We start from the raw sequence: 57,201 nt of genomic DNA, 5'->3' as shown, positions 1-57,201 counted from the left end.
GTTCCATTCTACCCATAGGTGCTGCTTTGTCAAGGTGATAATTCCCTTTCGGCTGCCTGCACGTTCCGGTAGCCTCTGCGCCGGTTGCGTATCGCAAGGTGCAGGGAATGGCGGAGCAGGGCCGGCCAGTTCGGTCCCAGGGGACTGCAAGCGGGATCGCGGGGACTTGGCCTGTCGGCCGAGCCGCGCCTGCCGGTGGCTTCGTGCCCGCAGGTTTTGGCGCCTGGCCCTCGATCGTCGAGGCCTTGCGAATTTGGGCGCGGGCCGAGGCCGGCGCCGGCCGGCTGCTGCCTTGGGTGCCTGTCGCTTTCGGCGGCGGTATCGCGCTGTACTTTGCCGCAGATCATGAGCCGGTGCTCTGGGTCGTCGCTGCGACGGCGGTCGCGCTCACGATCGCGGCGGTCCTGTTGCGGCGGAGCCGGCTGTTTGCGGCCGCAATCATGATCGCGGCGGTCGCGGCCGGCTTCGCCGCCGCGACCTGGAAGACGGCGCGCATCGCCCACACCGTATTGGCAAAACCGCTCTATTCGGTGTCGTTGTCGGGCTTCGTCGAGGCCCGCGACATCCGCGAGCGCACCGACCGTTTCGTTCTGCGGGTCACCGCGATGGAGGTACCGCGCAGTGACGTCAAGCTCGAGCGCGTGCGCCTGTCGGTCCGCAAGGGGACCGCGCCCGAGGTCGGCAGCTTCGTGCAATTGAAGGCGCGGCTGTTGCCGCCGCTTTCGCCGCTCCGCCCCGGCAGCTACGATTTCTCCCGCGACATGTTCTTCCAGGGCATCGGCGCCTCCGGCTTCGTGATGGGCGCGATCGCAGCTTCAGTGCCGCCGGATGCCGGTGGTTTGCGGCTGCGCTACGCGGCCTTGATGCAGGGCCTGCGCGATGCGATCGACGCACGCATTCGTGCGACGCTCGACGGCGACAATCGCGCGATCGCGACCGCGCTGCTCACGGGCCGGCGCGATGCGATCACCACCCCCGTCAACGATGCGATGTTCATTTCGGGGCTGGGCCATGTGCTCTCGATCTCCGGCTATCACATGGCCGTCGTCGCCGGCGTGGTCTTCTTTGCGGTCCGTGCGCTGCTCGCTCTGATCCCGGGACTGGCGGCCGGCTTCGCCATCAAGAAATGGTCGGCGGCCGCGGCGCTGGTTGCGGCCGCGTTCTACCTGCTGCTGTCTGGTGCGGAGGTGGCCACGCAAAGATCGTTCTTCATGACCGCGGTGGTGCTGATCGCGGTGATGGTCGATCGCCGCGCCATCACCTTCCGTACGCTGGCCGTGGCCGCGCTGATCGTGCTGGCGGTCGCGCCGGAAGCGCTGGTGCATCCGAGTTTTCAGATGTCGTTCGCGGCAACGCTCGGGCTGGTGGCGCTGGTGCAGATCGGCATGCCGAACTTGTTTGCCTCGCCCGACCATTCGGCGACCGCGCGCGTTGCGATGTGGGGCGGCCGCGAGATCGCGATGCTGTTCCTGGCCTCGCTGATCGCGGGGCTCGCGACCACGCCCTATGCCGCCTTCCACTTCCACCGCGTCACGCCGTTCGGCGTGCTCGCCAATCTCGGCGCGATGCCGGTCGTCTCGGCGCTGGTGATGCCGGCGGGGCTGTTGGGCCTGCTTGCGGCGCCGTTCGGGCTCGACAGCGTGTGCTGGTGGCTGATGGGAATCGGCATCGACTGGATGATCGCGGTCTCGCGCTGGGTCGCCGCATTACCGGGCGCGGTCGGCCGCATCCCGGCCTTCGGCATCGCGCCGCTGATCGCGGCCAGCCTCGGGATCATCGTGATGGGCCTGCTGCGCACGCCGCTGCGCTGGTCCGGCGCGCTGGTGTTGCTGGCCGCGATTGCCTGGGGGCTGTCCGCGCGCCAGCCCGACATCCTGATTGCCGGCGACGGCGCGAGCGTCGCGGTGCGGGGCAGAGACGGGCAACTGCATCTGATCCGGGCCAGCAAGGACGGCTTTCTGCTCAAGGAATGGCTGGCTGCCGACGCCGATCCGCGCGATGGCGGTCATGCCTCGCTGGCCGACGGCGTGTCCTGCGACGAGTCCGGCTGCGTGACGCCGCTCGGCGACGGGCGGTTGGTCGCGCTGGCACTGCGCATCGACGCGTTGGCGGACGATTGCAGCCGGGCCGCGCTTGTGGTGACGGCGCGTCCCGTGCCGCCCGATTGCGCCGCGATGGTGGTCGATCGGCAGCGGCTCGCGAGCCAGGGCGCGCTGGCCCTGACGCAGCGGGGGGACGGCTTTGCGGTTCAGGCGGTGAGGGCGCGAGGTGCGAGCCGCCCCTGGTTGCCGGCCGGCGCCGGCGAAGGTGATTTCGACGGCAGTCTTGCGCCGAAGACGGCTGCGCCCCGCAACCGCGACGCAACGCCGGCGGAGACCGACTTGCAGGCCGACGATTGAACCGATCGGGCAGGGCATGATCGGGAAAAGTGCGAAGCGGTTTTCCGAAAAGGTCATGCTCAAACAAGAACGCTAAAGCGCGATGATGATTCATCGCAATCTCATCGCGCTTTAGAAGTACCAGGCCAGCACGGCTTCGAGCGTGCTGTTGCCGATGACCGGCAAGGCCACCATCCGGCTCAGTCCGGATGCGCAGGCCTCAGAGCCGGCGGCCGAGCCGTCATGCGCGAGCTCGTCGTTGAGCGCGGGCATGCCGGTGGCCCAGGCGCCACCGATGCTGCCTTCGCCCCTCGCGATGGATTTTCCTGCATAAAGCGCGGCGAGGTCGGTCTGCGCACTGCAATCGCCGGCGCGAAAGACCAGCGCCGAGCGGGTCTCGTTCGGAACCCATATCTCGAAGCGTCGCGCGATCGGCGTGGCTTGCGCGGAGAGGAATGTCAGTACCCAGGTATGGTCTACGCCGGTCCGATAGGGAACGCCGACGCCCAGATTGATCCCGACCTTGGCCGCGTCCTCCCAGCGCAGGAAGCTCTTCGCATCGTGCAGGTCCTTGATGATCAGCGGCAGCCCCGCCTTCCAGGTCCGCCCGGGCAGGCCAAAACCGCGCGGAAATTTGGTGTGGCGGGAGTTGAATTCGAACATGTCGGCGGTGCCGTAGTAGCCGTCGACGAGCCCCATCTCGTGGGAGACGACAGGGTCGTTGTGCCAGAGCTCGATCGCGCCGACATGGGCCTCTTCTTCACCGCAGAACAGCACCATGACGGCCTGGAGGAATTCGCCGGCGAACACGGGCACCGCCACCCCACAGGTGAGGCCGGCTGCGAGGGCCTGATCGGTACGCTTGAAATAGGAGTTGGCGAATTTGGTGAGGATCACGGGGTGGCCGGAGGCCCAGGCCTTGCCGGGAAGGCCCTCGTCATATCCGAAATGCAAGCCTTCGCTGATGGCCTTGAACGCGGACAGCCCTTCGCCGTAGAGGCCGCCACCGAACTCCAGCCGCATGCGCGTCCGGTCCGGCACCCAGAGTTCAACGACGCGAATGAAGGTTTTCATCGAGCATGTCCGCCGTCTCAAGCCTTGACAGCATCGGTCATTTGGCTGTGTGGCGGACGTTCAAAATTCAGGCAGGGCGGCTCAAACTTCGTGCGGCGGGAAAAGCGCAACGGCTTGGTCGATCCGATCGGATTTCGCGGGGCGCAAGCCATACCGTCTCGCCGGCCACGGCCGGCGATGGCAATTCGATCCTGGCCTCCGACCTTGCGGCCGGAAGCGGCCGTGTTCAGCCGATCGGCAGCCGGGTAATCGTCGGCTGTCTGTCGGCAGTGATCTGCGGCTTGTGCTCGCGTTCGCCGGCCGGCTGCTGCGTCACCGGCAGTTGCAGCACGGTTGCGTGCTGGCCTTCAACGAGCTGCGTTACCAGCACGTATTTACCGTCGGGGAATTCGATCGCGTCATGATGGCGATCGGGAATGTGCGGATCGATCTTGCCGAACTTCCCGACGCGGGAATTGATGGTGCGCGTCCAGATCCAGCGATTGTCGTAGCGGACGTTGTCGGCAAAGGCGAGCTCCGTTCCCGGCAGCAGGCAGACGGCAACTGTCGGATCGGCTGCGGACGCAAAGCCGCGCGTGGAGGTGCCGCGGAAGGTTGTCGTGACGATCGTCTCGCCGACTTCGGCGGGGCGCGACGCGACGGCATGCAGGCTGTAGTCACACATCGGGTGCTCCTCTTGCGAAGACAGCGACCCGCGTCTCTTATCGAGGCGCAGGCCTCTATCAGAGTTCAAGCACGCAACGGTCTGCTTGGTTGTAGGCAAATCTGCGGCTGGGATCCGCAGGCCACGATCACATTAACTTTCCCGAATCCAATAGGAACAAAGCCTCGTCCCGTGCATTCTGCAGGCGCGTGTCAGCGCCCTGAGGGGGCCGACCATCCCGAATAATGCCAGCTCGGTTGCGACGGCAGGCGATTGCATTGCGGCCGGCGCGGGCTCGTTCGCTAACCGCCACCTTTGCAGACAGGGCGAGGCGGTTGTGCGGCGGCTTGCGACGCTGATACTGCGATCAGCGCCGCCGCGACTGTGCTCAAGACGATCTGGCGCATGGCTGTTTCCTCGAGCTGCTGAGGCCGCGAAGCGGTGCTGCTTCATGCGGCGTGCCGAGGATGAAGCGCCGGAGGAGGGGCCGGATAATCTGCGCGAAACCAGAAAGACTACCCAGCGGGAGCGGACAATCGTCCGCTCCAATCGTTGATGGCGATCGTTGCTCATGCGAGCGCGGATGCGCCGGATACTTTCCGGTATCAGTATTTCCGGTACAGGCCGATCAGCTTGCCCTGAATCTTCACCCTGTTGGGCGGCAGGATGCGCACCTCATAGGCCGCGTTGGCGGGCTCGAGCGCGATCGAGGCGCCGCGACGGCGGAAGCGCTTGAGCGTCGCTTCCTCGTCGTCGATCAGCGCCACCACGATGTCGCCGGTATCGGCACTCTCGTTGCGCTGGATCAGCGCCATGTCGCCGTCGAGGATGCCGGCCTCGACCATGGAATCGCCGCGCACTTCGAGCGCGTAATGCTCGCCCGAGCCGAGCATGTCAGGCGGTACGCTGATGGTATGGCTGCGGGTTTGCAACGCCTCGATCGGCGTGCCGGCCGCGATGCGGCCCATTACCGGCACGGCAACGGGACGTTCGCCCTCGTCGGCAGACAGGCTTGAGCTCGCGCGGACCTTGCCGAGGTTGCCCTCGATGACGCTCGGCGTGAAGCCGCGGCGGCTGCCGGCGGCCGCCTGGAGCTCGGGCAGCTTGATGACTTCGATCGCGCGGGCGCGGTTGGGGAGGCGACGGATGAACCCGCGCTCCTCGAGCGCCGTGATCAGGCGGTGGATGCCCGACTTCGAGCGCAAGTCGAGCGCATCCTTCATCTCGTCGAAAGAAGGCGGCACGCCGCTTTCCTTCAGACGTTCACTGATGAACCGCAGAAGCTCGTATTGTTTGCGCGTTAACATCTCGACCTAAGTCCCCCGGTTGATGTCGTTCGATTCCGAGACGCTGAATTCAGCAATATGCCGCGACATGCTCGAAACAAATCATGAACGGACACTATATGTTCGATACATGTTCCGCAACTGCTTAATTTACCGTGAACAGAGCAAAGTTCGCGGAACGCGCATTGGCGGGACGCTCAGACGGGGAGCCGCAACACTTCGCAAGGCGAGCCCGCCTCGGCTTTCGGCGCGAACGGTGCGCGCACGAGAAGTGCCTGTGCCGCAGCGAGATTCGCAAGCAACGAAGAATCCTGATGGCTGACGGGAAGGGCGACGAGCGTGCCGTCGTCGCGCTGCTCCAGACGTGCGCGCAGATAGTCCTCGCGCTGGTCGTTGGCGCCGACGTCGCGGCCGAGCACGGCGCGCTCGCGGTGATGATGAATTGCGGCCCGGCCCGACAACGCGCGAATCAGCGGCACCATGAACAGGAAGGCGCACACATAGGACGACACGGGATTGCCGGGCAGGCCGATCACAGCCATCGCGCCGAGCCGTCCATGCATCATCGGCTTGCCCGGCCGCATCGCGATCTTCCAGAAGGCCATCGCGACGGCTTCGTCCCTCAGCGCCTGCTGGACCAGATCGTGGTCGCCGACCGATGCGCCGCCGGTAGTGATGAGGACGTCTGCGCCGCTCGCGCGCGCGCGGCGGATGCCGGCGGTGGTGGCCTCCAGCGTGTCGGCGGCAATACCGAGGTCGATGGTTTCGGCCCCCTCGCTGCGAGCCAGCGCATGCAGGGCATAGCCGTTGGAATAGACGATCTGGCCGTGACCGGGCGTGGTGCCCGGCATCACCAGCTCGTCGCCGGTGGCGAGGATTGCGATCTTCGGACGGCGGCTGACGGCGAGGTGGGGGTGATTCATCCCGGCGGCGAGCGCGAGGTCGCGCTCGGTGAGCCGGCTGCCCTTGCGCAGGAGCACGTCGCCCTTGCGGAAATCGACGCCCGCGGGGCGGATGTGCCGGCCGGAGATCGCGGCTTCCTTGATCGTGATGCGCTTGCCGTCAGCGACGGTGTCCTCCTGGATCACCACGGCATCCGCGCCATCGGGAACGACGCCGCCGGTGAAGATCCGCACGGCCTCGCCGGCGCCGACCGATCCTGCGAACGGCCGGCCCGCGGCGACCTCGCCGATCACGGCGAGGGTCGAACCGATCGTTGCGGCATCGGCCGCGCGCACCGCGTATCCGTCCATCGCCGACATTGCCTGCGGCGGCTGCGTGCGCCGCGCGACGACGTCGCGCGTGAGCACGCGATGGTAGGCGTTGTCGAGGGAAACCGTCTCCTCCGGCAGCGGATCCGCACCCGCCAGCACCGCGGCAAGCGCGTCAGAAACCGGCATCAGGGCCACGGCGAAAACTCCTGCTCGGCGCGTTCGGGCGAATGTTCCGCCAGTCTTCTAGCCGAGCGCGGGCGCAGAGGCAAAACAGCTGAGCGGGCGTAACTCAGCTCGCTGCTCACACTGCACTTGAGGGCGAGATCAGGCCCGTCGCGGCATGGTCCCGAGAACGAGACAGATCGGCAGAAGCGTGGCCATGGCAAGGACGATCATGGCGAGCGCCACGGCCAGCATCGGTCAGCTCCTCGCCTGTCCATCCGGACTGGCGTCCAGTGTGACGTCGGGAGCTTTTGGACCTTGATCCTTGTCGGGCAGCGGATCGGCCTGAGATTTCAGGTCGGCGGCCTTGCTGATCAATTTTGCGGAGAGGTCAGAATCCGAGGTGGTTCTGGCGAATTTCATCAGCAGGGAGGCCTGCTTCGTGAGGTAGGTTTTGCCCAACACGTCGATCAATCCGATGTAGAATTCCCAACGGACTAATGAGTCCCGAGACGGGCATTCGTTCCCGGAACTCTGTACAAAAATGCACAAAGTCTTTTGGTTCCTCGCCGTCAGGCGAAATAGGTCCCGAAACGGTCAGATTCCCAGCGCCGTGAGGGCATTTCCAACGTCGCGGGGGGAGGTCACATGGACCGCCGTCAAGCCGCGGGCTCGCGCCCCCTCGACATTCTCGGCGAGGTCATCAAAGAACACGATGCGCCCGGCGGGTACGCCGATCGCGGAGACGACGTGGTCGAAGGCCTCGGCATCCGGTTTGCGCAGACCGATGCTGGACGACAAATACAGCTCGTGGAAATGGCCTAGCACGTCGGCATATTCCTTCGAGAAAAAGTCCACATGGGGACGGTTGGTGTTGGAGAAGGCGTAGAGCGGCATCCGCTTCGCCGCCCGCGGCAGCAGCTCGGCGATGTCGGGCATCTCGCCGGCGAAGATCGCGTTCCAGCCCTCCAGGAACTGCGCATCCGAGATGCCGATCCCGAGCGAAGAGCGCAACGAGGCGAAATAATCCTCGTCGCTGATCTTTCCCATCTCGTGCAGCCGATAGGCTTCGCTATCCCGCACATAGCGCGCGACGATGGCGTCGGGCTTGCAGCCGGCATGGCCCGCCCAGCAGGCGATCGCCCTGGAGAAATCGATATCGAGCACCACGCGGCCGAGATCGAACAGAAGCGCATCCGCGCTGCCGGGAGAGAGCGGTGTCACCTGCATCCTTTCACTCAGTATCGATATGGCTCGTGATCGAACAGCGGAAACGCGCTGAACACGCTCGGCGCGTTGGTTGCGGCCGCCTGGTGCAGGCAGGATTTGTCGACCCCGGCGAACGAGGTGGCACCCAGCAGGCCGAGACAGCGCAGCACTTCGTCCTCGAGCAACTCCAGCATCCGCGCCACGCCGGCTTCGCCGGCCGCCGCCAGCGCCCAGCATTGCAGCCGGCCGATGCCGACGAGGTCGGCGCCTGCGGCGATGGCCTTGACGATGTCGGTGCCGCGGCCGAAGCCGCCATCGACCATGATCTTGGCGCGGCCCTTCACCGCGTCGACGATCTCGGGCAGCAAATGCATGGCGCCGCGGCCGTGATCGAGCTGGCGGCCGCCATGGTTGGAGACGTAGATCCACTCGACGCCGTGATCGATCGCGATCTGCGCGTCCTCGGCGGTGGCGATGCCCTTCAGGATCAGCGGGATATTGAACTTGTCCTTGATCATCTTCACGGTCCGCCACTCCAGACCCTTCTGGTAGTCGCCGCCGGTGGCGCGCAGGCGGCTCTCCCGAACGTAACGCTTGGCGATGTCACGTTCGCGACGGCTGTAATGGGCGGTGTCGACCGTCAGGCAGAAGGCGGCATAGCCGTTCTTCTCGGTCCGGCTGACGACATCGGCGACGAAGGCATCGTCGCCGCGGACATAGAGCTGATAGATTCGCAGCGCGTCGGGGGCGGCTTCGGCAGTCTTCTCGAGCCCGGGCTCGGACACCGAACTCAGCATGTGCGCCGCACCGAACGTGCCGCAGGCGCGTGCAACGCTCGCCGCGCCATCCGGATCGAAGATCTCCAGCGCGCCGACGGGCGCGAGCACCAGGGGCAGGCGCATCCTGCGGCCGAAATGCTCGACCGTGCCGTCGACCTTGCGAACGTCGCGAAGCACGCGCGGGCGGAAGGCGATCTCGTCCAGCGCCATGCGGTTGCGGCGCATCGTGGTCTCGGTCTCGGCGGCGCCGACGATATAATCCCAGGCATTCTGGTTGAGATTGGCACGCGCTTTGCGGATGAATTCGTGCAGATTCTGGAACGGCTCGTTGCTGGCGCCGAGTTCGACGTTCCTTTCCGGCCGGATGCTGGGTGCTTCGTTCATTGTTATCCTCCCGAGAATTTGAAGCCTTGTCTGATCGCCTAACCCGTCCGGCTCTGCAAAACCATCCTAAATTGGGTATGACTGCGCGGCGTGGCCGGTCCGCCGATTCCCGCCGCGCCCGAACGGGTTCTGCAACGTTGCCAAAAGTTTAGGTTCGAACGAAGGGATTTTTTCGGTGTAAACGCCGGCGTGGCATCCCGGCCTTGAAGAAACCAGAATGGTATTGTGAGAAACAGGCTGGATCGCCATTTGCATGGCGGCTCCCAGCCCAACCGAAGCGCGAGAAAAAGGCCAGCCTATCCATGCGGAAAACCCTGCTGTTCCCCCTGGGCGCGCTCACGGGAGCGTGTCTGACCCTTCTGGTAGCCAGTCCGCACGGCAGCGTATGGGCGGCACGGGCGGCAGCGAGTGCGGATGACGCCTATTCCAAGCTCAATTTGTTCGGCGAGGTGTTCGAGCGGGTGAAGGCGAGCTATGTCGAAAAGCCCGACAATGCCAAGCTGATCGAAGGCGCGATCACCGGCATGGTGACCTCGCTCGATCCGCATTCGCGCTACATGAACGACAAGGCCTGGACCGAGATGCAGGAGACCACCTCCGGCGAGTTCGGCGGGCTCGGCATCGAGGTCACGATGGAGGAGGGCCTGGTCAAGGTCGTCTCGCCGATCGACGACACGCCGGCGTCGAAGGCCGGCATCATGTCGGGCGACCTCATCAGCAAGATCGATGGTGATGCCGTGCAGGGCATGACGCTCGAGCAGGCCGTCAACAAGATGAAGGGGCCGGTCGACACCCAGACCAAGCTCACGATCGTGCGCAAGGGCGCCGACGCCCCGCTCGACGTCGCGATCAAGCGCGAGATCATCCATGTGCGCCCGGTGCGCTTCCACGTCGAGAACGGCGACATCGGCTATATCCGCGTCACCTCGTTCAACGAGCAGACGACCGACGGCCTGAAGAAGGCAATCGCGTCGATCTCGAAGGAGGTCCCGCCGGAGAAGCTCGTCGGCTATGTGATGGACCTGCGCAACAATCCGGGCGGCCTGCTGGACCAGGCCGTGTCGGTGTCGAGCGCGTTCCTGCAGCGCGGCGAGGTCGTCTCGACCCGCGGCCGCAATCCGGAAGAGACCCAGCGCTTCACCGCGCATGGGGGCGACCTCACCAAGGGCAAGCCGCTCGTCGTCCTCGTCAACGGGGGTTCGGCCTCGGCTTCCGAGATCGTGGCCGGTGCGCTGCATGACCACAAGCGTGCGACCATCATCGGTACGCGCTCGTTCGGCAAGGGCTCGGTGCAGACCATCATTCCGCTCGGCGCCGGCAATGGCGCGCTGGCGCTGACCACGGCGCGCTACTACACGCCGTCGGGCCGCTCGATCCAGGCCCAGGGCATCGCGCCCGACATCGAGATCCTCCAGGACGTGCCGCCCGAGCTGAAGGGCCGGATGGATACGATGGCGGAGTCCCAGATGCGTGGGCATCTGTCGGCCGCCGACGGCACCGAGCAGACCGGATCGCAGTCCTATGTCCCGCCGGAAGAGAAGAACGACAAGGCCCTGCATGCGGCCTACGACTTCCTGCACGGCCAGACCGCGAATGCCGTCGCGGCCAAGCCCGCATCGAAGGCCACGGTGCCGAACTGAACCCTCGCGAACTGTGAGACGTCCATCGCCCGGGAGCGGATACCGCTCCCGGGCGAATTCGTTTCGGACGCCGTCTCAGCCCGGGTTCACGGCCGCAAAGGTGGCCTCGTAGCGGCCGCCGCGCTCGGCCCATCGCCGGACGAGTCACCACGGTCAGATCCTCACGGGCTGACGTCTCGGCTCAAGAACGACGACTGCTCAAATTGCCCGCGCGCCGGGTCTTAACTGTGTCAGGGCGACGCCGGAGATCGCGAGCAGTCCACCGACAATCAACTTGGGGGTGACGCGCTCGCCAAGGAACAGCACGCTCGACATCAGGGCGAACACCGGAAGCAATAGACCGAAGGGTGCGACGCGGCCCATGGAGCAGCGGGCGATCAACCAGAACCAGAGGCCGAACCCGACAATTCCTCCGATGAAGATCGTATAGGCGAGCGCCAGCCAACCGCGTCCATCCGCCGTGACCAGGCTCGCGACTTGTCCATGCTCAAGGAGCAGCGACATCAACATCACCTGCGGCACCGTGAACAGCGACGACCATCCCATCAACATCAGGGGATCAAAAGGGCCGAAGCGTTTCGTCAAGACGTTGGACACGGCGAATGCGAAGGCGGCCGCGACCACAAGCAGCAGCGGAAGCGCGTTTGCCGACAGGCCGGGCCCCGCTGCCAACACGACCACGCCGGCGAATGCAAGAGCGACGCCGGCGGAGGTGGTCAGTGAGGGCCTCTCGGCAAGAAGCGGCCACGCCAGCAGGACCGTGAAGGGCGTGGCGAGTTGATATGCGACGGCCGACATGCTTCCCGAGCCGAGCCCAAGGCCGACATAGAACAGCCCGAAGTTCAGTCCCCCGAGGAAAATCGAAATCGCTGCGATCGGGCCGAACTGCCGACGCGTGGGCTTCTTGACCACCGGAACGAGCAGCAGCGCGATCGCCAGGAAGCGCAGCGCGAGGAAGAAGAGAGGCGGAAACTCCGTCACGCCCACCTTGATGGCCACGAACTGATAACCCCAGAGCAGGGGAACGGCCACGGCACAGACGATCTCTATGGCGGACATGGCACCCTTCCTTTCAAGACCGATTGGTCCAGATATTGGCGTGTTGACGGCGGAGGTGCCCAAGGTCGCTATCCCAATGAAACGGGTTGTCTACCTGATGAAGCGGTCGAGAAGAGCGTCGGCGGTGGCTTGCGACTTGCTCCGTGTCGGTGCCGTTTTGCCGACCACGCGCAACCCCTCGACGAAACAGACCAGAATTCCGGCGGCACTTGCAGGCTCGACGCCGTCGGCCAGCTTGCCCGCCGCCTTCGCGCGGGAAAGTGCATCGGCCACCCTGGCCTTCATGGCTTCGAAAAAGCTCGCGATGCGACGCTCAACGTCGGCATCCTGACCGGCCAGTTCCATGGCCGTGGCCACCAGCAGGCATCCACGCCGCCCCTTGGCGCCGCTGGTTCGGTCGACATACCCGGCAAGGAAGGCCCGCAGGCCGTCCACCGGCTCCCGGCGGGACGCCAGTTCAACATCCATCCGTGTCAGGGCATCGGCGATGTAGCGATCGAGCGCACGCAGGAACAGCGAGTGCTTGTCACCGAATGCGGCATACAGGCTGCCACGCGAGAGCTTGGTCGCACGAAGAAGGTCCGGCAGCGCCGTGGCGTGATAGCCACGCGACCAGAACACACCCATCGCGCGTTCGACGGCGGCTTCCGTGTCGAAACCTCGGGGCCGGCCACGGGGTGACTGGACTGTGGCTCGGTGACGCATTTCCGATATATAGACCAAATGGTCTTTAATTCCAAGCGGTCCCCCTGGGCCCCATGAGCTGACGACCGCACCTGTGGGGCAGATCCCTAGCTCGCCTCGCGGCGGCGGCCTTCCTCGCTACCGCGCTGGGCGAGGCGGCTGCAATGAACTGCGAACAGCTCCAGCACCTGGTCGGCCGGTTTTGCGGCGCTGAACAGATAGCCCTGCATCTCGGAGCAGCCGAGCGCGCGTAGCAGGCGCTGCTGCTCCTCGGTCTCGACGCCTTCGGCCGTGGTGGTCATGCGGCGCGCGGCCGCCAGATTGACGACGGCCTGGACGATGCTGGCGGAGCCGTCGGGGCCGGCGATATCGTTGACGAAGCAGCGGTCGATCTTGATCTTGTCGAACGGGAAGCGGTGCAGATAGCTCAGCGAGGAGTAGCCGGTGCCGAAATCGTCGAGCGCGATGCGCACGCCGATGGCGCGGAGCTGGTGCAGTATCGCAAGCGCGGTGTCGTCGTCGCGGATCAGCACCGCCTCGGTGATCTCGAGCTCGAGCCGGCTCGCGGGCAGATTGGACGCGGCGAGCGCCGCCACGATCTTCAGCGCCAGCGTGCCGCTCTTGAACTGCACCGGCGAGACGTTGACGGCGAGGCGGATGTCGTCGGGCCAGGCGGCGGCGTCGCGGCAGGCGGTGGCCAGCACCCATTCGCCGATCTCGTTGATCAGGCCGGTGTCTTCCGCGATCGGGATGAATTCGGCGGGCGAGACCATGCCGCGTTCGGGGTGGCGCCAGCGGACCAGCGCCTCGCAGCCGGTGATGCGGTCGTCCTTGAGGCTGAGGCAGGGCTGGTAGTAGACCTCGAGGCCGCCATGGGCGATGGCGTGGCGCAGGTCGATCTCGAGCTGGCGCCGCTCGTGGATTTTGGCATCCATGGCCGGCTCGAAAAAGCGATAGGTCCGGCGTCCGGCGGCTTTGGCGGCATACATCGCCATGTCCGCGTTCTTCAGGATCTGGTCGAGCGCCGTGCCGTGTTGCGGCGCCAGCGCAATGCCGATGCTGGCCTCGGTCGCAAGATGATGGCCCATGCAGTCGAAGGGGGCGCGGATGGCCTCGAACACACGTGCGACGAGCTCGTTGACCTGGTCCAGCGATGTCACCGCTCCCTGGATGATGGCGAATTCGTCGCCGCCGAGCCGCGCCACGAAGTCCGCCGGCCCCGCGCAGCGGCGGAGGCTGTGCGCGACCGACTTCAGCAGTTCGTCGCCGACGAGATGCCCGAGCGCGTCGTTGACGCCCTTGAACTCGTCGATGTCAATGTAGTGCACCGCGAGCTGCTCGCCCCCGGCGACGACGGCCAATTCCTCGCGCAGACGCTCGTGGAACAGGGCGCGGTTCGGCAGGTCGGTCAGCGCGTCGTAATGGGCGAGATGGGTGATGCGCTCCTCGATGCGCCGGCGCTCGGTGATGTCCTCATGCGTCGCCACCCAGCCGCCGTCCGCGAGGGGTTCGTTGACGATCTGGATCGAGCGCCCATCGGAGGTGTCGATCACCATGGAATTGCGCGCATGGATGTCGCGCAGGACCCGCGCGACGTACAGGTCCACATCGCCCGTGAACGAGCCGGTGGCCTTGCGGTGTGCGATGATGTCGTGGAAGCTGCAGCCCGGTCTCACGATTTCGGCCGACAGCCCGTACATCTCGATGTAGCGCTGGTTGCATATCACGAGCTGCTGCGAAGCGTCGAACAGCAGCAGGCCCTGGGTCATGTTGTTGACGGCGCGATCGAGACGCTGCTTTTCCAGCGTCAGCCGCTCGCGCGAAAGGCGGTGCTGCTGCATGAGCTTGCGCACGATCGCGATCAGCACGCCCGCGATGGCGAGCGCGGAAGAGGCGGCGACCGAGATCAGGATGCCGATCTGCTCGCGCCAATCCGCAAGGGCCGCGGCGCGGGTCGTGGTGGCCATCATCAGAATCGGGAAGTGGGGCAGGGCATGCGCGGAGATCAGCCGGTCCTCTCCGTCGACGGGACTCGTGAAGTGACCGGCGAAGTGATCGAGCCCGAAGACCCTCTGCTGCTCGAACGCGCCGTTCTTGAAATTCCGCCCCATCAATTCGCTGGAGTGAGGATAGCGGGCGAGCAGCGTGCCGTCCCGGTGCAGCATCGAGATCGTGGCGCTCTCGCCGAGCACGACTGGTTCGAAGAATTTCTCGAAATTGGCCGGTTCGATGCCGCGTCCGACCACGCCGATGAACTCGCCGTTCGGTCCGTTGATCCTGCGCACGATCAGGATGGTCCAGGCGCCGGAGACGCGGCTGTACAGCGGCTCGATCAGCACGTCCGGCGAGTTGGGATCGTATTTGAAGGTCCGAAAATAGGCGCGATCGGCAACGTTCACTTTCGGGGCTGGCCATGCCGCCGACGAATTGATCAAATTGCCTTCGGCATCGATGACGTTGACGCCGCCCATATAGGGCAGTGCCTCGATCTTCGAGCGCAGCATCCGGTGGATGTCCTGGCCGGCGAGGCGCTTGCGAAAGTCCTCCACGGTTGCGATGCCGCTGATACGGACGTGGTCGACGAAGTCCTTCTGGATGACGGCGAAATCCTGCAATTGCTGATCGAAATGATGGGCGAGCAGCAGCACGGTATTTTCCAGCTCGCGGGCGGAGTTGCGCAACGCGCGTTCGCAGAAGTTCTGCGCCATCAGCGTCGCGCCGACGGCGATCGCCGCGATCAGCAGCGCGCCGCCCACGACCAGCCAGCGGATCGGCCCGCTGCGCGCGAAGGCCTGGTCAAAAAGGCGACTGCCGAATCTCGTCATCATGCTCGATCGTTGCCGTGCACACGTCAGGGTCATTCTCGGCCCCGAAAGCATCCGTTGGTTTACGGGAACGGGGTGGAGGCAAAGTTAGGAAGGTGGGTTAACGCGCCGTGAACGGACGCGCACAAAAGCGATCGATGCGCGGGACACGAGACGTGCAGGATTTGCCGGTTGCTTGCGCCGGGCCGGTCAATTCCTGCCGGGCATCGCGATGATCAACGCGAGCTTAACCATCTAAGGTGCTGGCGATCCTCATGTCCGCATTGGCACACGAATTGCGAGTGTCTTCGCAACGAAGCAGAGAGGATACGATCATGAAGAATACTTTGAAGAATTTTCTCGCCGACGAAACCGGTGCAACCGCGATCGAGTACGGCTTGATCGCCGCCGGCATCGCGCTTGCGATCATCACCGTCGTGAACGGCATGGGCAGCAAGCTCAATACAAAATTCGGGTCGATCAGCACGTCGCTGAAATAGCGGCGCGCACCAGAGCATTTTCAAGCGAAGTGGGCACCGGTTCGCGTAAAGAAAACGCGTTAAAACAGAAATCCGGAGCTCCGTTCCGATGCAATCGGAATGAGGTTCTAGACGCGGTAATGGCCGGACTTGCCGCCGAGCTTCTCGACCAGGTGGATGCCCTCGATGCGCACGCCGCGCTCGACCGCCTTGATCATGTCGTAGATCGTGAGGCAGGCGACCGAGACGGCGGTGAGCGCCTCCATCTCGACGCCGGTCGGCCCAGTGACCTTCACGCTGGCGCGGACGAGGCAGCCGGGCAGCTTTGCGTCGGGCTCGATCTCGACCGTCACCTTCGACAGCGCGAGCGGATGGCAGAGCGGGATCAGCTCCGAGGTGCGTTTGGCGGCCATGATGCCGGCGATGCGGGCCGTGCCGAGCACGTCGCCCTTCTTGGCGTTGCCGGAGACGATCAGATCAAGCGTCGCCCTGGTCATGACGACGCGTCCTTCCGCGACCGCGAGCCGCTCGGTCGCGGGCTTGTCAGACACGTCCACCATCCGTGCCTCGCCGGAAGCGCCGATGTGGGTGAGGGCAGGGCCGACCCTCCTGGATGGCCTGGTCGCGGAGGACTTGGCCGCGGAGGACTTTCGCGCCGAAGATTTGCGCGCCGAGGATTTGCGCGCCATGTCAGCGCGTACCCGTCGCGAGCGCAGTCTCACGCGCCAGCAGCGTACGCGTGGCGGCGGTCACGTCAGCCTGCCGCATCAGGCTTTCGCCGACCAGAAAGGTCGACATGCCGACGCGCTCGAGCCGGGCGAGATCGGCGGGCGTGAAGATGGCGCTCTCGCCGACCATCAGCCGGTCCCCGGGAATCAGGGGCGCCAATCCTTCACTGGTCGCAAGCGTGGTTTCGAAGGTGCGCAGGTTGCGATTGTTGACACCGATCATCGGCGAGCGGAGTTTCAACGCCCGGTCGAGCTCGGCCCGGTCGTGGATCTCGATCAGCACGTCCATGCCATAGGCGATAGCAGCGTCTTCGAGATCCTTGGCGGTGGCGTCGTCGAGCGCAGCCATGATGATCAGGATGCAGTCGGCGCCATGCGCACGGGCCTCCGCCACCTGATAGGTGTCGAACAGAAAGTCCTTGCGGAGCACCGGCAGCGATGTCGCCGTGCGCGCTGCCACCATGAAGTCGAGATGGCCCTGGAACGAGGGCGTGTCGGTCAGCACCGACAGGCAGGCGGCGCCGCCGGCTTCGTAGGCCCTCGCGAGCAGCGGCGGATCGAAATCGGCGCGGATCAGTCCCTTCGAGGGCGAGGCCTTCTTGATCTCGGCAATCAGCGCGTAGTCGCCATGGCCGAGCTTGGTCCGGATCGCGCGGAGGAAGCCGCGCGGAGCGGGTTGCGCCTTCGCCGCCGCCTCGACGTCCGAAAGCGGCCGTGCGCGCCTAGCGGCTGCGATTTCCTCGCGCTTGTACGCTTCGATCTTGGTCAGGATGTCCGACATGGGAAACTCAGCCGTTGGAGACCGCGATCAGATGTTTCAGCCGTGCGCTCGCCGCGCCGCTGTCGAGCGACGTTGCGCCGATCGCGACGCCTTCCTTGAGATCCTTGGCGCGGCCAGCCACCACCAGCGCCGCGGCGGCGTTCATCAGCGCCACGTCGCGATAGGGGCTCGGCTTGCCGTCGAGCACGCTCTGCAGCGCAATCGCATTGGCGTCGGCGTCGCCGCCCTTCAACGCACCGGGCTCGCAGCGCGGCAGGCCGGCTTCCTCCGGCGTCACCTCGAAATTCCGGATCTCGCCATTGTGGAGCGCGGAGACGAAGGTCGGGCCGGTGAGGGTGATCTCATCGAGGCCATCGGAGCCGTGCACCACCCAGGCGGATTCGGAGCCGAGATTCTTCAGCACCTGCGCCAGCGGCTGCACCCATTGGCGGGAAAACACGCCGACCATCTGCCGCTTCACGCCGGCCGGATTGGACAGGGGGCCGAGCAGATTGAAGATCGTGCGCGTCGCCAGCTCGACCCGGGTCGGGCCGACGTTCTTCATGGCGGGATGATGGGCGGGGGCGAACATGAAGCCGATGCCGCATTCGCGCACGCAGCGGCTGACCTGTTCGGGCCGGAGGTCGATCTTCACCCCGAGCGAAGCCAGCACGTCGGCGGCGCCCGAGCGCGACGACAGCGCGCGGTTGCCGTGCTTGGCCACCGGCAAACCGGCACCCGAGACGATGAAGGAGGCGCAGGTCGAGACATTGACCGAGCCCGAACCGTCGCCGCCGGTGCCGACGATGTCGACCGCGTCCGCGGGCGCGTCGACCGTGAGCATCTTGGAGCGCATTGCCGCGACCGCGCCGGTGATCTCGTCCACGGTCTCGCCGCGCACCCGCAGCGCCATCAGGAGGCCGCCCATCTGCGAGGGCGTCGCCTCGCCGGACATCATGGCGTCGAAGGCGGACGCCGCTTCCTCACGCGACAGGCTGGCGCCGGTCGCCACTTTTCCAATGATCGATTTCAGGTCGTCCATCGCGTGCTTTCAACTCACTGGTTCGCGCCGGTCACCTGCGCGAAGGCGGCCTGATTGATGCTGGTCCCGATGTCGGTTTCGAGCTTGTTGACATAGGAGGCGACCTGCTCCTCGGTTTGCGCGCGGTCGAGGCCGTCCTTCAGCTTCTTGACCGCGTCGGAAGCGGCGTCGACCGTGGGATCGATGATGTCGGTGACGCGGAACACGATCACCTCGGTGCCGCCGGTCACCGGCGTCTGCCCGACGCCGTCCTTGGCGGCGCGGAAGGCCGCCGCCACGACGGTTGCGGGCACGCTGGCGGGCGAGTCGTCGCGCTTGAAGCCGGTCGCGGTCTCGACCTTGGCGCCGACCGCGGCTGCTTCGTCGGCGAGCTTGCCGCCGGATTCGAGCTTCTGCACCATCTCGGTCGCCTTGGCCTTCAGCTTGGTCGCGATCTGGTCCTGCCGCCAGCGCGCCTCGACCTGGTCGCGAACTTCGTCGAGATTGCGGTCACGGGACGGCGTGATGGCAAGCACGTCGTACCAGACAAAGCCGCCCTTGAACGAGATCGAGTCGTTGTCGACGCCGACGTCGGTGTTGAAGGCCTGGGACACCACGTCGAGGCCCTGCGGGATGTTGGCGACCGCCTGACCGTTCGGGGCGCGGCCCGAACGGTCGACGGCGTCGATGGTCACGGCGGTGAGGCCGAGCTTCTGCGCCGCGTCGATCACGCTGGAGCCGCCGCCGCGCTCGTCTTCCATCTTGTCGCGAAGATCGGCGACCTTGACGCGCGCGCGCTCGGTGGCGATCTCGCGCTTGATGTCGCCGGCAAGGCTGGCGTAGTTCGCCTCTTTGCCCGGCTCGATCTTGTGGACCTTGACGATCGAGGTGCCGAGAGCGCCCTGGATCGGCTGGCTGATCTCCCCCGCGGGAAGCGCGAAGGCGGCAGTCCCGACTGTGGGATCGAGCGAGGATTTGGTCACGAGCCCAAGGTCGATGTCGGAGGCGCTGAGCCCGCGCTCCTTGCCGAGATCTTCGAACGACATCCCGCCGACGAGCCGCTCGCGCGCGGCCTGCGCCTCGGTGGCGTTGGGGAACACGAGCTGCTGGATCTGGCGCTTCTCCGGCGTGCCGAGGCGGTCCTTGCGCTGGTCGAACAGCTTTTTCGCGTCGTCGTCGGAGACCTCGCTCCACTTGCCGATCTCTTCCGGCGAGACCACGACGAATGCGATCTTGCGATATTCGGGCGCGCGGAACTGGACCTTGTGATCCTCGAAATAGGCGGCGAGCGCCTCGGGCGAGGGCGCGTCGATGGTGCCTGCCTGGGCCGCATCGAGCCTGACGAATTCAATGGCGCGCTGCTCGTTCTGGAAGCGCGTCAGCACGTCGATCATCGCCTTCGGCGGCTCGAGACCGGCGCCGATCGTGCCGGTGATCTGCCGTCGCAGCGAGACCTTGCGCTGGTCGGCTACGTAGCGCTGCTCGGTATAGCCGAAATTGCGGATCATGGCCTGGAAGCGGTTCGGGTCGAAGCTGCCGCCGACGCCCTTGAAGTTGGGATCGTTCATGATGACCTGGCGGATCTGGTCGTCGGACTGGCCGAGCCCGAGACGGCGCGCCTCTTCGTCGAGGGCGGCTTCCGCGATCGTCTGCTGGAGCACCTGGCGGTCGAGGCCGAACGCGCGCGCCTGGTCAGGCGTCAGCGGACGGCCGAACTGACGGCTGATCTGTTGCAGGCGATCGGTGTAGATCTGGCGGAACTCGTTCAGCGAAATCTCGGTCCCGCCGACCTTGGCGACCGTGGACTGCCCGAAGCCTTTGAAGATGTCGGCGATGCCCCAAACGCCGAAACTGACGATCAGCACGCCCATCACCACGGCCATAATGGTCTTGCCGAGCCAGTTTGATGAGGCCTTGCGCATTCCTCGAAGCATTTGGTCCAACTTGTTTGGCAGGAGGGGAACGGGAGCGCGTCTTTAATGCAGATTCCGCAAAAGCGCGTCACCAAATTGATCAATCATCATAAAGTGGCGGCTTTCCCCCCGCAACCTCGGGTCAGGCGGTCGTTCGTAGCTGCGGTTAAAGGCCCGGGGTCTCTGGAACTGCCGCGACACCTCTGCTAGCGCATGCACAAACCTCATTTTGCTGGAAATCGACATGACCGATGCCATCCGACCGCTGATCGCCGGCAACTGGAAAATGAACGGCTTGAAGAGCGCGACTGCCGAATTCGACGCCATGCTCAATGGTGCGGCAGAAGTGCACGGCAAGGCAGATCTCTTGGTCTGCCCGCCGGCGACCCTGATCGCAGCCTTCGCCGAGAGGGCGCGCGGCAAGAACGTCGCGGTGGGGGCCCAGGATTGCCATCCCAAGGCCTCGGGCGCCCATACCGGTGATATCGCGGCCGAAATGCTGGCGGATGCCGGCGCTACCTCGATCATCGTCGGACATTCCGAGCGCCGCGCCGACCACGGCGAGGGCGATGCCCTGATCCGGCAGAAGGCCGAGGCCGCCCGGCGGGCCGGGGCGGTCGCGATCGTCTGCATTGGCGAGACACAAGGCCAGCGCGATGCCGGCCAGACCCTGGACGTCCTGCGCGGCCAGCTCGACGGCTCGCTGCCGGACGGCTCCACGGCGGCGAATCTGGTCGTGGCCTATGAGCCGGTCTGGGCGATCGGTACCGGCCTGACCCCGACGTCCAAGGATGTCGAGCAAATTCATGGCTTTATCCGGGAGTTCCTGACCTCCCGGTTCAAAGCCGACGGCGCCAGGATGCGCGTCCTCTATGGCGGATCGGTCAAGCCCTCGAACGCAGCCGAGCTGATGGCCGTGAAGAACGTCAACGGAGCGTTGGTCGGCGGCGCCAGCCTGAAGGCGGCCGATTTTCTTGCCATTGCGAAGGGCTGCCCCTAGCTAATCTCAAAGCGCGGATACGGGCCCGATCGGGGGTGGCAATGCCGTTTCCGATCGTGTAACACCGCGCAACTTCAGGAAAACCCGCGAAGCGCGATCGGCTGCCGGTACCGGCGCTGTCGGCTTGTGACGGAAGGACACTATGCAGACTGTTGTCATCGTCATCCACCTCATGATCGTCGCCGTCATGATCGGCGCCGTCCTACTCCAGAAGTCGGAAGGCGGCGGCCTCGGCATGGGCGGCGGCGCGGGCTTCATGTCGAGCCGCGGCACCGCGAATCTCTTGTCGCGGACGACCGCGATCCTGGCCGCGGGCTTCTTCCTGACCAGCCTGTTCCTGTCCTGGTATGCCGGCTACAATCGTGCGCCCTCGTCGATCATCGGCACGCCGGCGTCGCAGGGCCAGCCGGCCGGCGGATCGCCGATCGCGCCGCCGACCTCCGGCGGCATCCTGGATTCGCTGAAGAAGGCCGACGAGCAGCAGCAGCAGCCCGCGCCGGCGCCGAGCGGCCCCCAGGTTCCGCGTTCGCAATAAAGCAGGGGGGCCATGCAGGGCGGCTTCTACCGTCCTGCATCAAAAATCCCCATCAAGGCTCTGTCACCACTCTCAGTTTTGGCTCACCCACAGGCCCGCAGATTATTTGGGGCGGAATACGAATCGCTTTGGCGAATCGAATTCGAGGGATTAGAGGTTAAGCCCCATGGCGCGGTACATATTCATCACCGGCGGCGTGGTTTCTTCGCTCGGCAAGGGTCTGGCTTCAGCGGCACTCGGTGCCCTGCTGCAGGCCCGGGGCTACAAGGTCCGCCTCCGCAAGCTCGACCCCTATCTCAACCTCGATCCCGGGACGATGTCGCCGTATCAGCACGGCGAAGTGTTCGTGACCGATGACGGCGCGGAGACCGATCTCGATCTCGGTCACTATGAGCGCTTCACCGGACGGCCCGCGACCAAGCAGGACAACATCACCACCGGGCGCATCTACCAGGACATCATCTCGAAGGAGCGGCGCGGCGACTATCTCGGTGCGACCATCCAGGTCGTTCCGCACGTCACCAACGCCATCAAGGAATTCGTCCTCTCCGGCAACGACGATTACGACTTCGTGCTGGTCGAGATCGGCGGCACTGTCGGCGACATCGAAGGCCTGCCGTTCTTCGAGGCGATACGCCAGCTCAAGAACGAGTTGCCGCGCGATCACGCCATCTACATCCACCTCACGTTGCTGCCCTACATCCCCAGCGCCGGCGAATTGAAGACGAAGCCGACGCAGCACTCGGTGAAGGAGCTGCGCTCGATCGGCATCCAGCCGGACATCCTGCTCTGCCGTACCGACCGCGAGATTCCGAAGGAGGAGCGCCGCAAGCTCGGCCTGTTCTGTAACGTACGCGAAAGCGCGGTGATCGAGGCGCGCGATGCCGACAGCATCTACGCCGTGCCCGAAGCCTATCACAACGCGGGCCTCGACGACGAAGTGCTCGCCGCCTTCGGCATCGGCTCGCGAATCCCGCCGGTGCTCAAGAGCTGGCAGCAGATCAACGAGCGCATCCGCAATCCCGAGGGCAACGTCACCATCGCCATCGTCGGCAAGTACACCGGCATGAAGGATGCGTACAAGTCGCTGATCGAGGCGCTTTCGCATGGTGGCATCGCCAACAAGGTGAAGGTCAATCTCGACTGGATCGAGAGCGAGATCTTCGAGAAGGAAGACCCCGCGCCGTTCCTCGAGCACGTCAATGGCATCCTGGTGCCGGGCGGCTTCGGCCAGCGCGGCGCCGAAGGCAAGATCCGCGCGGCGCAGTTCGCGCGCGAGCGCGACGTGCCGTATTTCGGCATCTGTTTCGGCATGCAGATGGCCGTGATCGAGGCCGCGCGAAATCTGGTCGGCATCGAGGAGGCCAACTCAACCGAGTTCGGCCCGACCAAGGAGCCGCTGGTCGGCCTGATGACGGAGTGGCTGCGCGGCAACGAGCTCGAGAAGCGCTCCAAGGCCGGCGATCTCGGTGGCACGATGCGCCTCGGCGCCTATCCTGCCGCGCTCAACCGCGGCAGCCGCGTCTCGCAGGTCTATGGCGGCGCGACCGAGATTTCCGAGCGCCACCGTCACCGCTACGAGGTCAACACCGCCTACAAGGATCGCCTCGAGCAGCACGGCCTGAAATTCTCGGGCCTCTCGCCCGACGGCGTGCTGCCGGAGATCGTCGAGTATGAGGATCACCCCTGGTTCATCGGCGTCCAGTTCCATCCGGAGCTGAAATCGCGGCCGTTCGAGCCGCATCCGCTGTTCGCGTCCTTCATTCAGGCGGCGATGGTGCAGAGCCGGCTGGTCTGATTTCCCCGCCTTTGACGATCGCGCCATTTGTTGCGACAACTCCCTGCCGCAAGAACAACAATGCAGGAGTGAACTCCGATGATCTATGAAATGCGCATCTATCGCTGTGTGCCCGGCCGCCTGCCGGCGCTCTTGAAGCGGTTCGAGACGGTGACACTGAAGCTCTGGGAAAAGCACGGCATCAAGCAGGCCGGCTTCTTCACCACTCTGATCGGTGAATCGAACCAGGAGCTGACCTATTTCCTGGCTTGGGACTCGCTCGCCGATCGCGAAGCGAAGTGGGGCAAGTTCATGACCGACCCGGACTGGATGAAGGCACGCGCCGAGAGCGAGGCGGACGGCCAGATCGTCGGCAATATCGTCAGCCAGCTGCTGACGCCGACGGCCTTCTCGTCGGTCAGGTAGCGTCTCCCGCCGCGGGAAGCATTGCGGGGAACCCCGCGCAACCCTGATATTCAAACAGCCCGGGCCGAATAGGGTTGATCCGCCCTTCATCGCCGCTATGGTCGCGGCGAAACGAGGGATTTGCCTTGAGCTCATCGACGTCAGCGGCGCCGGTCGTCACCGTCGGCACGGTCAAATTCGGCAATGATCTGCCGATCTCGATCATTGCCGGGCCGTGCCAGCTCGAAAGCCGCCAGCATGCGCTGGAGGTGGCCTCCGCGCTGAAGGAGATCGCCGCGCGGTTGAAGATCGGCCTCGTCTACAAGACCTCGTTCGACAAGGCCAACCGCACCAGCGCATCCGCCGCGCGCGGGCTGGGGCTCGCGCAATCGCTGCCGATCTTCGCGGAAATCCGTTCGTCGCTCGGCCTGCCGGTCCTGACCGACGTGCACGAGGCCACGCAGTGCGCCGACGTGGCGCAGGCCGTGGACATCCTGCAGATCCCGGCGTTCCTGTGCCGGCAGACCGATCTGCTGCTGGCCGCGGCCGCGACCGGCAAGGTCGTCAACGTCAAGAAGGGGCAGTTCCTGGCGCCCTGGGACATGGCCAACGTCGTCACCAAGATCACCAGCGCGAACAATCCCAACGTGCTCGTCACCGAGCGCGGTGCGTCCTTCGGCTACAACACGCTGGTGTCCGACATGCGCGCCTTGCCGATCCTGGCGCGCACCACCGGCGCTCCGGTGATTTTCGATGCCACTCATTCGGTGCAGCAGCCGGGCGGGAAGGGGACCTCCTCCGGGGGCGAGCGCGAATTCGTGCCGGTGCTGGCACGCGCGGCTGTCGCCGTCGGCGTTGCCGGCGTCTTCATCGAGACCCATCCCGATCCCGATCGCGCGCCGTCCGACGGACCCAACATGGTGCCGCTGCGCGAGTTCGAAGGACTGATCCGTAAGCTGATGGCGTTCGACGCCATCGCAAAGAACCCGCGCTGATGCAGCAAGGCGAGGCGCGGCCGCACGATCACGGCCTGCCGGCCGCCCTCTACGTCATCTCCGGTGCAAGCTTTGCCGCAGCGCTCTCCGCGCGCGCGCTCGATCCGGTGCTGCCGCACGTCGCCGAGGATTTTGGCGTCAGCATCGCGACCGCTGCCGGCTTTGCCGCGGTGTTCGCCTTCACCTTCTCGATCATCCAGCCGATCGTCGGCGCCGCCGCCGACCTGTTCGGCAAGACGCGGCTGATGATCGGCTGCCTCGCGCTGCTCGGCCTTGCCAACATCCTGGGTGCGTTCTCGACCTCGTTCTCGGTTCTGTTCGCAACCCGCATCCTCGCCGGCATCGGCTCCGGCGGCGTGTTTCCGGTGGCGCTCAGCCTGACCAGCGATCTCGTCGGGCCGGAGAAGCGCCAGGTCGCGATCAGCCGCACGCTCGCGGGCGCGATGACCGGCAATCTCCTCGGCGCCTCCGCCTCCGGCCTGATCGGCGATTTCCTCGGCTGGCGCGGCGTGCTGGCGGTGCTCGGTGTGCTCGTGATCGTTGCCTCGATCGCGGTCGCCGCCGGTTTTCGTGGCGCCAGGGTCAAGCACCCGCCAAAGACCAGCCTGTCGGCGCTGAAGGCCGGCTATCGCACCATCTTCACCAACCCGAACGCCTATGTGTGCTATTCGGCTGTTTTCATCGAAGGCTGCTGCGTGCTCGGCCTGTTTCCCTACATCGCTTCGTTCCTGTTCGAGCTCGGGCAGACATCGCTCTCGATCGCCGGAATCGTCATCGCGGGCTTTGCGGTCGGCGGCCTGTTCTACACGCTGACGGTGTCGCGCCTGCTGCCGTGGCTGGGCATGAAGGGCATGATGATCGCGGGCATGACGCTGGTGGCCTCGCAGCTCGTTGTCGTCGCCTTCGGCCCTCGCTGGGAAGTGCAGGCGCTCAATCTCGTCGTGATGGGATGGGGCTTCTACATCGCCCATGGTTGTCTGCAGGTCTTCGCCAGCGAGCTCTCGGCCGAGGCCCGTGCGACCGCGCTGTCGCTGCATTCGTTCTTTTTCTTCATGGGACAGACGGTGGGGCCGCTCGCTTATGGCCTCGGTCTCCAGCACGGTGGCAAGATGCCGACCCTGTTTGCGAGCGCAGCGATCATGGTTGCGCTCGGCTTCGTCTGCGCGCGGCTGCTCAAGCCGCGAGCCCCGGCTGACGCGCGGCCCTGACGGAAGTATCGAACTACCGCTCTTCGCAATCGAGCTGGATCAACCGCTGAGCTTGCGGTCGGAAGCATGAGGCGGGAATTGCCCCGGGTTGGCGGCGATCTTGTTGTTCGCCGCTGTTTGGTCGCGAAAACGCGCAATTCGCGTCACCGTGCCACGGGTGCCTCTGCATGCATGGCACGCGGATTGCTTCGATTTTGAGCAAAACCGAAGGTGACACCGTGGATGCCCAGCCCAGCCGTTCGCCCAGCGTTGCCGGTTCGACCCGATCGACCGGATATCCCACGAGACCACCGCTGCGGCGTTTCCTGACCGATTGCTACGAGGAATTCAGGACCGACAATTCTGGCGAGCTTGCCGATTACATTCCCGAATTGACGCGCGCCAACCCCGGTCATTTCGGCGTTGCGCTCGTCACGATCGACGGCCACGTCTACGAGGTCGGCGACAGCGCAGTGCCGTTCACGATCCAGTCGGTCTCGAAAGCCTTCGTCTTTGCCCTTGCGTTGGAGACGGTCGGCGAGGAGCGTGTCGCTGCAACCATCGGGGTCGAGCCGAGCGGCGAAGCCTTCAATTCGATCCGGCTCACCAACGACAACCGTCCCTTCAACCCAATGGTCAATGCCGGCGCGATCGCATGTTCGGGACTGATCTACGGAGTGGACGGGAAGGGCGCCTTCGAGCGCGTCCGCTCCAAGCTCAGCCAGTTCGCCGGGCGCGAGCTCGGGGTCGACGAGGCCGTGCATGTCTCGGAGACCGCGACCGGCAACCGCAACCGCGCCATCGCGTGGCTGCTGCGCAATTACGCGGTGCTGCCGGACGACGTCGATGCGGTGCTCGATGTGTATTTTCGGCAATGCGCGATCCTGGTGACCGCGCGCGATCTGGCCGTGATGGCGGCCACGCTCGCCAATCGCGGCATCAATCCGGTGACAGGCGTGCAGGTGATCACGCCGCACATCGTCGCGCGCACGTTGTCGGTGATGACGAGCTCGGGCATGTACGACTATGCCGGCGAGTGGACCTATCGCGTCGGGATTCCCGCCAAGAGCGGCGTCGGCGGCGGCATCGTCGCGGCGCTGCCTTCGCAATTGGGGCTCGGTACCTTCTCGCCGCTGCTCGACAATCATTTCAACAGCGTGCGTGGCCTGAAGGTCTGCGAGGCGCTGTCGGCGCGGTTCGACCTGCACATGCTCAACCGCAATGCCGACGTCCGCACCTGCATCATGGCCGATTACGACGTCTACGGCATCTCCTCGCGCCGCAGCCGCCCGCCGCACGAGCAGCAGATCCTCGATGATCGCCATAGCGACATCCGCATCCTCGAGCTGGTCGGCGCGCTCAATTTCGGCACCATCGATTACGTCACGCGAAGGCTCACCAGTGAGCCGCCGAACGCGCCGCTGCTGATCATCGATTTCCGCCGCGTTCCGGATATCACTTCGGCCGGCGCCGAGCTTCTGGGCGAGACCCTGACGGCGCTCGGCAATGCCGGCATCACCACGATCCTGTCGGGCTTCGAGGAGACATCGGCGGTGTGGGCCGCGATCTCGGCGCGCACGGCGGAGCCACGCCGGCTGCGCCGCTTTGCGCTGCTCGACGATGCCATCGAATGGGCCGAGGACCAGGTGATCTACCGCTTCGGTGGCTTCACCGACGTGAAGGAGAGCACGCATCTCGGCGAACAGGCGCTGCTGGCCGAGCTCGACACCGACGAGATCGCCGCCATCGTCAAGCTGTCCACCACGCGCCACTATTCCGCCGGTCAACGCATCATCGCCGCCGGCGAGCCCGCCAACTCATTGTTCTTCTTGCAGAGCGGCATGGTCAGCGTAAAATTGCGGAGCGGCGTGCGGCTGGCCTCGCTCGGCCCCGGCATGGAATTCGGCGAGATGGCGATCCTGGAGCAAGGCCGCAGCGCCGATGTGTTCGCCGACACGCCGGTGACCTGCCTCGAACTGCCGCTCGACAGCTTTGCGGACTACCGACGGCTGCACCCCGAGACCTCGCTGAAGATCATGCGCAACCTCGCAGCCATCCTGGCGCGGCGGCTGGTGTTGGCGAATGCGAAGGTGGATCTGCTGAGCGCTTATTAGGGATCGGCCTCATTGCCGCGCAGCCAATGGCCGGCCGCAGGTCCCGTTCGTGGCTAACCCCGCCCGCGATACGGCGCGACGCCTTGCTCCGGCACCCAGAGCCCCTTCGGCGCGCGTCCGGTCTGCCAGAACACGTCGATCGGGATGCCGCCGCGCGGATACCAATAGCCGCCGATGCGCAAGAATTTCGGCTTGATCTCGCTGGCGATGCGCTTGCCGATCATCACGGTGCAGTCCTCGTGGAAGGCGCCGTGATTGCGGAAGCTTGCGATGTAGAGTTTCAGCGACTTCGACTCCAGCAGCCACGCACCCGGCGCGTAGTCGATCATCAGATGCGCGAAATCCGGCTGTCCCGTGACCGGACAGAGCGAGGTGAATTCCGGCACGGTGAAGCGCACCAGGTAATCGGTACCCGCCTGCGGATTGGGCACGCGATCGAGCTTCGCCTTCTCGGGCGCATCCGGCCATTCCACCGCGCGGCCGAGTTGCAGGGCAGCCGGGTTCGAGCGTGAGTTCTTCGATTTGCTGGGATTTTTCGACATGAGGCCGCCTCCGTGCGGCCCTCTTAGCCAATCATCGTGCGGCCGTCACCCGGCCTTTTCCGCTTCGATGCATTGCGGTAGAAGCACCGCCAACTGCCCCCTCCGTTCCCCGAAAAGAGGCCCTCATGACCGCCATCATCGACATCATCGGACGTGAAATCCTGGATAGCCGCGGCAATCCCACCGTCGAGGTCGACGTCGTGCTGGAAGATGGCGCGCTCGGCCGTGCCGCGGTGCCGTCCGGCGCCTCCACCGGCGCCCATGAGGCGGTGGAACTGCGCGACGGCGACAAGGCCCGCTATCTCGGCAAGGGCGTCACCAAGGCGGTCGGCGCCGTCAACGGCGAGATCTTCGAGGCCCTGAGCGGCCTCGATGTCGAGCAGCAGGCCCAGCTCGACCAGATCATGATCGACCTCGACGGCACGCCGAACAAGAGCCGGCTCGGCGCGAACGCCATCCTCGGCGTCTCGCTGGCCTGCGCCAAGGCAGCCGCGAACTCGCTCGACATGCCGCTCTATCGTTATGTCGGCGGCACCTCGGCGCGGCTCCTGCCGGTGCCGATGATGAACATCATCAATGGCGGCGTGCACGCCGACAACCCGATCGACTTCCAGGAGTTCATGATCCTGCCCGTCGGCGCGTCCTCCTTCGCCGAGGGCCTGCGCTACGGCGCCGAGGTCTTCCACACGCTGAAATCGGAGTTGAAGAAGGCCGGCCACAACACCAATGTCGGCGACGAGGGCGGCTTTGCCCCGAACCTGCCGTCGGCCGACGCCGCGCTCGAATTCGTCATGAATGCGATCGGCAAGGCCGGCTACAAGGCGGGCTCCGACATTGTGATCGGCCTCGATTGCGCCTCGACGGAGTTCTTCAAGGACGGCAAGTACGTCTATGAAGGCGAGGGCAAGACCCGCTCGATCTCCGAGCAGGCCAAGTATCTTGCGGACCTCGTCTCGCGCTATCCGATCGTCACCATCGAGGACGGCATGTCGGAAGACGACATGGACGGCTGGAAGGAGCTCACCGACCTCGTCGGCAAGAAGTGCCAGCTGGTCGGCGACGATCTCTTCGTCACCAACGTCAAGCGCCTCGCCGAGGGCATCAAGGCCGGCCGTGCCAACTCGATCCTGATCAAGGTCAACCAGATCGGCACGCTGACCGAGACGCTCGCCGCCGTCGAGATGGCGCACAAGGCCGGCTATACCTCGGTGATGTCGCACCGCTCCGGCGAGACCGAGGATTCCACCATCGCCGATCTCGCCGTCGCCACCAATTGCGGTCAGATCAAGACCGGCTCCCTTGCACGTTCCGATCGCACCGCCAAATACAACCAGCTCCTGCGCATCGAGCAGCAGCTCGGCAAGCAGGCGCTCTACGGCGGCAAGGCGGCACTGAAGGCGCTGGCATAAGCCAGCGCTTCACCAACACGGACAGGGGAGGATCGACATGAGCGACGGCAAGACCGGCCTGCAACTGCGTTCGCTGATTAAGAAGAGCGGTGAGCTCGAGATCTCGCTCCTGGACGTGCCTACGCCCGAACCGGGCCCGGACGAGGTCGTCGTCCGCGTCGAGGCGGCGCCGATCAACCCGTCCGACCTCGGGCTCCTGATCGGCGCAGCCGATATGAGCACGGCGAAAGCGTCGGGCGGCAAGGATGCCCCCGTCATCACCGCGAAGGTGCCGGAAGGCGCGATGCGGGCGATGGCGGGCCGGCTCGACGAATCCATGCCGGTCGGCAACGAGGGCGCCGGCGTGGTCATCAAGACCGGTTCGTCCGATGCCGCCAAGGCGCTGATGGGCAAGACCGTCGCCATGATCGGCGGCGCGATGTATACCCAGTACCGCACGCTCAAACTGCGCGAGTGCCTGCCGCTGCCTGAAGGCACCACGCCGGCCGAAGGCGCCTCCTGCTTCGTCAATCCGTTGACCGCCCTCGGCATGACCGAGACGATGCGGCGCGAAGGGCACAAGGCGTTGGTGCACACGGCCGCGGCTTCCAATCTCGGCCAGATGCTGAACAAGATCTGCATCAAGGACGGGATACCGCTCGTCAACATCGTCCGCAGCAAGGAGCAGGCCGATATCCTGCACAAGATCGGCGCCAAACATGTCGTCGATTCCACGGCGCCGAGCTTTCTCGGCGATCTCACCAATGCGCTGGTCGAGACCGGCGCCACCATCGCCTTCGATGCGATCGGCGGCGGCAAGCTCGCCGGCGACATCCTCAACTGCATGGAAGTCGCGATCAACAAGACCGCGAAGGAATACAGCCGCTACGGCTCCAACGTCCACAAGCAGGTCTACGTCTACGGCGGGCTCGATGTCCGCCCGATCGAGCTGCCGCGCGGCTTCGGCATGGCCTGGGGCGTCGGCGGCTGGCTGCTGTTTCCGTTCCTGATGAAGATCGGTCAGGCGGACGGGGCAAAGCTGCGCCAGCGCGTCGTCGACGAATTGAAGACGACGTTTGCCAGCCACTACACCAAGGTGGTGTCGCTTCAGGAAGCGCTCGATCCCGCCAACATCGCGGTCTACGCCAAACGGGCCACCGGCGAAAAATTCCTCATCAACCCAAATAAATAATCGTGATGTGCGGCGGCACGTCACCGAAAGAAGGTCTTGCCTTCTGAGCGCGGCGGGAGATTATTCCGCCGCCAATGAAAGCGGAAAACCGCAGTGCTCAGAAGGGGACTTTCCATGACTGACCTCAATCGCCGCCACCTGCTCGCAGGTGCCGCTGCCGTCGGCGCGGCTGCCGTTACCGGGCTTCGGCCGAATATTGCGAATGCCTCAGTGCCGCAAACTGGCACGCAGGCGCCGGGCTTCTATCGCTACAAGGTTGGGTCCTACGAGTGCACCTCGATCAATGACGGTGCGCGCACCTTCCCGATGCCGGACAAGTTCGTCGTCAACGTGCCGAAGGACGAGGCGCTCGCCGCGGGCGAGGCGTCCTACATGCCGAAGGGTATGGTCACGGTGCCGTTCAATCCGCAGCTGATCAACACCGGCAGCAAGCTCGTGCTGATCGACACCGGCAACGGCGTCGCCAATCTCGAGCCCAGCAAGGGCGCGGTCGGCCGCACGCTGCAAAATCTCCAGGCTGCCGGCGTCGACCCGAAGAGCATCGACGTCGTGCTGCTGTCGCATCTGCATCCCGACCACACCAACGGCATCCGTTTGGCCGACGGCGCACTCGCCTTCCCGAATGCCGAGATCATGGTGCCGGGCAAGGACTGGGAGTTCTGGACCAGCGAGGAGAACGCCGCCAAGGCCGAGCCCAACGCGATGATGAAGAACTACTTTGCCAACGTGAAGAAGACCTTTGCCGGCCTCGAATCCAAGGTCACGAAGTACGATTGGGGCAAGGAGGTCGCGCCGGGCATCACCTCGATCGCGACACCGGGCCACACGCCGGGTCACACCTCGTTCGCGGTCGCCTCGGGCGATGCCAAGGTGCTGATCCAGTCGGACGTCACCAACATTCCGGAATTCTTCCTGCGCAATCCGGACTGGCACGTGGTGTTCGACACCGACGCCGCGATGGCGCAGGCAACCCGCCATAAATTCTACGACATGGCGGCGGCCGAGAAGGCGACCGTGATCGGCTTCCACTTCACCTTTCCCTCGGTCGGCCATGTCGAGAAGGACGGCGCCAAGTACCGCCTGATCCCGTCGGCGTGGAATCCGACGATCTGATCCGGGCTCGACGTTTGCGCGAAGGATCGGGCCGCCGTCTGGCGGCCTGATTTTTGGGGCGATTGTTTCAGAAACGCAGTGTTTCCAAATCGGAGGGGTCCATGCACTTGCATCCATCCCCCGAGGTCGCTTAAGTGCCGCGCGGCACTTCCCTCAAGCTTTCAAGGACACCCCATGGCCTACAACATCGTCGCGATCGCCGGCAGCCTGCGCAAGGACAGCTTTTCGCTGAAGATCGCCAACGCGCTGGCAAAGCTCGCGCCGGCCTCGCTCAAGCTCGAGGTCGTCACGCCGGCGGGCATCTCGTTCTTCAACCAGGATCTCGAGGGCGCGCCGCCGGCCGACTGGCTGGCCTTCCGCGAAAAGCTCCAGAGGTCTGACGGCGTTATCTTCGTCACCCCCGAATACAATCGCGCGATCCCGGGTGTTCTCAAGAACGCGATCGACGTCGCCTCGCGGCCCTACGGCAAGAGCTCGTTCAACGGCAAGCCGGTCGGCATCGTCTCGAACTCGCCGGGCCCGCTCGGCGGCGTCAGCGCTGCCAAGACGCTCCAGAACATCCTGCCGGGCATCGCCGGCCCGATCATGCAGCAGCCAGAGATCTATCTGAACGCAGTCGGCGACGCTTTTGATGCCGACGGCAATCTGGCCAAGGACTCGCTGAAGGGTGTGCTCCAGGCCTATATCGACGCCTTCGCCACGCACGTCGCAAAGCACCACGGCTGAAGCCGACACCCAAGTCTTCGTCATGCCCGGGACAACCCCGGGCACGACGATTGGTGGTTCGGGCAGGAGCCGCAATTAGCACTCCCTTAACCAACCTGTCCCATCTTCCCAGGATGGTCTCTCGCGCGCGCCTGAAATCGATCCTGACCGGCCTTGCCCTCTATGCGATGGCGGCCGCCATCGTCGGCTATTTCGGCGTCAATGCCTACACCGGCAAATACGGCCTCAATGCGCGTCAGGAACTCGACCAGGAGATCATCGCGCTGACGAGCGAGCTGGCGCAGCTCAAGCGCGAGCGCGCCAGGAGCGAGCAGCGCGTCTCGTTGCTGCGCACCTCGCGGATCGATCCGGACATGCTCGACGAGCGGGCGCGCTTCCAGCTCGACTATGTCAATCCGCACGATCTTGTTCGAATGATCCCGGCGAAATAGCGCCGACCGCAATTTTCGAAAAACACGTCCCAAAGTCGTAGATCTGGAACGGGACGGCCGCCTTGACGGCAGGGCCGCAACGGGCTCATGGCTTCCGCCGCTGCCGCTCCAAGTTGACGCAGATCAACCGTGCCGTGCGGGCACAGCCTAGACTGCCATCCGGAGGAAACAGTGATGAATGGGCCAATGTGCCGGCATCACGCGGCCCGTGTCGAGGCCGCCATCGCGTCAGGCCAGGCGGCACGGTCCGCGCTCGTGGCCTCGTGGCGCCGTTCCTCCAGATTGCACCATCTCGATCCCGCCGGCCGTACCTCGCCGATGCGGCTGACAGAGGTGGAGCTGCACCAGGCGCGCGAGCGAATCGCGCCGCTGCTGGCCGCCGCGCAAGGCGCGATGGACCGGCTCTATCAGGCGGTTGGTGCGAGCGGCTGCTGTGTGCTGCTCGCAGACGGCGAGGGCGTGCCGGTCGACCGTCGCGGCACACCGGCAGACGATGCCACATTCCAGTCCTGGGGCCTGTGGACCGGTGCGCTCTGGAGCGAGGAGCATGAAGGAACCAATGGCATCGGCACCTGTGTCGTCGAGCAGCGTCCGCTGACGATCGACCGCGACCAGCACTTCTTCACGCGCAACACGCTTCTGAGCTGCACCGCGGTACCGATCTACGACCATGAGGCGGCCTTTGCCGGCGTGCTCGACGTCTCCTCCTGCCGGGCCGACCGCACCGATGCGTTTTCCAATCTGATCGCGCTGGCGGCATGCGAGGCGGCGAGGCGCATCGAGGCTGATCTGTTTCGCAGGGCTTTCGCCCACGCCCGCATCGTACTGACGCCCGCTGCGGACGGACAGTGCAGCGGCCTCGTCGCAGTCGATGCGGACGATCTCGTGATCGGCGCCACCCGCTCCGCCCGGGTGAGCCTCGGGATCGCGCCCGGCCGGCCGTTGCAGCCGGTGCCTGCGGCGGATCTGTTGGGCGGCGATACCGCGCGCGACCACCTCGCCGGCGGTCAGCGCGCGGTGCTGCAGCGGGCGCTCCTGCGCGCCAGTGGCAATGTGTCGGCGGCCGCCAAGGCCCTCGGCGTCAGCCGTGCCACGCTGCACCGGAAGCTGAAGCGGTTCGAGCTGAACCACTGAGCCATCGCGTCTCCCGCCTTCAGTGGCGCTGCACCACCTGTCGCAGAACTGCGACAGGTGCGCTCCTCCATCGCTCCCGCCCGGGCTGACAACAAACGCCTCCCGCATCATCGTCGGCGCAAGTCGCGACCACGCGACGAATTGCGCAAACAGCAAACATCGGGAGTGATCAATGAACAAGGTGGAATTCCTCAGCGTCACCAAGGTTCCCTTCGCCGAACGCTACGACAACTTCATCGGCGGCAAGTTCGTCGCACCGATCTCGGGCAGATATTTCGACAATGCCTCGCCGGTGAACGGCCAGATCGTCTGCAAGATTGCGCGCTCCGACGCGCAGGATGTCGAAGCCGCCCTCGACGCGGCGCATGCCGCCAAGGACGCCTGGGGCCGCACCAGCGTCGCCGAGCGCGCCGCGGTCCTGAACAAGATCGCCGACCGCATGGAAGAAAACCTCGAGCGGCTCGCGATCGCCGAGACCTGGGACAACGGCAAGCCGATCCGCGAGACCCGCGCCGCCGACCTGCCGCTCGCGATCGATCACTTCCGCTATTTCGCCGGCGTGGTGCGCGGCCAGGAAGGTTCGATCGGCGAGATCGATCACGACACCATCGCCTATCACTTCCACGAGCCGCTCGGCGTGGTCGGCCAGATCATTCCCTGGAACTTCCCGCTGCTGATGGCGTGCTGGAAGCTCGCGCCCGCGCTCGCGGCCGGCAATTGCGTCGTGCTCAAGCCGGCTGAGCAGACCCCGGCTTCGATCATGGTCTGGGCCGAGATCATCGCCGATCTGCTGCCGCCCGGCGTCCTCAACATCGTCAACGGCTTTGGCCTTGAAGCCGGCAAGCCGCTCGCCTCGAGCCCGCGGATCGCCAAGATCGCCTTCACCGGCGAGACCACGACCGGCCGGCTGATCATGCAATATGCCAGCCAGAACCTCATTCCGGTCACGCTGGAGCTTGGCGGCAAGTCGCCGAACATCTTCTTCAGCGACGTCGCCGCCGAGGACGACGATTTCTTCGACAAGGCAATCGAAGGCTTCGTCATGTTCGCGCTGAACCAGGGCGAGGTCTGCACCTGTCCGAGCCGGGCACTGGTCCACGCCGACATCTACGACCGCTTCATGGAGCGGGCGCTGAAGCGCGTCGCTGCCATCAAGCAGGGCGATCCGCGTGCCGCCGACACCATGATCGGCGCACAGGCTTCCGGCGAGCAGCTCGCGAAAATCCTCTCCTATATCGATATCGGCAAGCAGGAGGGCGCCAAGGTGCTGGCCGGCGGTGGTCGCGCCGAGCTCGGCGGCGATCTCTCCGGCGGCTTCTACGTTCAGCCGACGGTGTTCGAGGGCCACAACAAGATGCGGATCTTCCAGGAAGAGATCTTTGGGCCCGTGGTCTCGGTCACGACCTTCAAGACCGACGATGAAGCGCTCGCGATCGCCAACGACACGCTCTACGGCCTGGGCGCCGGCGTCTGGAGCCGCGATGCCAATCGCTGCTACCGCTTCGGCCGGGCGATCCAGGCCGGGCGGGTCTGGACCAACTGCTACCATGCATACCCTGCGCATGCGGCCTTCGGCGGATACAAGCAGTCGGGTGTCGGGCGCGAGAACCACAAGATGATGCTCGATCACTACCAGCAGACCAAGAACCTCCTGGTCAGCTACAGTCCGAAGAAGCTCGGCTTCTTCTGATCGTGCAGGGGAGGGCGGCGCTGTTCCGCGCCGCCCGTTCCGAATGGCGGGACTTAATATGGCCCCACGCTTCTTGACCGGGCCCACGAATCTGCGCAGGCGGCGTCCGCGCATGGATTTGTTGCCCGATCGGCGCCAAAGATTTTGCAATATTACGATCACGTTGCAGTGCGGCATAATGAAAGTCGTGCCATGCCGCCGCGGTGCTTTCCAACGGCGTTTGACTTGGGTTAGAGAGGGCTGAAGTTTTCTCTGACCCGGAATTCCCATGGCCGCACCCAAGAAAGCCGCCGCAAGCACTGCACAGGACAAGACCGACGGCGGCTCGCCCCCGGAATTCACCAGGGAGCAGGAGCTCAAGGCGCTCCGCGACATGCTCCTGATCCGGCGGTTCGAGGAAAAGGCCGGCCAGCTCTACGGCATGGGTGCGATCGGCGGCTTCTGCCATCTCTATATCGGCCAGGAGGCCGTGGTGGTCGGCATGCAGATGGCCCTGAAGCAGGGCGATCAGGTCATCACCGGCTATCGCGACCACGGCCACATGCTCGCCACCGGCATGGACGCCAACGGCGTCATGGCCGAGCTCACCGGGCGCCGTGGCGGCTATTCCAAGGGAAAGGGCGGCTCCATGCACATGTTCAGCAAGGAGAAGCACTTCTACGGCGGCCACGGCATCGTCGGCGCCCAGGTTTCGCTGGGCACCGGGCTTGCCTTCGCCAATCACTATCGCAGCAATGACAATGTCAGCGTCACCTATTTCGGCGACGGCGCGGCCAACCAGGGCCAGGTCTATGAGAGCTTCAACATGGCGGAGCTCTGGAAGCTGCCAGTGATCTACGTCATCGAGAACAACCGCTATGCCATGGGCACGTCGGTCTCGCGCGCTTCGGCGCAGCAGGATTTCTCCAAGCGCGGCGCGTCCTTCAACATCCCCGGCCTCCAGGTCGACGGCATGGATGTCCGCGCCGTGAAGGCTGCCGGCGACGAGGCTGCCGCCTGGTGCCGCGCCGGCAAGGGACCGATGATTCTGGAGATGCAGACCTACCGCTATCGCGGCCACTCGATGTCCGACCCTGCGAAATACCGCACGCGCGAGGAGGTCGAGAAGGTCCGCCACGACCAGGACCCGATCGAGCAGGTGCGCAACCGCCTGCTCGCGGCCAAGGTCAGCGAGGCCGATCTCAAGGCAATCGACGCCGAGGTACGCGACATCGTCAACGCGTCCGCCGACTTTGCCCAGCATGATCCCGAGCCGGATGCCGCCGAGCTCTGGACCGACGTTTACCGCTAAAACGCGCGCAAGCTTTCTTTTGGAGTCGATATGCCAATTCAAGTGCTGATGCCCGCGTTGTCGCCCACGATGGAAAAGGGCAACCTCGCCAAGTGGCTGAAAAAAGAGGGCGAGACGATCAAGTCCGGCGACGTCATCGCCGAGATCGAGACCGACAAGGCCACCATGGAGGTCGAGGCGACCGATGAGGGCACGCTCGGCAAGATCCTGATCCCCGAAGGCACCGCCGACGTTGCCGTGAACACTCCGATCGCGACCATCCTTGCCGATGGCGAGAGTGCCTCCGATCTCGCCAAGGCGCCCGCGCCACCCGCCGCCGCAAAGGCCGAGGCGCCCGCGCCCAAGGCGTCTGAGTCCAAGGCTTCTGAATCCAAGGCCGCTCCGGCGCCGCAGGCTGTCGCCGAGCCCGATCCCGAAGTGCCCGCCGGCACCGAGATGATCACCCAGACCATCCGCGAAGCTTTGCGCGATGCCATGGCCGAGGAAATGCGCCGTGACGCCGACGTGTTCGTGATGGGCGAAGAGGTCGCCGAATATCAGGGCGCCTACAAGGTCACGCAGGGCCTCCTGCAGGAATTCGGCGCCAAGCGCGTGATCGACACCCCGATCACCGAGCATGGCTTTGCCGGCGTCGGCGTCGGCGCCGCCATGACCGGCTTGAAGCCGATCGTCGAATTCATGACCTTCAACTTCGCCATGCAGGCAATCGACCATATCATCAACTCCGCCGCCAAGACGCTCTACATGTCCGGCGGCCAGATGGGCTGCTCGATCGTGTTCCGCGGACCCAACGGTGCCGCTGCGCGCGTCGCCGCCCAGCACAGCCAGGATTACTCGGCCTGGTACTCCAGCGTCCCGGGTCTCAAGGTCGTCGCACCGTTCTCGGCCGCCGATTACAAGGGCCTGCTCAAGGCCGCGATCCGCGATCCCAATCCCGTGATCTTCCTCGAGAACGAGGTGCTGTACGGCCACACCGGCGAGGTGCCGAAGCTCGACGATTTCGTGATCCCGATCGGCAAGGCGCGCATCGTGCGCGCGGGCTCCCATGTCACGCTGATCTCCTGGTCGAACGGCATGACCTACGCGCTCAAGGCCGCCGACGAGCTCGCCAAGGACGGCATCGAGGCGGAGGTGATCGATCTGCGCACGCTGCGGCCGATGGACACCGAGACCATCATCAACTCGGTGAAGAAGACCGGCCGCGCCGTCACGGTGGAGGAGGGCTGGGCCCAGAGCGGCGTCGGCGCCGAGATCGCCGCGCGGATCATGGAGAACGCGTTCGACTATCTGGATGCGCCTGTGACCCGCGTGTCCGGCAAGGACGTGCCGATGCCCTATGCAGCGAACCTGGAGAAGCTCGCGCTGCCCTCGGTGGCCGAAGTGGTCGAGGCCGCCAAAGCCGTCTGCTACAGGTAGACCCATGGCGGGCCCGAAGGAGCAGCCGTTGCCACCCGACGTCCTCGCCCGTGATGATGCGGTCGAGATCCTGCGCGTATTCGTGCTGGACGGCGGGTTGTCGATGGCGTTCCAGCGGGCCTTTGAAGAGCCCGACATGTGGGGCCTGCTGCTGGTCGATCTCGCCCGCCACGCCGCGCGCGCCTATGCGCGCGAGAGCGAATTTACCGAGGACGACGCCTTGAACCGGATCCTCGAGATGTTCCAGGCCGAGATCGAGCGTCCCACAGATACCGGCACCACGACGCCGCGCGGCAGGGGACACTGACTATGGCGATCGAATCCTACCACTTCGATTTCATGCTGGAGGCGATCCGCGAGGCGGAGGCCTCGATCGCGCAGGGCGGCCTGCCGATCGGTGCCGTCCTGACGCGCGACAACAAGATCATCGCCCGCGGTCACAACAACCGCGTGCAGGAGAACAACGTGATCCTCCACGGCGAGATGAGCTGCCTGCGCGAGGCTGGCGTGATCTCGTTCCACGACACCGTCATGTATTCCACGCTGTCGCCATGCTCGATGTGTGCCGGCGCGCTCGGTTTGTTCAAGGTCCAGCTCGTGGTGATCGGGGAATCCGTCACCTTCGAGGGATCGAAGGACATCCTCGACAAGTTCGGCATCCCCTGGATCGATCTTGCGGACGACCGCTCCATCACCATGATGAAGAACTGGCGTTCCAATCCTGCCAATGAGCGCCTGTGGCAGGGCGACATCGGCAACTAAACCTGGTCTGTTCGTCCTCGCTTCCGGGGACGACATTTTGAGAAGTTCTTCGTGAGGTCAGCATGCCCATCAACATCCTGATGCCCGCTCTTTCGCCGACGATGGAGAAGGGCAACCTCGCCAAGTGGCTGAAGAAGGAAGGCGACAAGGTCAAATCCGGCGACGTCATCGCCGAGATCGAGACCGACAAGGCGACCATGGAGGTCGAGGCCATCGACGAGGGCACGATCGCCAAGATCCTCGTGCCCGAGGGCACGCAGGACGTTCCCGTCAACGACGTGATCGCCGTGCTCGCCGGCGAGGGCGAGGACGTGAAGGCGGCGGGTGCCGCCAAGCCCAGCGCTTCGGCCGCGCCGCCGAAAGCTGCTGAATCACCGGCTCCAGCGGCAGCGCCAGCCGCGCCCAAGGCGGCGCCGCAGCCAGCCGCGGCACCCGCGCCGCAGGCTGCCGCACCGGCTGCTCAGGGCAACGGCCAGGGCGGCCGCGTGTTCTCCTCACCGCTGGCGCGGCGTCTTGCCAGGGAATCCGGCATCGATGTCGCGATGGTGACCGGCACCGGCCCGCACGGCCGCGTGGTTGCGCGCGACGTCGAGGAGGCCAAGTCCGGCAAGGGCCTCAAGGCGCCTGCCGCGGCGCCGTCCGGTGCCTCCTCGATCGCGCCGACCATGTCGGACAAGCAGATCCTGTCGCTGTTTGAGCCGGGCTCCTACGAGGTCGTCCCGCATGACGGCATGCGCCGCACCATCGCGCAGCGCCTGACCGCGTCGATCCAGAACGTGCCGCACTTCTATCTCACCATCGACTGCGACATCGGCAAGCTGCTCGCCGCGCGCGAGGAGATCAACGCCGCCGCGCCGAAGGACAAGGAAAAGAAGCCGCTCTACAAGATCTCGGTAAATGACTTCGTCATCAAGGCGATGGCGGTCGCGCTGCAGAAGATCCCGAACTGCAACGTGAGCTGGACCGAAAGCGGCATGGTCAAGCACCACCATTCCGACGTCGGCGTCGCCGTCGCGATGCCCGGCGGCCTGATCACGCCGATCATCCGCAAGGCCGAGACCAAGACGCTGTCGACCATCTCCAACGAGATGAAGGATTTTGCCGCGCGTGCACGGAGCCGCAAGCTCAAGCCGGAAGAATACCAGGGCGGCACCACCGCCGTCTCCAACCTTGGCATGTTCGGTATCAGCCACTTCACCGCCGTGATCAACCCGCCGCATGCGACCATCCTCGCGGTCGGCACCAGCGAGGAGCGGCCCGTCGTGCGCGGCGGCAAGATCGAGATCGCGAACATGATGAGCGTGACCTTGTCCTGCGATCATCGCGCCATCGACGGCGCGCTCGGCGCCGAACTGATCGGCGCGTTCAAGCAGCTGATCGAAAACCCCGTCATGATGATGGTCTGACGCCGCGCGAGGGGACCGGGTTGAATGCGAACACGCTGGCCCTGGATCGCGATGCTGCTGTCGATCATCATCCTCGTCAGCCCGATCGGCACCGAGGTGCTGCACGACGCGTTCTTCAGCGGCGAGCAGCTTTCGCGCAATATCGCCCAGCCGGTCGCGTTCATCGGCTTTGCGGTTCTGATCTCGATCTGCCTCATCGAATGGCTGATCAGGTCGATCGTTTCGAAACGCCGCGCTCGCGGCGCAACCGGTTGAGTTGAATGGGAGCCGCCATGGCCGACACATCCTTCGACGTCATCATCATCGGCTCCGGTCCCGGCGGCTATGTCACCGCGATCCGCGCCGCCCAGCTCGGTTTCAAGGTCGCGATCGTCGAGAAATCGTATCTCGGCGGCATCTGCCTGAACTGGGGCTGCATCCCGACCAAGGCGCTTCTACGCTCCGCCGAAATCTACCACTACATGCAGCACGCCAAGGATTACGGCCTTTCGGCCGAGAAGGTCTCGTTCGACCCGAAGGCGGTGGTGCAGCGCTCGCGCGGCGTCTCGAAGCGGCTCAACGACGGCGTCGGCTTCCTGATGAAGAAGAACAAGGTGAGCGTGATCTGGGGCGCGGCCTCGATCGACGCGCCCGGCAAGGTCACGGTGAAGAAGTCCGACGTCGAGGGACCCAAGGGAGCGCTGGGCGAGGGGGCCTACCAGGCCAAGCACATCATCGTCGCTACCGGTGCGCGGCCGCGCGTGCTGCCGGGGCTCGAGCCTGACAAGAAGCTGATCTGGACCTATTTCGAGGCGATGGTGCCGGAGAAGATGCCGAAGTCGCTCCTTGTCGTCGGCTCCGGCGCGATCGGCATCGAGTTCGCGTCGTTCTTCCACACCATGGGCTCCGATGTCACCGTGGTCGAGGTGCTGCCGCAGATCCTGCCGGTCGAGGACGCGGAGATCGCCGGCTTGGCCCGCAAGCGCCTTGAGAAGCAGGGCATCAGGATCATGTCCTCGACCAAGGTCACAAAGCTGGAGAAGAAGGCCGACAGCGTCGTCGCCACGATCGACGACGGCAAGGGCAAGCCTGTGACCACCGAGTTCGAGCGCGTAATCTCGGCGGTCGGCGTCGTCGGCAACATCGAGAATCTCGGTCTGGAAAAACTCGGCGTCAAAACCGACCGCGGCTGCATCGTGATCGACGGTTACGGCAAGACCAACGTCCCCGGCATCTACGCCATCGGCGACGTCGCCGGCCCCCCCATGCTCGCGCACAAGGCCGAGCATGAAGGCGTGATCTGCGTCGAGGCCATCAAGGGCCTGCACCCGCATCCCATGGACAAGCTGATGATCCCGGGCTGTACCTACTGCCAGCCGCAGGTTGCTTCGGTCGGCCTCACCGAGGCCAAGGCCAAGGAGAACGGCCGCGAGATTCGCGTTGGCCGCTTTCCCTTCGTCGGCAACGGCAAGGCGATTGCGCTCGGCGAGGACCAGGGCCTGGTCAAGGTCATCTTCGACAAGAAGACCGGCCAGCTGCTCGGCGCCCACATGGTCGGCGCTGAAGTCACCGAGCTGATCCAGGGCTACGTCGTCGCCATGAATCTGGAGACCACGGAGGAAGAGCTGATGCACACAGTCTTCCCGCATCCGACGTTGTCGGAGATGATGAAGGAAGCCGTGCTCGATGCGTATGGACGGGTGCTGAATATTTGACGACCTCCGTCGTTACGCTCGCAATGACGGGCAGCAAGACCTGTTTGCAGAATAAGAAGGAAACCACCCCATGCACGACAACGACAACCTGACCATCGAGCGCCCGACCTTCGTCACCCATCTCGAATGCGCGATGGAGGGCGATCACTACGCTGCCGACCAGGTCCATAATCTCTCCAAGGCCGGCAAGCCGCTCCTCGTGCGCTACGACCTCGCGGGTGTGAAGAAGGCGCTGACCAAGGACGCACTCGCCCAGCGCCCCGCCGACATGTGGCGTTACCGCGAGCTGCTGCCGGTGCGCAAATGCAAGGACATCGTCTCGCTTGGCGAGGTCACGACGCCGCTGATCCGGCTGCCGAAGCTCGGGAAGAAGCTCGGCGGCGGCGAGATCATCGTCAAGGACGAGGGACGGCTGCCGACCGGCTCGTTCAAGGCGCGCGGCCTCGTGATGGCGGTATCAATGGGCAAGGCGCTCGGCATCAAGCACATGGCGATGCCGACCAACGGCAATGCCGGCGCGGCGCTCGCGGCCTACGCGACGTCCTGCGGCATCAAGACCACGATCTTTTGCCCGGCCGATACGCCGGAAGTGAATGTCAGCGAGATCGAGCTGCAGGGCGCGACCGTCTACCGCGTCAACGGCTACATCGACGATTGCGGCAAGATCGTCGGCGAGGGCAAGGCCAAGGTCGGCTGGTTCGACACCTCGACGCTGAAGGAGCCGTACCGCATCGAGGGCAAGAAGACGATGGGCCTCGAGCTCGCCGAGCAGCTCGGCTGGGACGTGCCGGACGTGATCTTCTATCCGACCGGCGGCGGCACCGGCCTGATCGGCATGTGGAAGGCCTTTGATGAGCTCGAGAAGATCGGCTTCATCGGCTCGAAGCGCCCACGGATGGTCGCGGTGCAGGCCTCGGGCTGCGCGCCGATGGTGCGGGCCTATGACGCCGGCACCGAGCATGCCACGCGCTGGGAGGATGCCCACACCATCGCATCGGGCATCCGTGTGCCGCAGGCGATCGGCGATTTTCTCATTCTGCGCGCCGTGCGGCAGAGCAAGGGCTTTGCCATCGCGGTCGACGACGACAAGATCTCGGCGGCCCTGAACGAAGTCGCGCGCGAGGAGGGGCTGCTGCTGTGCCCCGAAGGCGCCGCCACCTACGCCGCCTATAAGGACAGCCTTGCCGACGGCCGCGTCAGCAAGACCGATCGCGTGATGCTGTTCAACTGCGCCACCGGACTGAAATACCCGCTGCCGCCGGTCGCCCGCGCGCTCGATCGCCACAAGCCGATCGATTATTCGCAGTTCTAGCGCGTAATTTCGTCTCTTCACGAATGATCCCTCTTTCCGTACGCGGGGAGAGTCAAAAAACAACAATGACTTCACCGGGGAGAAGACAATGAAGGCCGCCTGGGCTGCGCTGATTGCTGTTCTCGCTCTGACGGGCGCCGCGCGCGCCGACGACTATCCCTCGCATCCCATCACCATCATCGTGCCCTTCGCTGCCGGCGGCCCGTCGGATGCGATGGCGCGTGTACTCGCCGAGCGGATGCGGACGACGCTCGGCCAGCCGCTGGTGGTCGAGAACGTCACCGGCGCCGGTGGCTCGATCGGCGTCGGCCGCGCCGTGCAATCACCGCCGGACGGCTACACGATCTCGTTCGGCCATCTCGGCACCCATGTGGCCAATGGCGCCGTCTACAAGCTCAAATACGACCTCGTTGCCGATCTCGAGCCGGTGGTGTTGCTGCCAAGCAATCCGATGATCATCGTCAGCAAGAACGCGGTGCCCGCGACCTCGCTGAAGGAGCTGATCGACTGGCTGAAGTCGCGGCCGTCGGCGCCGACCGCCGGCACCGCCGGCGCGGGCTCCGGCAGCCACATCGCCGGCGTCTATTTCGAGAACGTCTCGGGCATCAAGCTGCAATACGTGCCGTATCGCGGCACAGCGCCCGCCCTGAACGATCTCATTGCCGGCCAGATCGACATCATCGTCGACCAGACCTCCAACTCCATCAACCAGGTGCGCGCCGGCACCATCCGCGCCTACGCGATCACCGAAGACAAACGCCTGGCCTCGGCGCCCGACATCCCGACCGCAGCGGAGGCTGGGCTGAAGGGCTTCAACATGACGCTGTGGTCCGGGATGTGGGTACCGAAGGGCACGCCCAAGGAAATTGTGACCAAGCTCAATGCGGCAGTCGTGGACGCGCTGAACGATCCCGCGGTGAAGAAGCAGCTCGAGAGCCAGGGTCTGGAGATGACGCCGCAGGACCAGCTCACCCCGGAAGCGCTCGGGGCGCGGCAAAAGGCCGAGATCGCGAAATGGTGGCCGATCATCAAGGCGGCGAACATCAAGGTGGAGTGAGGCGCCTTGCCCTTTCGTTTGCGGCCAAACGACGAGTTGCCTCGCCATGAGGCGGCTCGGTTCGGCTCGGCGCATCACGTCTTGGCTTTGCCGAGCCCCGACAGGGCCGTCTCCAGACATTGAAGGAGAGCCGGCGTGGAGAACGGCTTCGCGAGAAAGCAGATGGCGCCAGCCTTCAGCGCGCGCTCGCGCACGGCATCGTCGGGAAAGGCCGTCATGAAGATGAAGGGCGTGCGGTGACCGAGGCCGCGCATCTGCATCAACAGATCAACACCGCTCATGGCCGACATCTGCACGTCCGCGATCACGCAGGATGTCATGTTCAGTTCGGCTGATTGGAGAAATTCCTGAGCGGAGCCAAAGATGTAGACCGTGTATCCCCGCGACGTCAGAAGATTGTTCGTCGCGAGCCGGACGGAGGGATCATCGTCGATGACGGAAATGACCGAAGGGACTGACAAGATGATCGCTCCTGATCGCGGAGCCGCCGGTCGCGGCGCAACCACCCATCGGAAAGTGGGCTCCCGGAGCGGGATTGAAAAGCATACTTAGGTTTGTGCATTTCCCCCTGTACGCCGGATTCCGAGCGTCTCGGTCATTCTGACGAGATCGGCCAATGACTTCGCGCCCATTTTCCGCATGATCTGCCCGCGATAGATCTTGACGGTGATCTCAGCCAATCCAAGCTCGGCGGCGACCTGCTTGTTCATCAGGCCGGACGCGACCAGGGCCAGGATGTCGCGCTGACGGCTTGTCAGGCCTTCGAAGCGGGACCGTACGCCCGAGAGCGACTTCTCGGCATCGCGCCGCTTGCGATCCCGTTCGATCGCAGCCTGGACCGCATCGAGCATGTCCTGGTCGCGCACCGGCTTGGTCAGAAAATCGATGGCGCCGCTCTTCATGGCCCTGACGGTCATGGGAATATCGCCATGACCGGTGATGAAGATAATGGGCGTGTGAATGTTGGCCCTGGCAAGGTCCGCCTGGAGGTCGAAGCCGCTTGAGCCCGGCAGGCGAATGTCAAGCACAAGGCAACTGGGGACCACCGGCGGTCTGGCTTCCATGATCTCCGCTGCCGAGCCGAAGGCCTCGACCTTGAGGCCGACGGATTGAAAGAGATTGGTGAGCGCACGGCGCATGGACGGATCGTCATCGACGATCATGACGATCGGATCATCGGCGCTCGCCTGTGCCGGCGCCGGCTTGGCGTGGTCGGTCACGACGTGTCCCCATGCGGCAAGGGTAGCGCGATCTGGAATGTCGCACCGCTCCCCTCATTGGGAAAGGCCGACAGCCGCCCTGCGTGTGCCTCGATGATCGACCGGCAGATCGATAGTCCCATCCCCAGGCCGCCCGACTTTGTCGTGAAAAAGGGGGTGAAGATGCATTCCATCCCGTCCCTGCCAAGGCCCACACCGCGATCAGTCACGGTGATGAGCAGGCGGCCGTCGCCGTCCTCGCCGACCTGGCTGGAGCGGATCGACAGCTCGCGCGGTCGGCCAACATTGGCTTCCATGGCTTCGATGCCGTTCATGACAAGATTGATCAGCACCTGCTGGAGCTGGATCCGATCGCCGCAAATCCTGGGCAGACCTGACGTCAATTCCATTCGCACCGACACGGCATGGGTGGCAAGCTCGCGCCGAACGAGGGCCAGCGCCTCCCTGACGACCTGGTTGATGTCGAGTGGAACGACCTCGATCTCGGTCTTCTTCGCAAGCGCCCTGATCCTGCGGATCACCTCGCTGGCCCGATTGGCGTCCTCGACAATCCATTCCACCGAGCGGCGCGCGGCATGCAGATCGGCCGGTTCGCGGTCGAGCCAGCCGATGCAGGCGTCCGCATTTGAGATCACGGCAGCCAGAGGCTGGGTGATTTCGTGGGCTATCGAAGCGGTAAGTTCGCCGAGCATCGTGACTCGTGTGACATGGGCGAGCTCGGCTTGCGCCTTGCGCAGCGCTTCCTCGGCCTGCTCGGCGCGGGTCGCCGCCGTCACATCGCTGCTGACGCCACGATAGCCGCGAAAATGACCGTTCGCGTCGTGGAAGGGCTTGCCGCTGGTGCGCACGTAAATTGGAGATCCGTTGCGATCCCTGCTGCGATAAACCAGGTCGCGAAACGGAAGGTGGGCATCAAGCGCCGCGCGATGCTGCTCCCACTTCTCGGGCTCGAGTTCGGCATCGGGCGTAATGTCCCAACGGGTCAGGCCGATCAGGCCCGTCGGCGCAGCAACGGCCGTATCGGCGTGCTCCGATATTTGGGTGATACGGTGATCTGGCCCGGTCTCCCAAAACCAGTCCGATGCGGTTTCGGCATAGTCGCGGAACCGCTGCTCGGATTCCTTGAGCTCGTCAAATGCCTTTTGCAGCGCTTCCTTTGCGACGAACTGCTCGGTGACGTCGACGTGCGTGCCGATAATTTCCATCACCTCGCCGTCGCTGCCCGTGACGGGATGTCCTTCCGTATGGACACGTCTTATCGAACCGTCCGGACGCACAATCCGAAAGTCAATTTCGAAGGGCTGGCTTTGCTGGACCGCCTGACGTTCCACCTCGACAATTCGCCGAAAGTCTTCGGGAAGGATCCGTTGCTGGAAAGCCTTGGCCGGTACATCGGTCTGGTCCGGATCAAATCCGAACAGGCGGTAGAGTTCAGCCGATCGGTAGGCGAACTCCTGACGATGAACGTTCCAGGCCCAGCTGCTCGTATGGCTGAGGCGTTGGGCTTCGGCCAGATAGGCCTCGCTGCGACGCAGCCTCCGTTCCGCTTCCTTTGCGATCGTGATGTCGGTGACCGCGCCGACAAACTCGATGCGCCCCGATGCATGTCTCACCGCGCGCGCCACGGAATGGAGATATTTGACCGAACCGTCCGGCATCAACAGGCGATACTCGTGGTCGAAATCCTCCGCTTCGCGCGAGGCCCGATCGAGGATCTTGCTGACCGTATCGCGATCTTCCGGATGCATGCGCTGGAATACGAAGTCCAGGGTCGGCTTCACCACCGGATCACATTGGAAGATGCGAAAGGTTTCCCTCGACCAGACGATCTCGCGGGTCGCGAGGTTCAAGCCGAAGCTGCCGGTGCGGCTCAATTCCTGCGCCTGGGCGAGATAGGTCTCGCTCTGCCGCAGCGCATCCTCCGCCTGCTTGCGCTGGGTGATGTTTTCGCAAGCAACCAGCACGATCGCCGTGCCGTCGCCGCGCAGCATGGCCTTGGCGTTTTCACGGACCCAAACGACCGAGCCGTCTTTCCGGATCTTGCGGATCTCCCAAGTATGCGACTGGTCCACGGTTTCCAGGCACAACGCGACACATCGGCGGACGAGCTCGCGATCTTCCTCGAAGAAGACGTTCAGCACGGATTGGCCGGTCAGCTCGGCTGCCGTATAGCCCAGCTGCGCGGCGCCGAATGTATTCACGTTAAGTACCGTTCCGGCCGGATCGATCATGAAGTACATGACCGGATTGTGCTCGAACACCTCGCGCCATTGCTTCACGGCGTCGCGCAGATCGCCGTCTTGCCGGCAGTCATCTCCGACCGCAGGCTTGTCCTTCGCTCCGTTGCCGAAAGATCGAAGCGCCGCAAGGCCGCCGAGCAGGTATTGTGCGGCCGAATTCCCAAATTTCGCGATCTGGCCAGGCATCATCGCAGGCGTCCCGGCTCGCTGGGGCCGAGGCAAGTAGAGCATTTTGCAACAACAGGAGCAATTGGTTCCGCAAGGAGGATCCTGGGCGCGAAGTTCGCGGGCTCCGTGCAGCTTGCGAGTCCTGCGCCGTCTCGTTGCGCTGGCGGTGCAGTTCCGGAAGACTACGGGACAAACCTACGTATAGCTCGCGCATGCCTAGTCATACCGTGCATTTACCTCAGTACAATTGAGCGATGCGTTGCATGCGGACTAGTCTCACGACCAATCGAGCGGAGTCGATTGCGAAGCACAAACGGCCGAATAGCTCGGTGTGCTGCACCCAGGGGCCCTGCGTCCGCCGCCGCCCTGACTTGCCGAGAGGCCGCATTCATTGACGACGTGGGGACCGCGCACCAGGGAAGCCGGACCCACAAGAGGCCAAGAGGAGAGGATCATGTGCGACAAGTCCGAACACTCCGGACGCCGTCCGGCCGAAAATGGCTGCGCTGTCTGTAGCGGGAAGTTTGGCCTCATCCGATATTATTCCTGCCGAACGCCGCTCTGCTCAAGGAAATGTCTCGATCGCTTCAGGGCGCGCCGCGAGCGCGACCACCGATGGCTGTTTCGATTTCAGGCGGCGTGAGGATCGGCCGCCGAATCCGCCCCGTTCGGCAGTTCTGAATCAGGAGGCTGAGTTGAACCGTGCCTGCAAGCTCCTGTTGGCGATCACGCTGCCGCTTCCGGTGATGACGGGAGTGGCGGCCGATGAGCTGGGACAGGGGGATGCACATCGTCATCATCCGCCCCAGGATCGGCTTCTGCACGAGAAATTCTATTCGAGCTGGCATATGCCCGACAATCCGGTGCTCAGCTGTTGCAACGACTCGGATTGCTACCCGACCGAAATACAGTACGTCGATGGCAGGATCTTCGCGCGGCGCCGGGAAGACGGGAAATACATCCTCATTCCGCCCCAGAAGGTCGAGCGAAACAGAGACAATCCCGACGGCCGCAACCATCTTTGCGCGCCGCCGCCGTCCGCTTCTCTGGTCGACACGGTCTACTGCTTCGCGCTGGGAGGTGCCACGTGAGATTCATACTGGTGAACGGCAGAACCCCTTTCCGCAAGACGTCCTGTCTATGGTGCTGCGAGGAGATCAGCGGCAGCTACTTGCGCGACGTCAGGACGCTGCTGCCCTACTGCGACCACGAGTGCTACGCGATTCATCATGAGGCGGTGTCGTCGATCGGGAGGCCCAGGCGAGCGGCGTCTTGAGCGGACAATTGGTCGAGACGATTGGTGCCGCGCCTGCCGGCAGGAGAGGACACGATCTTGAGATTCATGCTCGTCAATCATGGACGACCCAGCCACGGCGCCACCTGCAGCGCGTGCGCCCGGCCATTGGGCGCGAGTTACGTCCGGCATGTGTCCACGCAGCGGCGGTACTGCGACACTGATTGCTACCAGCAGAAGGCCATGGAAATGCTATGGCCTTACCGCAGTTCGTTCGAGGCGGTCACGATGTTGGCGGCCATTTCGAGCTGGAGCTGGATGATGCAGATGGGCGCGCTCTCGCACTCGCTGACCGATGCATATCTGCGCGCGCACAGCCTTCCGACAACGGAAGGAGGTGACGGCTAGCCGAACTATGCTGGCCGCGCAGGGAAGTCGGCCGCAGCCACTGCACCAAGCTTCGCGCCGCGGCCAGCCCCGGCGGTCGCGAGGCTAGGGCGCGGGGGCTGCGGTCGATGCCGTTGGTGCCGCGCTGACTTCTTGCGTCGTGACGCGCTGCTCGGATTTCGCCGTGGCAAGGCCGCTGCCCTCGAATCTTGCGCGGTAGACCAGCACGTTCTCGATCACGCGCTGGACGTAGTTGCGCGTCTCCGACAGTGGGATGCGCTCGACCCAGTCGACCGGGTCGACCTTGGGATCCCTGGGATCGCCGCGCGCCTGTACCCATTCGCGCACCCGGCCGCGGCCGGCATTGTAGCCGGCGAAGGTCATGATCTGGTTGCCGCGATATTCCGACAGCAGCGCGCTGAGCTCGGCCGCGCCCATCTGCGTGTTGTAGACGGGATCGGAGACCATCTTGTCCCAGTCGTAAGTCAGGCCGAAACGTTTGGCGGTGTCGCGGCCCGCTTCCGGTGTGACCTGCATCAGTCCGACCGCGTTGGCGGCCGACTTGTCGCGCTGGTCGAACGAGCTTTCGGTGCGCGCCACCGAATAGATCACGCTGGTCTCGATCGCGGGCGCCACCTGCTTGTGCTCGGGGATGCCGATCGTCGGGAAGGCGTAATGGTCGAGCGCCAGCCCGCGCGCCAGTGCCGATTTGCCGACCTCCAGCATGACGCGCGCATCATTGCGACGGCCGGCGAGCTCGCCGAGCGCCTCGAGGGCTGCGACGTCGGTGCTCTCCTTGGCGAAATCCTCGGCGTAGTAGAACACCGTGTCGCGCTCGCCGATCCCGTAGAGCATGTCGGCGGCGCGCACGCGATCGTCGGCGGGAGGCGAGTCGACTGCGGCCAGCACGGGTGAGGGCGGGCGCAGCTCGATGCGGTCGAGGCCGAGCCTCGCGCGGGCGAGCTGGCCGTAATAGGCCGTCGGATAGCGCGCCGCCGCCTGATAGCTCTGGCGCGCGTCGGTCGATGCGCCCATCGCTTCTGCCGCACGACCGCGCCAGTAATTGGCGCGCGAGAGTGCAAGCGGATTGGCCGAGCCCTCGTCGATCGCGGCGAAGTGCATCATCGCCGTCCTGGGATCGTCGAGATAGCGCAGTGCGATCCAGCCGCACATGAAGTGATAGTCGACCCGGTAGACCTCCATCGCCGGCACCGCCGCCGCGCGCACCACGTCGTAAGCGGTCTTGAACTTGCCCTGGTCGAGCAGCTTTCGCGCCAGCAGACGACGCTCGCGCCACCAGGCATCGGTGTCCTGTGCCGCCATGGTGTCGGGCGCGGCGGCCAAAATCACCTCGGCCGCGTCGTCGATACGGTCCTTCTGGAGATGCCATTGCGCACGGCACAGCACATAGCCGAGATCGCGGCGCGCCTCGGCAGAGACGTCCTCGAGATAGTCCTTGGCCTTGTCGGCCTTGCCGGTGACGGCGGCGCAGGCCTTGACGATCGCGAGCGCATCCTCGCCGAGCCGTTTTGCCGCGCGCCTTGCGCCGGCATAGTCCTTGGCGCCGAGCCGCTTGTCCATGCGGGCGCGATGATCGTCCGCGGTCAGCAGATCGCGGAAGGCCTCGTAGGAATCTACTTCGCCACGCTCCGACAATTCGTCCGTGCGCCAGGCCTCGCGGACGAGACGCGCGGCCCTGTCGGCGTCGCCCTCGGCGAGCAGCACGCGGGCGAGCGCGAACTTGCCCTTGGCGCTGGTCGGGCGGTCCATGGTGAATTTGTGCACGGTGGCGGCGTCGGTCTTCTCCTGCCACAGCCGCGCCTCGGCGCGGCGGCGGAGCAGGGCGCTGCTCGGCCAGTCCGGATTGGCGGCGAGGAAGGCGGCGTAGCGCTTGAAGTTCGCCGTGCTCTCGGAGTGGCGCAGCATGAACCAGTCGGCGACCTTCTGCCCGGCGGGATCGGCAATGCGGTCGCGCGCGGCGGTCGCATCGTCGGTCTTGCCCCTGCGCGCGAGGTCGATGGCGTCCTTCAGCGCGGCGAGATCGCCGGTCAGCGGCGGCGGCGCCGGCTTGTCCGAGGGCTCGTCGTGGGTCTTCTTCGACTTGCGCCGGGCCTCGGCATGCTTGTTGTGTTTGCCGGCCGCAGCATGGCGCTGCTTGCCGGCCCTCGCCTCATGCGTCTTCTTCGACGCGGACGATTTGTGACTGTTCTTCGCCGCCAACTGGGTGGGAAGGAGGGCCATCGCGGCCACGGCAACGACACACGCGAGCGAGCGTAGGCACTGGTTCATTCCGTGGTCCCCCCTGCGAAACCAGTACAAACCAAAGTCCGCGACGACATTCCGCTGGAGAATCAAAACGTCGCCAAAAACGATGACACGACATCGTTTCGCATTCCTCACGCTCCCGCAACAATGCGGCAAAATGCGGATGGAACGCGGGAACCTGTGCAACGGGGGATAGAGCGGATCCGTTAAGCTTTGTTAACTGATAGGGCTCGCGCGACGGTTGCGGGCGGCTCTTGGCTCCACAGAGGGGCCGATTGTGCGTGTTCCCTGGGCCAAATACGGTGTATTGGGTTCCATCGCCGTCCTCCCAGCCCTTTGCCCCGCGCCCATGCCGATTTTCAACCAATCGATCCGGCGCAAAATCGTCGGGATCGCGCTCGGACTGATCGTCCTGATGGTCGTCACCGCGATCCTGTCGATGGTGATGTCGAGCCGCGTCGGCCAACTCCTCGATGAGCTGACCGCACGGTATATTCCGGCTTACGGCCATCTGGCGCGGTCCAATGTGCGTTCGCTGGAGCGGGCGCTGGCGATGCGGCGCATGGTGATCGCAAAAATGCAGACGCCGCCGGACGAGGCGGGCTTTGCCGCGCGGCTGAAGTTCTTCCGGGACACGGACTCCCAGGTCGAGCAGGAGGCCGAAGCCGCGCGAAAGCTGATCAACGCGATCATCGACGATGAGAGCACGCCGTCGGACAATGCCGCACTCGCCCGGATCGAGACGCGCATCGAGAATGCCGTCAATGAGCTCCGCAGCGAACTCGGCGAGGAGGACGCCAAGCTGCTCAGGCTGCTCGATGCCAGGGACTTTGCGGCCGCGCGCGATGTGCTTGTTCATGTGGACGCGCTGCGCGATCTCTTCACCCAGCGGATCGACGCGATCCGCGCCGACATGCTCTCCCAGGTGTTCGTGAGCACCTCGCGCGTGATCCGCCATCAGCGCCAGGCAATCATCGTTTCGGGCATCGTGACCGTCCTCGCAGCGGTCGTCGGATTTGCTTTCGCGCTCCTCGTCTCCAGCGGTATCACGCGGCCGGTGCGCCTCTTGCTCGCCGGCACCCGCGAAGTCGAGGCAGGCCGTTTCGACAAGACCATCAGCGTCTCGACCCAGGACGAGATCGGTGAGCTCGCTGCCGCCTTCAACCGCATGGTCGAGCAGTTGCGCCAGAACGAGCGCATCCGCGAGACCTTCGGCCGCTACATCGATCCCAAGGTGGTTCAGGGCCTGATCGACCGGCCGGAGGTCGCCATCGACGGCCAGCGCCGGGTCATGACCATCATGTTCTGCGACATGAGCGGCTTCACCTCCATGAGCGAGGGAATGACCCCGCGCGGCCTCGTCAAGGTGATGAACCACTATTTTACGGTGATGTCCGGTCCGATCCGGAGTCACCGCGGTGTCATCGACAAATATATCGGCGACGCCATCATGGCCTATTGGGGCCCACCCTTCATCGAGGAGGACGAGCCGGCCGTTCTGGCCGGGCTTGCCGCCATCGACATGGCCGACCAGGTGCCCGCGCTGCAGAAGCAATTGCCGGATCTGCTGGGCATCCGCGCTATGCCGGTGCCCTGCGACCTGCGGATCGGCATCGCCACCGGCGAAGTCCTGACCGGGAGCATCGGCTCCGAACTGATGATGAGCTACACCGTGATGGGTGACGCCGTGAACCTCGCCTCGCGGCTGGAAGCGGTCAACAAGACCTATGAGACCCGCATCCTGATCTCGCAGGCGACGGCGGATGCGATCGGATCGAGCTTCGAATTGCGCGAGGTCGATCGTCTTGCCGTTGCCGGCCAGAGCACGGCCCAATCGATCTTCGAGGTGATGGGCAGGGCAGGCGCGCTCACGGCCGCGCAAGACAGCCTCCGTGCGCATTATGCCGAAGGCCTTGCGGCCTATCGTGCCCGGCGCTTTGACGACGCCCGCATCGCCTTCAACGCGGCGCTCGAGGCCGTCCCCGGCGACGGTCCCTCGCGAACGCTGCTCGGCCGCATCGCGCAATTCGATGCAAGTCCGCCGGAGCAGGGATGGGACGGCGCCTGGCGGCTGGAGCAGAAATAGCAGGCTTCACGGGAAAAATTGCTTCTGCTCGATAACGATGTTCGCCGTGACCTATTTCCCGGGCTTAGGTTTGACGTCCTTGAGGCGTTAGACGGGGACACGCCGATGACCGAACTTGAGAACAGGCTGGAACGGTTCGAGACGCTCACCGCCGAATGCGAGCTGATCGCCAAGCTCGCTACCGACGGCACCAAGCGCGAGTTTTATCTGAAGCTTTCGGAGCAGTACCGCCAGCTCGCGGTGGACATGCGGCAGGCGATCGCGACCAAGGCTGCGGCCTGAGACCGCAATCCGTTCTTAATGATTGGCGCGCATCCTCAATGCGGATGCGGGATGAACGCTTGCGTTTCTCCGCTGCGTACATGCCGGCGCTCGTTGCGGTGCAGCGCGCCGCGTGAACATTGTTTTGTCGTGCCTCACAGGGCGATCCCATGCGCCTCCTTGCGATCATCATGTTCGGGCTCATGACGGCAGCCTGCAACCAGGAGCAGGACATCACCGGCTCGACTCCGGTCTGCGCGATGCGGAACCACAGCTCCTACAATCCCCGCGACATGAGCCAGTGCGTGGCCGCCTGCAAGGCGTGCGACCACGGCAACACGGTCACCTGTTCCACCTCCTGCACCCTCAAGGGCGCGCACTGAGCCTCGCACTGGCGCGGCCAGCCGACGGTGCCTTGGCACCGGAACGATTCACTTGGATTGATCATTGAGGTGGCTGGCAGGACGCGGAGTCCGTTGGAATGGGTATGCTCGATCCCGGCCGGTTTCTGGTGTCATGCTCGCAATGCGAAGCCTGGCCGATGGCGGCCAATGTGAAACGTTCAAGCTGGTCGGCGTCGCCGCATGAGGTCCGCTTCGTGTGCCCGCGTTGCCGCCGCGAAGAGACCGCGATCGTCTCCGCCTCCGGTGAACTGACGCCGATCCGGCGCCTCGACATCCTGCCGCGCGACGTCGCCAAGGCCTGGGCCCTGGCGCAGCGCCCGCGCGGGCGGACATAGGCCGCCGCGATCCGGATTTGGAACCCGCCCGTTCCCGAGGAGTTTTCGCCTCGACGTCAACGCATCGAGGCCGTGCGAATGATCAGCGAGCATTTCGACACCCGTACACGGATCAACATGAAGCTGGCGCTGGACCGGGTCTGCCGCCATCGGCCTGCCGGCGAGGATCACAGCTTCCGCCGGTCGGTCGCCGAAAACATCATCCGCTGCGCGCTCACGGGCAGGACCGGCATCGGCCAACTCGTCGATGCCGGCGAGCGGGCGACGATCAGGACGCACTCCGAGAGGGAGCCCGCGTGACGCTGTTGGCGGAATTCATCCGACACCTGTGGTAGGATGACAGCCAAGAGATTACTCAAGAGATTGCTCAGAGATCATTCATGGCACCTTTCATCCTGCCGCCGCACGCCGGCCGTTTCCGTCTTCACCCGGTCGCGCCGCGCCTTGCACCGATGTTCTGCTTCGCGCTGCTGACGGTGTCATGCGCGCTGGCGAGCCTTGCCCTTGCCTGTGCGACGCCGTTTGCGGCGTTTGCCGTCGTCGCGGCTGCGCTACTGCCGTTGCGGCCGGCGCTGCTTGTCGTCACCGGCGCCTGGCTGATCAACCAGACCATCGGTTTCGGCGTGCTGCACTATCCCATCGACGCCAGCACGGTCGCGTGGGGCTTTGTCATCGGTGCCGCAGCGCTGCTTGCGACAACCGTGGCGTCGGCCGTCCTCCGCATGCTGCCGCAGGGACGTACGCCGCTGATGCTGGCGATCACGCTCGTTGCGGCCTATGCAGCGTATGAGCTTGTGCTGCTCGCCGCGACGCCGGCCCTGGGCGGAGAGGGCGCCTTCACCGCCGCCATCGTGACGCGGATCGGACTAACCAGCGGCGTTTGGCTTGCCGGCCTCGTCGCCGTTTGCGAGATCGTTCGCCTGGTCGATCCGTTCGGGCGCAAGGGTGCGATGTCGGCTTGAGCGCCGGTGCGTTCGGCTTTCGCGCAGCCGCGACGGAGCGAAGCGCAATAGGCCAACGAGACCTTGGATTGCCCGTCGGGCAAAACACCTGACTATTTTGAAGCGTGCTGCCGTCAACCCACCCGGGCTAACATATTCTTCTTTACCGAAATTCGGTTTTGACGTATGTGTCGCCCATCCCGGCTCATCCTTGAGGGGCGATCTTGTGGTCGTCATGTTCGCGAGCCGGGCTTGCGGTGGACGCGGCAGCGTCGG

The 57,201-nt window shown here is 64.8% G+C and carries 53 protein-coding genes; 34 read left to right on the top strand and 19 right to left on the bottom strand.

The features are described 5' to 3' along the window. Positions 1-107 precede the first annotated feature (107 nt). Entirely contained in the window at positions 108-2,399 is a 2,292-nt protein-coding gene (locus JQ572_RS33795) for a ComEC/Rec2 family competence protein (protein WP_211387163.1), read from the top strand. Between the two features lie 111 nt (positions 2,400-2,510). On the opposite strand, the gene JQ572_RS33790 is transcribed toward JQ572_RS33795, so the two are convergent. The 7 genes from JQ572_RS33790 to JQ572_RS33760 form a co-directional block, all read right to left on the bottom strand. After that, the gene (locus JQ572_RS33790) at positions 2,511-3,452 is read right to left on the bottom strand and encodes a GAF domain-containing protein (RefSeq protein WP_211387162.1); all 942 of its coding nucleotides are present in this window, start codon (positions 3,450-3,452) and stop codon (positions 2,511-2,513) included. A 226-nt stretch (positions 3,453-3,678) separates the two neighbouring features. Then, entirely contained in the window at positions 3,679-4,116 is a 438-nt protein-coding gene (locus tag JQ572_RS33785; protein ID WP_211387161.1) for a hypothetical protein, read from the bottom strand. Positions 4,117-4,700: 584 nt separating this feature from the next. Further along, positions 4,701-5,402 carry a transcriptional repressor LexA gene (lexA, locus tag JQ572_RS33780; RefSeq protein ID WP_027518170.1) on the bottom strand — a complete coding sequence of 234 codons (702 nt, stop codon included), beginning with the start codon at positions 5,400-5,402 and terminating at the stop codon, positions 4,701-4,703. Positions 5,403-5,578: 176 nt separating this feature from the next. Then, entirely contained in the window at positions 5,579-6,790 is a 1,212-nt protein-coding gene (locus tag JQ572_RS33775) for a molybdopterin molybdotransferase MoeA (RefSeq protein ID WP_211387160.1), read from the bottom strand. A 225-nt stretch (positions 6,791-7,015) separates the two neighbouring features. Next, a complete protein-coding gene (locus JQ572_RS33770; RefSeq protein WP_211387189.1) occupies positions 7,016-7,222 on the bottom strand; it encodes a hypothetical protein in 207 nt (68 codons plus the stop codon). Between the two features lie 132 nt (positions 7,223-7,354). Next, positions 7,355-7,987 (bottom strand): HAD-IA family hydrolase, encoded by a 633-nt coding sequence (locus tag JQ572_RS33765; protein WP_211387159.1) that lies wholly within the window; start codon positions 7,985-7,987, stop codon positions 7,355-7,357. A gap of 8 nt (positions 7,988-7,995) precedes the next feature. After that, on the bottom strand, positions 7,996-9,129 hold the full coding sequence (locus JQ572_RS33760; RefSeq protein WP_211387158.1) for an alpha-hydroxy acid oxidase: 1,134 nt from the start codon (positions 9,127-9,129) through the stop codon (positions 7,996-7,998). A gap of 302 nt (positions 9,130-9,431) precedes the next feature. Between JQ572_RS33760 and JQ572_RS33755 the strand changes: the two genes are divergently transcribed. Then, entirely contained in the window at positions 9,432-10,769 is a 1,338-nt protein-coding gene (locus JQ572_RS33755) for a S41 family peptidase (protein WP_211387157.1), read from the top strand. A 198-nt stretch (positions 10,770-10,967) separates the two neighbouring features. On the opposite strand, the gene JQ572_RS33750 is transcribed toward JQ572_RS33755, so the two are convergent. The 3 genes from JQ572_RS33750 to JQ572_RS33740 all read right to left on the bottom strand — a co-directional run bounded on the left by JQ572_RS33750 (position 10,968) and on the right by JQ572_RS33740 (position 15,340). After that, on the bottom strand, positions 10,968-11,828 hold the full coding sequence (locus JQ572_RS33750; RefSeq protein ID WP_211387156.1) for a DMT family transporter: 861 nt from the start codon (positions 11,826-11,828) through the stop codon (positions 10,968-10,970). Between the two features lie 90 nt (positions 11,829-11,918). Continuing rightward, on the bottom strand, positions 11,919-12,455 hold the full coding sequence (locus JQ572_RS33745) for a TetR/AcrR family transcriptional regulator (RefSeq protein WP_249129680.1): 537 nt from the start codon (positions 12,453-12,455) through the stop codon (positions 11,919-11,921). 164 nt (positions 12,456-12,619) lie between these two features. Continuing rightward, a complete protein-coding gene (locus JQ572_RS33740) occupies positions 12,620-15,340 on the bottom strand; it encodes a bifunctional diguanylate cyclase/phosphodiesterase (protein ID WP_211387155.1) in 2,721 nt (906 codons plus the stop codon). A gap of 311 nt (positions 15,341-15,651) precedes the next feature. On the opposite strand from JQ572_RS33740, the gene JQ572_RS33735 reads away from it, so the two are divergent. Further along, the gene (locus tag JQ572_RS33735; protein WP_211387154.1) at positions 15,652-15,816 is read left to right on the top strand and encodes a Flp family type IVb pilin; all 165 of its coding nucleotides are present in this window, start codon (positions 15,652-15,654) and stop codon (positions 15,814-15,816) included. Between the two features lie 107 nt (positions 15,817-15,923). Here the strand turns inward: JQ572_RS33735 and moaC are convergent, their stop codons facing one another. Genes moaC through JQ572_RS33715 form a run of 4 tightly spaced genes read right to left on the bottom strand, consistent with a single transcriptional unit; the run spans position 15,924 to position 20,238 of the window. Next, a complete protein-coding gene (gene moaC, locus JQ572_RS33730) occupies positions 15,924-16,484 on the bottom strand; it encodes a cyclic pyranopterin monophosphate synthase MoaC (protein WP_256807247.1) in 561 nt (186 codons plus the stop codon). A 1-nt stretch (position 16,485) separates the two neighbouring features. Beyond that, positions 16,486-17,304 (bottom strand): indole-3-glycerol phosphate synthase TrpC, encoded by an 819-nt coding sequence (gene trpC / locus JQ572_RS33725; RefSeq protein ID WP_211387153.1) that lies wholly within the window; start codon positions 17,302-17,304, stop codon positions 16,486-16,488. A gap of 7 nt (positions 17,305-17,311) precedes the next feature. Further along, positions 17,312-18,325 (bottom strand): anthranilate phosphoribosyltransferase, encoded by a 1,014-nt coding sequence (gene trpD / locus JQ572_RS33720; RefSeq protein ID WP_211387152.1) that lies wholly within the window; start codon positions 18,323-18,325, stop codon positions 17,312-17,314. A 14-nt stretch (positions 18,326-18,339) separates the two neighbouring features. After that, positions 18,340-20,238: a peptidylprolyl isomerase gene (locus JQ572_RS33715; protein ID WP_211387151.1), complete on the bottom strand. Its 1,899-nt coding sequence runs from the start codon at positions 20,236-20,238 to the stop codon at positions 18,340-18,342. 223 nt (positions 20,239-20,461) lie between these two features. On the opposite strand from JQ572_RS33715, the gene tpiA reads away from it, so the two are divergent. From tpiA to glsA, 7 genes are all read left to right on the top strand, one after another. Beyond that, positions 20,462-21,217 carry a triose-phosphate isomerase gene (tpiA, locus tag JQ572_RS33710; protein WP_211387150.1) on the top strand — a complete coding sequence of 252 codons (756 nt, stop codon included), beginning with the start codon at positions 20,462-20,464 and terminating at the stop codon, positions 21,215-21,217. Positions 21,218-21,359: 142 nt separating this feature from the next. Then, positions 21,360-21,752 (top strand): preprotein translocase subunit SecG, encoded by a 393-nt coding sequence (secG, locus tag JQ572_RS33705; protein WP_211387149.1) that lies wholly within the window; start codon positions 21,360-21,362, stop codon positions 21,750-21,752. A 166-nt stretch (positions 21,753-21,918) separates the two neighbouring features. Further along, the gene (locus JQ572_RS33700; RefSeq protein WP_211387148.1) at positions 21,919-23,550 is read left to right on the top strand and encodes a CTP synthase; all 1,632 of its coding nucleotides are present in this window, start codon (positions 21,919-21,921) and stop codon (positions 23,548-23,550) included. Between the two features lie 78 nt (positions 23,551-23,628). After that, positions 23,629-23,955, top strand: a complete 327-nt coding sequence (locus JQ572_RS33695; protein WP_211387147.1) for an NIPSNAP family protein — start codon at positions 23,629-23,631, stop codon at positions 23,953-23,955. Positions 23,956-24,080: 125 nt separating this feature from the next. Beyond that, on the top strand, positions 24,081-24,929 hold the full coding sequence (gene kdsA, locus JQ572_RS33690) for a 3-deoxy-8-phosphooctulonate synthase (RefSeq protein ID WP_211387146.1): 849 nt from the start codon (positions 24,081-24,083) through the stop codon (positions 24,927-24,929). After that, the gene (locus tag JQ572_RS33685) at positions 24,929-26,137 is read left to right on the top strand and encodes an MFS transporter (protein WP_211387145.1); all 1,209 of its coding nucleotides are present in this window, start codon (positions 24,929-24,931) and stop codon (positions 26,135-26,137) included. Before kdsA ends, JQ572_RS33685 begins: the two co-directional genes overlap by 1 nt. Before the next feature lie 218 nt (positions 26,138-26,355). After that, positions 26,356-28,230, top strand: coding sequence for a glutaminase A (gene glsA / locus JQ572_RS33680; RefSeq protein WP_211387186.1), 1,875 nt, complete (start codon positions 26,356-26,358; stop codon positions 28,228-28,230). 53 nt (positions 28,231-28,283) lie between these two features. Here glsA and queF read toward each other — a convergent pair whose 3' ends face one another. Beyond that, complete coding sequence (gene queF / locus JQ572_RS33675) at positions 28,284-28,772, bottom strand: preQ(1) synthase (RefSeq protein ID WP_211387144.1); 489 nt, start codon at positions 28,770-28,772, stop codon at positions 28,284-28,286. A 125-nt stretch (positions 28,773-28,897) separates the two neighbouring features. On the opposite strand from queF, the gene eno reads away from it, so the two are divergent. The 16 genes from eno to JQ572_RS33595 all read left to right on the top strand — a co-directional run bounded on the left by eno (position 28,898) and on the right by JQ572_RS33595 (position 45,384). Beyond that, entirely contained in the window at positions 28,898-30,181 is a 1,284-nt protein-coding gene (eno, locus tag JQ572_RS33670) for a phosphopyruvate hydratase (RefSeq protein WP_211387143.1), read from the top strand. Between the two features lie 37 nt (positions 30,182-30,218). Beyond that, entirely contained in the window at positions 30,219-31,352 is a 1,134-nt protein-coding gene (locus JQ572_RS33665; RefSeq protein ID WP_211387142.1) for a zinc-binding dehydrogenase, read from the top strand. A gap of 114 nt (positions 31,353-31,466) precedes the next feature. Beyond that, positions 31,467-32,465, top strand: a complete 999-nt coding sequence (locus JQ572_RS33660; protein WP_211387141.1) for an MBL fold metallo-hydrolase — start codon at positions 31,467-31,469, stop codon at positions 32,463-32,465. 174 nt (positions 32,466-32,639) lie between these two features. Next, a complete protein-coding gene (locus tag JQ572_RS33655; protein WP_211387140.1) occupies positions 32,640-33,191 on the top strand; it encodes an NADPH-dependent FMN reductase in 552 nt (183 codons plus the stop codon). A gap of 113 nt (positions 33,192-33,304) precedes the next feature. Next, positions 33,305-33,622, top strand: a complete 318-nt coding sequence (locus JQ572_RS33650; RefSeq protein WP_211387139.1) for an FtsB family cell division protein — start codon at positions 33,305-33,307, stop codon at positions 33,620-33,622. A gap of 174 nt (positions 33,623-33,796) precedes the next feature. Then, positions 33,797-34,756 (top strand): helix-turn-helix domain-containing protein, encoded by a 960-nt coding sequence (locus JQ572_RS33645; protein WP_211387138.1) that lies wholly within the window; start codon positions 33,797-33,799, stop codon positions 34,754-34,756. A 172-nt stretch (positions 34,757-34,928) separates the two neighbouring features. Next, positions 34,929-36,446: an aldehyde dehydrogenase gene (gene adh, locus JQ572_RS33640; protein WP_211387137.1), complete on the top strand. Its 1,518-nt coding sequence runs from the start codon at positions 34,929-34,931 to the stop codon at positions 36,444-36,446. A 268-nt stretch (positions 36,447-36,714) separates the two neighbouring features. Beyond that, the gene (gene pdhA / locus JQ572_RS33635) at positions 36,715-37,737 is read left to right on the top strand and encodes a pyruvate dehydrogenase (acetyl-transferring) E1 component subunit alpha (protein WP_211387136.1); all 1,023 of its coding nucleotides are present in this window, start codon (positions 36,715-36,717) and stop codon (positions 37,735-37,737) included. Positions 37,738-37,767: 30 nt separating this feature from the next. Beyond that, positions 37,768-39,153: a pyruvate dehydrogenase complex E1 component subunit beta gene (locus JQ572_RS33630; protein ID WP_211387135.1), complete on the top strand. Its 1,386-nt coding sequence runs from the start codon at positions 37,768-37,770 to the stop codon at positions 39,151-39,153. A gap of 4 nt (positions 39,154-39,157) precedes the next feature. Next, a complete protein-coding gene (locus JQ572_RS33625) occupies positions 39,158-39,460 on the top strand; it encodes a DUF5076 domain-containing protein (RefSeq protein ID WP_211387134.1) in 303 nt (100 codons plus the stop codon). A 2-nt stretch (positions 39,461-39,462) separates the two neighbouring features. Then, complete coding sequence (locus tag JQ572_RS33620) at positions 39,463-39,915, top strand: nucleoside deaminase (RefSeq protein ID WP_211387133.1); 453 nt, start codon at positions 39,463-39,465, stop codon at positions 39,913-39,915. 62 nt (positions 39,916-39,977) lie between these two features. Then, positions 39,978-41,321 carry a pyruvate dehydrogenase complex dihydrolipoamide acetyltransferase gene (locus JQ572_RS33615; RefSeq protein ID WP_211387132.1) on the top strand — a complete coding sequence of 448 codons (1,344 nt, stop codon included), beginning with the start codon at positions 39,978-39,980 and terminating at the stop codon, positions 41,319-41,321. Positions 41,322-41,345: 24 nt separating this feature from the next. Beyond that, positions 41,346-41,576 (top strand): hypothetical protein, encoded by a 231-nt coding sequence (locus tag JQ572_RS33610; RefSeq protein WP_211387131.1) that lies wholly within the window; start codon positions 41,346-41,348, stop codon positions 41,574-41,576. 17 nt (positions 41,577-41,593) lie between these two features. Beyond that, positions 41,594-43,015: a dihydrolipoyl dehydrogenase gene (lpdA, locus tag JQ572_RS33605; protein ID WP_211387130.1), complete on the top strand. Its 1,422-nt coding sequence runs from the start codon at positions 41,594-41,596 to the stop codon at positions 43,013-43,015. 70 nt (positions 43,016-43,085) lie between these two features. Continuing rightward, on the top strand, positions 43,086-44,327 hold the full coding sequence (locus tag JQ572_RS33600; protein ID WP_211387129.1) for a threonine synthase: 1,242 nt from the start codon (positions 43,086-43,088) through the stop codon (positions 44,325-44,327). Between the two features lie 88 nt (positions 44,328-44,415). Next, positions 44,416-45,384, top strand: coding sequence for a tripartite tricarboxylate transporter substrate binding protein BugD (locus JQ572_RS33595; RefSeq protein WP_211387128.1), 969 nt, complete (start codon positions 44,416-44,418; stop codon positions 45,382-45,384). A 74-nt stretch (positions 45,385-45,458) separates the two neighbouring features. Here JQ572_RS33595 and JQ572_RS33590 read toward each other — a convergent pair whose 3' ends face one another. The 3 genes from JQ572_RS33590 to JQ572_RS33580 all read right to left on the bottom strand — a co-directional run bounded on the left by JQ572_RS33590 (position 45,459) and on the right by JQ572_RS33580 (position 49,033). Next, positions 45,459-45,845: a response regulator transcription factor gene (locus JQ572_RS33590; RefSeq protein WP_211387185.1), complete on the bottom strand. Its 387-nt coding sequence runs from the start codon at positions 45,843-45,845 to the stop codon at positions 45,459-45,461. A gap of 87 nt (positions 45,846-45,932) precedes the next feature. Beyond that, positions 45,933-46,604, bottom strand: a complete 672-nt coding sequence (locus JQ572_RS33585; RefSeq protein ID WP_211387127.1) for a response regulator transcription factor — start codon at positions 46,602-46,604, stop codon at positions 45,933-45,935. Next, positions 46,601-49,033 carry a PAS domain-containing sensor histidine kinase gene (locus tag JQ572_RS33580; RefSeq protein WP_211387126.1) on the bottom strand — a complete coding sequence of 811 codons (2,433 nt, stop codon included), beginning with the start codon at positions 49,031-49,033 and terminating at the stop codon, positions 46,601-46,603. Before JQ572_RS33580 ends, JQ572_RS33585 begins: the two co-directional genes overlap by 4 nt. Before the next feature lie 476 nt (positions 49,034-49,509). Here JQ572_RS33580 and JQ572_RS33575 point away from each other — a divergent pair, with 476 nt between their 5' ends. Then, positions 49,510-50,103, top strand: a complete 594-nt coding sequence (locus tag JQ572_RS33575; protein ID WP_249129675.1) for a hypothetical protein — start codon at positions 49,510-49,512, stop codon at positions 50,101-50,103. A gap of 242 nt (positions 50,104-50,345) precedes the next feature. Next, entirely contained in the window at positions 50,346-50,654 is a 309-nt protein-coding gene (locus JQ572_RS33570) for a hypothetical protein (RefSeq protein WP_249129673.1), read from the top strand. Between the two features lie 84 nt (positions 50,655-50,738). Here JQ572_RS33570 and JQ572_RS33565 read toward each other — a convergent pair whose 3' ends face one another. Continuing rightward, positions 50,739-52,922, bottom strand: a complete 2,184-nt coding sequence (locus JQ572_RS33565; protein WP_211387125.1) for a lytic transglycosylase domain-containing protein — start codon at positions 52,920-52,922, stop codon at positions 50,739-50,741. Between the two features lie 325 nt (positions 52,923-53,247). Here JQ572_RS33565 and JQ572_RS33560 point away from each other — a divergent pair, with 325 nt between their 5' ends. The 6 genes from JQ572_RS33560 (at position 53,248) to JQ572_RS33535 (ending at position 56,946) form a co-directional block, all read left to right on the top strand. Continuing rightward, positions 53,248-54,984, top strand: a complete 1,737-nt coding sequence (locus JQ572_RS33560) for an adenylate/guanylate cyclase domain-containing protein (RefSeq protein ID WP_211387124.1) — start codon at positions 53,248-53,250, stop codon at positions 54,982-54,984. A 105-nt stretch (positions 54,985-55,089) separates the two neighbouring features. Continuing rightward, positions 55,090-55,266: a hypothetical protein gene (locus tag JQ572_RS33555; RefSeq protein ID WP_211387123.1), complete on the top strand. Its 177-nt coding sequence runs from the start codon at positions 55,090-55,092 to the stop codon at positions 55,264-55,266. A gap of 149 nt (positions 55,267-55,415) precedes the next feature. Continuing rightward, complete coding sequence (locus tag JQ572_RS33550; RefSeq protein ID WP_211387122.1) at positions 55,416-55,628, top strand: hypothetical protein; 213 nt, start codon at positions 55,416-55,418, stop codon at positions 55,626-55,628. Between the two features lie 98 nt (positions 55,629-55,726). Continuing rightward, positions 55,727-55,984 carry a hypothetical protein gene (locus JQ572_RS33545; RefSeq protein ID WP_211387121.1) on the top strand — a complete coding sequence of 86 codons (258 nt, stop codon included), beginning with the start codon at positions 55,727-55,729 and terminating at the stop codon, positions 55,982-55,984. 78 nt (positions 55,985-56,062) lie between these two features. After that, the gene (locus tag JQ572_RS33540) at positions 56,063-56,284 is read left to right on the top strand and encodes a hypothetical protein (protein ID WP_211387120.1); all 222 of its coding nucleotides are present in this window, start codon (positions 56,063-56,065) and stop codon (positions 56,282-56,284) included. A gap of 80 nt (positions 56,285-56,364) precedes the next feature. Further along, a complete protein-coding gene (locus JQ572_RS33535) occupies positions 56,365-56,946 on the top strand; it encodes a hypothetical protein (protein WP_211387119.1) in 582 nt (193 codons plus the stop codon). Positions 56,947-57,201 lie beyond the last annotated feature (255 nt).

Origin of the sequence: Bradyrhizobium sp. SZCCT0153, from assembly GCF_018129995.1 — a bacterium.
Lineage (GTDB): Bacteria > Pseudomonadota > Alphaproteobacteria > Rhizobiales > Xanthobacteraceae > Bradyrhizobium > Bradyrhizobium japonicum_G.
The sequence above is the reverse complement of the archived record's forward strand: the minus strand, read 5'-3'. Positions and strand labels throughout refer to the sequence as shown.

Coding starts and splice junctions, on each gene's coding strand:
- JQ572_RS33795 (WP_211387163.1), top strand. CDS start 108: ATGGCGGAGCAGGGCCGGCCAGTTCGGTCCCAGGGGACTGCAAGCGGG.
- JQ572_RS33790 (WP_211387162.1), bottom strand. CDS start 3,452: ATGAAAACCTTCATTCGCGTCGTTGAACTCTGGGTGCCGGACCGGACG.
- JQ572_RS33785 (WP_211387161.1), bottom strand. CDS start 4,116: ATGTGTGACTACAGCCTGCATGCCGTCGCGTCGCGCCCCGCCGAAGTC.
- lexA (WP_027518170.1), bottom strand. CDS start 5,402: ATGTTAACGCGCAAACAATACGAGCTTCTGCGGTTCATCAGTGAACGT.
- JQ572_RS33765 (WP_211387159.1), bottom strand. CDS start 7,987: ATGCAGGTGACACCGCTCTCTCCCGGCAGCGCGGATGCGCTTCTGTTC.
- JQ572_RS33760 (WP_211387158.1), bottom strand. CDS start 9,129: ATGAACGAAGCACCCAGCATCCGGCCGGAAAGGAACGTCGAACTCGGC.
- JQ572_RS33755 (WP_211387157.1), top strand. CDS start 9,432: ATGCGGAAAACCCTGCTGTTCCCCCTGGGCGCGCTCACGGGAGCGTGT.
- JQ572_RS33750 (WP_211387156.1), bottom strand. CDS start 11,828: ATGTCCGCCATAGAGATCGTCTGTGCCGTGGCCGTTCCCCTGCTCTGG.
- JQ572_RS33745 (WP_249129680.1), bottom strand. CDS start 12,455: ATGGGTGTGTTCTGGTCGCGTGGCTATCACGCCACGGCGCTGCCGGAC.
- JQ572_RS33740 (WP_211387155.1), bottom strand. CDS start 15,340: ATGATGACGAGATTCGGCAGTCGCCTTTTTGACCAGGCCTTCGCGCGC.
- JQ572_RS33735 (WP_211387154.1), top strand. CDS start 15,652: ATGAAGAATACTTTGAAGAATTTTCTCGCCGACGAAACCGGTGCAACC.
- moaC (WP_256807247.1), bottom strand. CDS start 16,484: ATGGCGCGCAAATCCTCGGCGCGCAAATCTTCGGCGCGAAAGTCCTCC.
- trpC (WP_211387153.1), bottom strand. CDS start 17,304: ATGTCGGACATCCTGACCAAGATCGAAGCGTACAAGCGCGAGGAAATC.
- trpD (WP_211387152.1), bottom strand. CDS start 18,325: ATGGACGACCTGAAATCGATCATTGGAAAAGTGGCGACCGGCGCCAGC.
- JQ572_RS33715 (WP_211387151.1), bottom strand. CDS start 20,238: ATGCTTCGAGGAATGCGCAAGGCCTCATCAAACTGGCTCGGCAAGACC.
- tpiA (WP_211387150.1), top strand. CDS start 20,462: ATGACCGATGCCATCCGACCGCTGATCGCCGGCAACTGGAAAATGAAC.
- secG (WP_211387149.1), top strand. CDS start 21,360: ATGCAGACTGTTGTCATCGTCATCCACCTCATGATCGTCGCCGTCATG.
- JQ572_RS33700 (WP_211387148.1), top strand. CDS start 21,919: ATGGCGCGGTACATATTCATCACCGGCGGCGTGGTTTCTTCGCTCGGC.
- JQ572_RS33695 (WP_211387147.1), top strand. CDS start 23,629: ATGATCTATGAAATGCGCATCTATCGCTGTGTGCCCGGCCGCCTGCCG.
- JQ572_RS33685 (WP_211387145.1), top strand. CDS start 24,929: ATGCAGCAAGGCGAGGCGCGGCCGCACGATCACGGCCTGCCGGCCGCC.
- queF (WP_211387144.1), bottom strand. CDS start 28,772: ATGTCGAAAAATCCCAGCAAATCGAAGAACTCACGCTCGAACCCGGCT.
- eno (WP_211387143.1), top strand. CDS start 28,898: ATGACCGCCATCATCGACATCATCGGACGTGAAATCCTGGATAGCCGC.
- JQ572_RS33665 (WP_211387142.1), top strand. CDS start 30,219: ATGAGCGACGGCAAGACCGGCCTGCAACTGCGTTCGCTGATTAAGAAG.
- JQ572_RS33660 (WP_211387141.1), top strand. CDS start 31,467: ATGACTGACCTCAATCGCCGCCACCTGCTCGCAGGTGCCGCTGCCGTC.
- JQ572_RS33655 (WP_211387140.1), top strand. CDS start 32,640: ATGGCCTACAACATCGTCGCGATCGCCGGCAGCCTGCGCAAGGACAGC.
- JQ572_RS33650 (WP_211387139.1), top strand. CDS start 33,305: ATGGTCTCTCGCGCGCGCCTGAAATCGATCCTGACCGGCCTTGCCCTC.
- JQ572_RS33645 (WP_211387138.1), top strand. CDS start 33,797: ATGAATGGGCCAATGTGCCGGCATCACGCGGCCCGTGTCGAGGCCGCC.
- adh (WP_211387137.1), top strand. CDS start 34,929: ATGAACAAGGTGGAATTCCTCAGCGTCACCAAGGTTCCCTTCGCCGAA.
- pdhA (WP_211387136.1), top strand. CDS start 36,715: ATGGCCGCACCCAAGAAAGCCGCCGCAAGCACTGCACAGGACAAGACC.
- JQ572_RS33630 (WP_211387135.1), top strand. CDS start 37,768: ATGCCAATTCAAGTGCTGATGCCCGCGTTGTCGCCCACGATGGAAAAG.
- JQ572_RS33625 (WP_211387134.1), top strand. CDS start 39,158: ATGGCGGGCCCGAAGGAGCAGCCGTTGCCACCCGACGTCCTCGCCCGT.
- JQ572_RS33620 (WP_211387133.1), top strand. CDS start 39,463: ATGGCGATCGAATCCTACCACTTCGATTTCATGCTGGAGGCGATCCGC.
- JQ572_RS33615 (WP_211387132.1), top strand. CDS start 39,978: ATGCCCATCAACATCCTGATGCCCGCTCTTTCGCCGACGATGGAGAAG.
- JQ572_RS33610 (WP_211387131.1), top strand. CDS start 41,346: ATGCGAACACGCTGGCCCTGGATCGCGATGCTGCTGTCGATCATCATC.
- lpdA (WP_211387130.1), top strand. CDS start 41,594: ATGGCCGACACATCCTTCGACGTCATCATCATCGGCTCCGGTCCCGGC.
- JQ572_RS33600 (WP_211387129.1), top strand. CDS start 43,086: ATGCACGACAACGACAACCTGACCATCGAGCGCCCGACCTTCGTCACC.
- JQ572_RS33595 (WP_211387128.1), top strand. CDS start 44,416: ATGAAGGCCGCCTGGGCTGCGCTGATTGCTGTTCTCGCTCTGACGGGC.
- JQ572_RS33580 (WP_211387126.1), bottom strand. CDS start 49,033: ATGATGCCTGGCCAGATCGCGAAATTTGGGAATTCGGCCGCACAATAC.
- JQ572_RS33575 (WP_249129675.1), top strand. CDS start 49,510: ATGGCTGCGCTGTCTGTAGCGGGAAGTTTGGCCTCATCCGATATTATT.
- JQ572_RS33565 (WP_211387125.1), bottom strand. CDS start 52,922: ATGAACCAGTGCCTACGCTCGCTCGCGTGTGTCGTTGCCGTGGCCGCG.
- JQ572_RS33560 (WP_211387124.1), top strand. CDS start 53,248: ATGCCGATTTTCAACCAATCGATCCGGCGCAAAATCGTCGGGATCGCG.
- JQ572_RS33555 (WP_211387123.1), top strand. CDS start 55,090: ATGACCGAACTTGAGAACAGGCTGGAACGGTTCGAGACGCTCACCGCC.
- JQ572_RS33550 (WP_211387122.1), top strand. CDS start 55,416: ATGCGCCTCCTTGCGATCATCATGTTCGGGCTCATGACGGCAGCCTGC.
- JQ572_RS33545 (WP_211387121.1), top strand. CDS start 55,727: ATGGGTATGCTCGATCCCGGCCGGTTTCTGGTGTCATGCTCGCAATGC.
- JQ572_RS33540 (WP_211387120.1), top strand. CDS start 56,063: ATGATCAGCGAGCATTTCGACACCCGTACACGGATCAACATGAAGCTG.
- JQ572_RS33535 (WP_211387119.1), top strand. CDS start 56,365: ATGGCACCTTTCATCCTGCCGCCGCACGCCGGCCGTTTCCGTCTTCAC.